The sequence below is a fragment of the Hansschlegelia sp. KR7-227 genome, assembly GCF_049446035.1.
Classification (GTDB): domain Bacteria; phylum Pseudomonadota; class Alphaproteobacteria; order Rhizobiales; family Methylopilaceae; genus Methylopila.
Genome location: NZ_JBMSEA010000001.1, coordinates 115112 through 171652, shown reverse-complemented (window position 1 = coordinate 171652; position 56541 = coordinate 115112). Strand labels below are relative to the sequence as shown.

Sequence of the window (56541 nt, the reverse complement as noted above, 5' to 3'; positions counted from 1 at the left end):
GCCCAAGCAGAAGGAATTCGTGGATCACATCCAGTCGTCGTCGCTCGCGCTTTACGCCATCATCAACAACATCCTCGATCTCACGACGATCGAGGCCGGAGCGATGGAGCTGGAGCGGGGCCCGGTCGACGCGCGCGAGGCGATCGACGCCGCCGTCGAAGGCGTACGCGACCGCCTGGCGGAAGCAGGCCTCGGCCTGGAGATCGACGCGCCGCCCGGCATCAGCTTCACGGCGGACGCCAAGCGCGTCCGGCAGGTCCTGTTCAACCTGCTCTCCAACGCGATCGGTTTTTCGAAGCCGGGGCTCGCGATCCGGGTCGCCGCGAAGCGTGCGGGGGACCATGTGATCCTCACAGTGACGGACCAAGGCGACGGCATGCCTCCTGAATTCATCAAGAAGGCCTTCGACAGCTTCGAAAGCGGCGGGACGGCCGGCCGCCATCGGGGGGTCGGTCTCGGTCTGTCGATCGTCCGCTCGTTCGTCCAGCTTCACGGCGGCGACGTCTCGATCGAGTCCACGCCCGGCGCCGGCACGACGGTCACTTGCCGTTTCCCGATCAAAGCCACAGGCGTGGAGGCCGCGGAATGAAGGGACCTGCCGCCAGGACGCGGACCGCGCTGCGGGCGGAGCCCGCCGGCGAGGCCCGCTGGGACCTCGATCTGCCGGACGAAGCGGCGACGGCGTCGCTGGCCGCGGCCGTCGCGCGCGCCCTCAAGCCGGGCGATCTGCTGACGCTCGGCGGCGACCTCGGGGTCGGCAAGACGACGTTCGCCCGCGCCCTGGTGCGCGCCTGGGCCGGCGACCCCGAATTGGAGGCGCCGAGCCCGACCTTCACCTTGCTCCAGACCTACGATCTGCCGCGCGGCGTGATCGTGCACGCCGACCTCTATCGGCTGACGGGGCCTGAGGAGCTCGACGAACTCGGCTGGGACGAGGCGGGAGAAGACGCGATCGTTCTCGTCGAATGGCCCGATCGGCTCGGAGCGGAGCTTCCGCCGGACCGGCTGGAACTGATCCTCGGGCTTGGAGCCGATCCCGAATCCCGGAGCGCGCGGCTTGTCGGCCACGGCGGATTCGCCGAGCGCCTCTCGCGCTTGCGCGACGGGCAGACGTTTCTCCGGGACGCCGGCTGGGGCGAGGCCTCGCGCGCGCATATCCAGGGCGACGCCTCGGGGCGCATCTATGAGCGGCTTACTCTCGGCGGCCGCAGCGCAATCCTGATGGACGCGCCGCCGCGGCCGCTCGATCCGCCGACACGCGACGGCAAGAGCTATCTCGCGCTCGCCAAGCTCGCCGCCGACGTGCGGCCCTTCGTGGCGGTCGCGGACGGTCTGCGCTCCCTCGGCTACGGAGCGCCCGAGATCTATGCGGCCGACCTTCAAACCGGCTTCCTGCTGGTCGAGGATCTGGGGGTGGAGCCCGTCGTCGCGCTCGGCGCGCCGATCCCGAGCCGCTACGAGGCCGCCGTGGACCTTCTGGCCGACCTGCATGGACGGTCCGTGCCGACGGAGCTGCCGGTTGGTCCCGAGCGCTACCAGCTCCCGCGCTACGACGTCTCAGCGTTCCTCGCGGAATGCGACCTGCTGAACGAATGGTACCTGCCGGAGACCTCCGGATTCGCGCCAGACCCGGAGGCGCGCGCCGCCTTCCACGCTCTATGGGCCGCGGCGCTGGAGCCGATCGTCGCCGAGCCGCTCACCTGGACGCTGCGCGACTACCACTCGCCGAACCTGACCTGGCGGGGCGATCGCGAGGGCCTCATGCGCCTCGGCGTGCTCGACTTTCAGGACTGCGTGCTCGGGCCGCCGGCCTATGACGTCGTCTCCCTGCTGCAGGACGCGCGCGTCGACATGCCCGACGGGCTCGAAATGGCGCTGGCGGCCCGTTACCTCGCGGCCCGGCGCAAGGCCGACCCCGCCTTCGAGCCCAAGGCGTTCGCCCGCGCCTACGCCACGCTCGGCGCGCAGCGCGCGACCAAGATTCTCGGCATCTTCGTCCGTCTGGCGAAGCGCGACGGCAAGCCGAACTACCTGCATGGCCTGCCGCGGGTGCGACGCGCCCTCGCCGCCAATCTCGATCATCCGGATCTCGCCGACCTCAACGCCTGGTACGCCGCGCATCTTGGTCTTTCGGAGCCCGGATGACCTCCATCACCGACGCGATGGTTCTGGCGGCCGGGATCGGTTCCCGCATGCGGCCGATCACGGACACCAAGCCCAAGCCGCTGGTTGAGGTCGGCGGCCGCGCGCTCGTCGACCATACGCTCGATCGGCTGGCCGAAGCGGGCGTCCTGCGGGCGGTCGTGAACGTCCATCACCACGCGGACCAGATGGAGCGGCATCTGAGCGGCCGCGAGAAGCCGCGCGTCACCGTCTCGGACGAACGCTCGGGCCTGCTGGATTCCGGTGGGGGCGTCGTCAAGGCGCTCCCGCTGCTTCAGGGCGACGCCTTCTTCGTGCTCAACGCCGACACGTTCTGGCTGGACGGCGCAAGCCGGAACCTGACCCGCATGATGGCGACCTGGGACCCCGACCGGATGGACGCGCTGCTCCTGATCGCGGCGCTGACGTCGAGCGTGGGCTTCGATGGGGCCGGCGACTTCAGCTTCTCGCCCGACGGCCGCCTGCGGCGGCGCGCCGAGCGGCAGGTCACGCCCTTCGCCTATGCCGGGGTCGCGATCATGCCGCGCTCCGCGTTCGACGGCGCGCCAGCCGGCCCGTTCTCGCTGAACCGCATCTGGAACGCCGCGATCGAGCGCGATCGGCTCTACGGGCTCCGGCTCGACGGGCTCTGGTTGCATGTCGGCACGCCTTCGGCGATCGCCGAAGCCGAGGACGCGATCGCGCAGTCCGTCGCCTGAGCGTCGGCCTTTCCGAACGACGAACGCCCTCCGGCCGGGCCGAAGGGCGCGTCAGCTTTTCAGACGCCGTCTCCAGACAAGCCGGAAGCCGGGCGCGCTCAGACCGAGGATTCGATCCAGCTGACCAGCTTCGACTTGGGCGCCGCGCCGCGCTGGGTCGCGACGTGCTGGCCGCCCTTGAACATCATCAGCATCGGGATCGCCGAGATGCCGAAGCGCGTCGCGATCTCCGGGTTCTCGTCGACATTGAGCTTCACGATCTTCACCTTGCCGGCCATCTCCTCGGAGATCTCCTCGAGCGCCGGCCCGATCGCGCGGCACGGGCCACACCATTCGGCCCAGAAGTCGACGACGACCGGCTCGGCGGACTTCAACACGTCCTGCTCGAAGCTCTTATCGGATACCTTGGCGGTGGCCATGGGAAGCACCTCTGTGGTCGGAGCGACGCGTCCGCTCGCGCGAACCCGCTCCATCTGTCGCGACGAAGGTATGAACGGGCCCGGGCAGCGTCAAGGAACGGCGGCGCGGCCCAACGCCACCACGTCGAGCCTCGGCGCCGCCGTCCACAGGATCGCACCTCGCACCGGCCTATCGGGCCAGATCGCCGCGAGCAGCTCGGCGTAGGCGCGGAGCTGCGCGACATAGGCCGCAGGGAGCTCCGCTCCTAGGGCCGGCGGTCGGCGGTCGGTCTTGTAGTCGACGACCAGGATTTCGCGCTCCGTCACGGCGAGCCTGTCAACGCGGCCCGAGACCGGGCGGCCGTCAAGCAGCCGGCCCACGATCGGAACCTCGCCGCGACCGCCGGGCGCGAACACCTCGGCGAAGGCGGGATCAGAGACGATCGCAAGCGACGCCGCGACCGCCTCTTCGCGCTCGACCACGTCGCCGAGTTCGGCCACGTTCGAGATGCGGCGCGCGACGTCCTCCCGGCGGTCCGGAGCCACGTCGGGCAGCGCCTTGAGGAGGCGATGAAGCAGCACGCCCCGCGCGCGGGCGGCCTCCGCGGCGGGTCCTCCGACGAAAGCCGTCGCCGCGGCGTCGTCGTCCGCCACCAAGGCCGACGGCGAGAGCGGCGGCCCCGGCGCGGCTTCGAAGGCGGGACGCTCGGCGAGCCATTCGGGCAGCGCAGGCGGCAATGCGAGACTGTCCTGATGCGCGTCCGGAACAGCGCCAGGGCCGCCGGACGCCAGCCGCAGCAGCGGCGTGTCGCCGTCACCGCCGTCGACGATCTGGACGCCCTCGGCGCCCGCCACCCCGTCACGGATCAGGTCGTACCAGGCCCCTTCGGGCCGCGCGCGGCCGGAATCGTGACCGCAGACGATCAACCGGTCCTTCGCCCGCGTCATGGCGACATAGAGCAGCCGGCGGTGCTCCGCTTCGGCCCGGGCGGCGAGCTCGGCGCGGGCGGTCGCGAGCGCCGGCGGATCGTCCTGCTTGCGTCCGGCCCAGACCGGAATCGGCGCGGCGTCGTAGCCGGCCTCTGGCCGTGGCAGCATGATCAACGCCGAGCCGCGGCCGGAGCTCACCGGCCCGCAGGTGTCGGCGAGCACGACGAGGCCGGCCTCGAGCCCCTTTGCACCATGCACAGTCATCACGCGCACTTCACCTGAAGCGACGTCGAGGTCGCGCTTGATCTCGGCCGGCGCGGCCCGCATCCAGGCGAGGAAGCCCGCCAGCGTCGGCGCGCGCTCGCGCGTGAACGCCTGCGCGAGATCGAGGAAGGCGTCGAGCGGATCGTCGACCTCGTGGCCGAGCCGCGCGCGAAACGCCTTGCGGCCGCCGGCCTCGGTCAGCACATGCGCAAAGAATCCGAAGGGCGTGCGCGCCCGCGCCTCCGCCGCGAAGGTCCTCAGCCGGGCGCGCGCGGCGACGGCCCGCTCGGGGCCGTCCGCCAGCGCGTCGAGCAGGCGTCCGCGGCGCCCGGGCGCGACGGCGATCAGATCGTCGTCGTCAAGCCCGAACAGCGGGCTCTTCAGCGCGCAGGCGAGCGCGAGGTCGTCGTCCGGCGTGACGAGCGCGTCGCCGAGCGCGACGAGATCCATGACGGCGATGTGCTCGCCGACGATCAGGCGGTCGGCGCCCGCCACCGGAACGTTCTTCGCTTTGAGCGCGCGAAGGATCGCCTCAAACAGCGCCTTGCGCTGACGCACCAGCACAAGCACCTCGCCCGCAGGGACCTCGCCGGCGTCGATCGTCCGCTTGATCTCCGCCGCGATCCTTTCGGCGAGCCGCACGACGGCGCTTTCCGGATTCACGCGGTCGAACGGCGCATCCCAGGCTTCCTCGGCATAGGCGGCCGGCGCCGCCGTCACGATCGGCCAGACTTCGACGAGCCCCGGAGCCTCACGTCGCGTCGTGGTATGGACCGTGCCCACCATTTCATCGGACGAGAGGCCGCGATGCGCTTCCGAGCGGGCGAACACCGCGTCGACGGCGGCCAGCACCGCCGTCGCGGAGCGGAAGCTCTCGGTCAGACGCACGTCCTCGAAGGTCAGCTCCACGGCGCGATGCGCGGCGTCGTAGAGCTTGCGCGTCGCCCCGAACGCGGCGGGCTCGGCGCCCTGAAAGCCGAAGATCGACTGCTTCTCGTCGCCCACCGCAAACACTGTCCGACCGCCGTAGGCTCGGGCGCCATGGCCGGCGAGGAAGTCCTCCGTCAGCTTCTGGACGATCTCCCACTGCGCGGGCGACGTGTCCTGCGCCTCGTCGACGAGGACATGGTCCAGGCCGCCGTCGAGCTTGAACAGGATCCAGGCCGCGTCGGTCCGCGACAGCAGCGCGCGGGTGCGGCCGATCAGATCGTCATAGTCGAGCAGGCCGCGGGCGTTCTTCGCCTTCGCATAGGCGCCGATGGTGGCGTCGGCGAGGGTCAGGAGCGCGTGCGTGCGTTCGACAAGCGCCGCGGCCTTGCTGCGCTCGATCAAGAGCGCAAGCCTCGACATTTCCGCGTCCAGCACCGCCGCGAGCGTCGGGTGCGCCGCACGTGTCGCGGCCGTGACGAATGTCCGCGCCGACCGGGGCGCGCCTTTGTCCGTGAGGAAGACGCCGAGATAGGCTGCGCGGCGCTCTTCGTCGGACCGGGCCGCGAGCGCGGCCGCGAAAGCGTCGCCGAGCTTGCGGTCGTTCGCGGAGCCGGCGCGCAGGGTCGCTGCGAGCGCCGGCCACTCCGTCGCAGCGAGTCCGCCGCCGAGGATCTGCGCCTCGATCGACGCGAGCGTCTCGTCGGCCGCCAGGCCGAGCAGCCGGCGGAGCGCGCGCGCGGCCCCGTCCGGGCTGTCGACGTCCGGCGCCGTGAGCAGCTTGCGGAGAGCGTCCCGCTCGTCGACCGCCTCGGCGAGCGCGCCGTCGATCGTCTGCTCCGCCATGCGCGCGACGAGAGAGGCGAGCGCCCGACCGACCGACCCCTCGGGGCGCTGCGCCGCCTCGGCCAGCGTCCTGCCGCGCGCCTCCGCCAGAAGCTCCGCCTGGTCGCGGTCGTCGACTTCGGAGAAGCCGGCGGGGACGTTCGCCTCGAACGGAAACTGATGAAGCAGCCGTCCGCAAAAGGCGTGGATCGTATAGATTTTCAGCCCGCCCGGCGTCTCGAGCGCCCGCGCGAACAGTTTTCGGGCGGCGGAAAGGCGGGCGGCGTCGGGGCGCGCGCCTTCGAGGCCCGCGATTTCAGCCGAAAGCTTCGCGTTCGGCATGGTGGCCCAGCCGCGCAGCCGCTCGACCACGCGGTTCTGCATGTTGGCGGCGGCCGCCTTGGTGAAGGTCAGGCACAGGATGCGCGACGGATCGGCGCCGGCGAGCAGCAGCCGCACGACGCGCTGCACCAGCACATAGGTCTTGCCGGAGCCGGCGTTCGCCGACACCCAGGCCGACGCTCCCGGATCGGACGCCCGCGCCTGCCGCGCCAGCGTCTCTGCGCTCGGCCCGCTCATTCGGCGTCCCCCTCCGGAGCGCCGCCGGTCGAGGACCATTCCTTGACCCGCGCGAGATGGCCGTAGGGGCCTGCCGGCCGCGAGAGAAACTGGGGATGCGACAGCGAGCGATAGGGTTCGCCCTCGCTTTCGAAGCGGGCGACGACGGCCTTGAAGCGCTCCAGCGCCGATGCGGCGACGTCGTCCGGCGTCTCGGTCTTGCCGCGGATGTCGATCGTCTCTCCTGCGGGCTCACGACCGAGAAGCTGGATGAGCGCGAGCTCCGCGATCGGACCGCCCTCCGGCGCGATTTCCGAGAAGCCTCCTGCCCGCAGGATGGCGCCTTCGAGCGAAAGCTGGGGCGCAAATCCCGCCAGCGCCTGACGCACGCTCGGGACGCGGCCGGTCTTGTAGTCGAGCAGCGCGAAACCGCCATCGCCGAGCGCCTCGATGCGGTCGGCGCGCGCGGTGAGGGTGAACGCGCGGCCTGCGACGGTCTGGAAGGTCAGCTTGCCCGTGCTCTCCACGAAAGCCGACGACACGCGCGGCGTGCGGGAGCGCTGAAACGCCAGAAGCCAGTCCGTGATGCGCTCGAAGCGGGGCCACCACAAAGCGCGCACGTCGTCGCGCTCGAGAAGCGGTCCGAAGGCGTCCCGGCCGAATGCGAGCAGCCGCTCGCGGGCGCCCGCGGCGTCGGGCGGCGTTCCAGCCCTGGCGAAGGCTTCGAGCGCGCCGTGAATGGCGTCGCCGAGGTCGCCGGGACCAGGCTCGCGGCCGACGGGATCGAGTTGCTCCAACCGGAGAATGTGCCGGGCGTAGATCGCATAGGGATCGCGCAGCCAGGTTTCGACGGCCGTCACGCTGAGCTTGACCGGACGCAGCGCAAGCGCCGGCCGCGGCTCCGGCGCGCGCGCGGGCGGCGCGCGATCGACATCGTCGAGGGCTTCCGCGAGCTCGACGTAGCGCCGGCCGCGGGCGAGCGCCGCCTCGTAATCGGGACCTCCTGCGACGGCCGCCAGACGCTGCAGCCAACGGGAGGGGATGGCCGGCGCGCCTGCAACCTTCGACGAGCGCGTCAGGATCGCCTCGTCCGCGCCGAGGCTCTGGCAGAAATCATGCGCGGACAGACCGATGCGGCGTTCCGGCGGCGGCAGTCCAAGCGCCGCGCGCAGCGGGCGGTTGATCCAGGGATCGGCCTGAGGCGTCGGCGGCCACGTCGCCTCGTTCAGCCCTCCCAGAATGACTCGATCGAAGCGGATCAGGCGCGCCTCCAGAGGCCCCAAGATGCGCACCCGCGGGTGGCGGTCGCGGGGCGGCCGCACGACGCGGCCGGCCATCAGCGCTTCGAGCACCGAAGGGAACGCGGCGGCTGCAATCGGATCGCCCTCGCCGGCAGATGCGCCGAGCTCTTCGAGGAAAGCTTCCACGGCCGCCGCGTCTTCGCTGTCGGCTTGCCCGGACAGGGCGGCGTAAGCGTGCGTCGCCGCGGCCGTCAGCATCGCCAGCGCGGATGAAGGTTCGGCGGCGCACGCCGCGAGCGGTTCGAGCGCCTCCGTTAGACGCTCAACGAGGTTGATCGCCGCCGCCCGATCCTCGGGTCCGAACCGGCGGGCGACGCCGCGCCGTTCATCGCCCTCCGACCGGAGCGCGGCGATCACGCCGGAAAGGCCCTTTCCGGGAACTGGCGCACGCAGCGCCGCGACGTCGAGCGCGTCGACCGCGCGCGCGTTATCCGCGGCGATCCGACAGGCCGGGGCGCGAAGCAGGGCGAGGATCGCCATCGGACGCGGATCGAGAGCGGTCTCCACGGCGAGCCTCAGCAGCGCCCCGGCGGGCGTCGCCGCCAGGGGGCGGCCGGCGCTGTCGTCGACCGTGACGCCCCAGCGTTCCAGCTCCAGCGCCACCCGCATGGCGAGGTCGCGGTCTGGCGTCACGAGCGCCGCGGTCTTTCCCGGCGTCTCCAGCGTCTCGCGCAGGGCGACGGCGATGGCCGCCGCCTCGCCGCGCATGTGCGGCGCCTCGACGATCGCGACGCCCTGAAGTCCCGACGCCGCGTCGGGCGCGCTCCGGTCGCTCCAGGCGTCGGTGGTCTCCGCCGGCCGCAACGCGTCCGCGACGAGGCGCGCCCGCGCCGCGAGCGGAGAGCTCGTCGCGCCCAACGTGCGCACGTCGTCGCGCGCAAGCCCAAGCGCAGCGACAAGCCGGGCGAGACCGCGCTGGGGGTGGCCGAACAGGCCAGGCCCCTCGCCGTCCAGCAGCAGCGACCAGCCCGCCGCGTCCAGACCGTCCACGTCGAGCCCTGGCAGCACGACCGCCCCGGACGCGCTGCCGGCGATCGCCGCGATAAGCCGGCGCGTCGCCGGCGCCGATCCGGTGGAGCCGGCGGCGATCACCGGGCCGCGCGCCTGCGCCACGCGGCGCGCCGCGGCGTCGATCTGAAGGCGGCGCCGGCGGGCGGGGTCGAGCCGCCCGACCTCCGCCATGCGGGCCGGCCACGCCCGGAGAGCGACCTGCAGGAAGGCCTGGGTGATCGCCCAGTAGCGGTCGTGCTCGCCCGGCACCAGCGTATCGAGACCCGCCAGGTCGACCTCCTCCTGCTCGATCGAATCGATCAGGCCCTCGAGCTCGCCGGCGAGGTAGACGGCGTCGGCGGCGGTCGCGGGGATCAGCGGCCCGTCGTCAGGCCCGAGCGTCAAGACCGAACGGTCGAGAGCGGCCGCAAATCCTGAGACAAGGCGCGCGAGGGCGAGCCGGCGTTCGAGCGGCGCGGCGGGCGGCGGCAGTTCGACCTCCGCCTCGTCGGCGGGCTCTGCGAGCGCCTCGTCGGCGTCGACGTCGCCGAGCGGGGCGATGCGCGGCAGCAGCGTGGCGCGACCGTCGAGCGCCTCGAGGAACGCGTCGCGCAAGCCCCGCGCCGCGCGGCGCGTCGGAAGGAAGACCGTGGCGTCGGCGAGCGCGATGGGATCGTCGCGCGGCGCGAATCCGGGGACGATTTCGCCGTCGAGCAGCCCGCGGGCCAGGGTCGGCAGGAAAGCGGCGCCCGTCGGGATCGTCAGGACGTTCGGGCGGGGACGCGGCGGGGAATCGGCCATGGCGCAATCTTAACCCTTGCGCGAAGGCCGAAGGGCGGGCGCGGCCGATTTCCCGTCCCTTACGCAGAATCCTCCGCGGGCGAAGCGGCGCGCAGTTTACTTGCAGGCCGAGCGCCACATCTCTTTAATCTGGCCAAATGCCCAACTCAGTAGTGCGCAATATTTGCGCTGTCCGCCCATTCTCGCGCCAGGAGACGTGCCGTGCTTGAGCTTCACGACAATCCATCCCGCCGCATGGCCCTGGCTCTTGGAGCGGGCGCGGCTCTGACGCTCGCTTTTCCGGCGCGCGCTGCGTTTCCCGACAAGCCCGTCACTGTGATAGTGCCCTTCCCGCCCGGCGGGCCGAACGACGTGGTCGGTCGGCTGACCGCGCAGACGCTGACCGAGGCCCTCGGCGCGCAGGCGATCGTCGAGAACCGGGCCGGCGCAGGCGGCGCCACCGGCGTCGGCTCGACGGCCCGCTCCGAGCCGGACGGCTACACGACGGTGCTCGCCACCGGCGTCGGCTGGGTCACGCATCCCATGCTGACGAAGAGCCCCTCCTTCCGGACGGAGGATCTGCGGCCAGTCTGCAACGTGACCGGCGGCCCGTCCGTCCTCGCCGTCCGCAAGGACCTGCCGGCGAAGACGCTCGAAGAGCTGATCGCGCTGGCGAAGGCCAAGCCCGGCGAACTCACCTACGCCTCGTCCGGCGTCGGCACGACGCTCCACCTCGGCGGCGAGCTGTTCAAGAGCGTCGCGGGGCTCGACATCATCCACGTGCCGTACAAGGGCACCAGCGAAGTTCTCGTCGACCTGCTCGCCGGCCGCGTCGACATCAGCTTCATCAGCCCGCTGGTCGCGCGCAAGCTCGTCGACGACGGCCGCCTGCGGGCGCTCGCGACAACGGGGACGAAGCGCATGAAGGGATGGGACGACACCCCGACCGTCGCGGAAGCCGGCGCGCCGGGCTATGTGCTCGACAGCTGGTACCCTTTGCTGGCTCCGGCCGGAACGCCCGACGAGGTCGTCTCGCGGCTGAACCAGGCAGTCGCCGCCGGGGTGAAGGCGCCGGAGGCCGCGCACAGGCTGGAAGGGCTCGGCTTCATCGCGATCGGCAGCAGCGTCGCGGAGGCGGAGGCCTATCAGCGCGCCGAGACGGAGAAATGGACCAAGCTGATCCGCGACGCCAAGCTGCAGGCGGACTGACCGCTCCGGACTTCAGCTGGGCGGCGTGCCGTTCGCGGCGAGCGCCTCGCCGGCGAGGTAAAGCGAGCCGGTGATCAACACGCGCGGCGGCGTCGGACCGGCCGCGCGCGCGGCCTTCGCCAGGGCCTCCGGGATCGAGTCGCAGGCTTCCGCCGACAGCCCCGCCCTCTCGGCCGCATCGACGACCTCCTGGGGGGAGCGGGCCGCCGAGGTCGAGCCGATGGGCACGCCGTAGACGCGTCCGGCAAGGCCCGCGAAGGCTTCGAGAAACCCTTCCGAGTCCTTGGTGTTGAGCATGCCGACCACGAGCACGATGGGCTTCGGCGACCGCTCGTCGAGGTCTCCGAGCGTCGCGGCTATCGCGCGGCCCCCGTCTGGATTGTGTCCCCCGTCGAGCCAGAGTTCGGCGCCGTCCGGCAGCAGTTTCGTTAGTTCTCCTGAAGCGAGACGCTGCATGCGCGCCGGCCAGTCCACCGCCGCAAGGCCGGCGTCGATGGCGGCCGACGAAATCCCCAGGGCTGGGACGGCCCGCAGCGTGGCGATGGCGGCGCCGGCGTTCTCGATCTGGTGACGCCCGACAAGCCGCGGCAACGACAGGTCGAGCAGCCCGTCGCCGTCCTCGAACACCAGCCGCCCGCGCTCCTCGCGCGCCTGCCAGTCCTGGCCGGAGACGCTGAGCGGCGCGCCGACGCGGGCCGCCTCGCGCTCGATCGCCCGCAGCGCGACGTCGTCCTGCCGGGAGATCACCGCTGGCGTCAGGCTCTTCAGAATGCCGGCCTTCTCATGCGCGATCGCGGCCAGATCCTCGCCCAGAAACTTCTGGTGGTCGAGGCTGACCGGGGTGATCACGCTCGCGATCGGCCGCTCCACCACATTGGTGGCGTCATAGCGGCCGCCGAGGCCTACCTCGAGCAGGAGCACGTCGGCCGGGTGGCGGGCGTAAAGCAGCAGCGCCGCCGCGGTCGTGATCTCGAACAGGGTGATCTGCTGGCCCGCGTTGACGCGCTCGACCTCGGTGAACGTATCGGCGAGACGGTCTTCGTCCACATAAGCGCCCCCGCCGGGCGCGCCGAGGCGGATCCGCTCGTGAAACCGCACGAGATGCGGCGAGGTGTAGACATGGACCGACTTGCCGGCCGCCTCCAGCATCGCGCGCAGGAAGGCGGTGGTGGAGCCCTTTCCGTTCGTGCCCGCGACTTGGATCGTAGCGGGCAGCGACCGTTCGGGATGTCCGAGTTCGCCCAGCAACCGCGCGACGCGGCCGAGCGAGAGATCGATCTCTTTGGGATGCAGCGCGAGAAAGCGCGCGAGGATCGCGTCGCTCAGGCCCGGCGAAGGGGGCTCCGCGACAGGTTCGGCGCTCACGCGTGGGCGGCCTCAACCTGCGCCTCGTCCGACAATGTCTCCGGAGCGTCGAGGAGCGTATCGGCGGCTGGGGCGCCGGAGAGAAGCCGGCAGAGCCGCGCGATCGTGGCGCGCATGTCCTTGCGGTGAACGACGAGGTCGACCATGCCGTGGTCCCTGAGATACTCGGCGCGCTGGAAACCGTCGGGCAGCTTCTCCCGGATGGTCTGCTCGATCACGCGCGGTCCGGCGAACCCGATGAGCGCCCCGGGTTCGGCGATGTGGACGTCGCCCAGCATCGCGTAGGACGCGGTGACCCCGCCGGTCGTGGGGTTGGTCAGCACGACGATGTAGGGTTTGCCGGCTTCGCGCAGCATCTGCACGGCCACCGTGGTCCGCGGCATCTGCATCAGCGAGAGAATGCCTTCCTGCATGCGCGCCCCGCCGGAGGCCGCGAACAGGATCGCCGGCGTCCCACGGGCGGCGGCGGTCTCGAGCCCTGCGACGATCGCTTCGCCGGCCGCCATGCCGAGCGAACCGCCCATGAACTCGAAATCCTGCACGATCACGGTCGCGGGCGAGCCTTCGATCGCGCCCACGGCGACCTTCACCGCGTCCGTCATGCCGGTCTTGGCGCGCGCGTCCTTCAGGCGGTCGACATATTTCTTCTCGTCGCGGAACTTCAGCGGGTCGGCGGCGACGTCGGGAAGCTTGATCTCCTCGAAGCCGGAATCGAGCGTCGCCGCGAGCCTCTGAACCGCGCCCATGCGCAGGTGATAGCCCGAGCCGGGGATGACCCAGTGGTTGGCCTCGACGTCCTTGTGGAACACGAGCTGACCGGTCTCCGGACATTTGATCCAGAGATTCTCGGGCGTCGCGGCCTGCCGCGTCAGCAGGCTGTTGATCTTGGGCCGTACGACGTTGACGAGCCAGTTCATGCGGAGAAGGCCTCCTGTCGGGCGTGTTCCGTCGACGTCACGCGGCGGCGCGCCCACGGCGGACGCCGGCGGCGAGCGCCGAAACGAGGTCGGTGACGGCCGAAACCGTCTTTTCCGTGGCGGCCCCGTTGGCGTCGAGACTTCCGCGCACCGCTTCGACCAGGGCCGAGCCCACGACCACGCCGTCGGCGCCGGCTGCGATCGCCGCGGCGTGCTCCGGCGTCTTCACGCCGAAGCCGACGGCGATCGGCAGCTTGGTGTGCCGCTTCAGGCGCGCGACCGCCGAAGACACCACGCCGAAATCCGGCGTCGCCGAGCCCGTGATGCCTGCGATCGAGACATAGTAGACGAAGCCGGACGTGTTGGTCAGGACGGTCGGCAGCCGGGCGTCGTCGGTCGTCGGCGTGGCGAGACGAATGAAGGCGAGGCCGGCCTTCAACGCGGGAAGGCAGAGCTCTTCGTCCTCTTCCGGCGGCAGGTCGACGACGATCAGGCCGTCGGCGCCGGCCGCCTTGGCGTCGACGAGGAAGCGATCGACCCCGTAGGCGTAGATCGGATTGTAGTAGCCCATCAGCACGATCGGCGTGGCGTCGTCGCTCTCTCGGAAAGCCCGCACGAGGTCGAGGGTCTTCACGAGCGTCGCGCCGGCGGCCAGCGCGCGCAGGCCCCCGGCCTGGATCGCCCGGCCGTCGGCCATCGGATCGGTGAACGGCATGCCGAGCTCGATCACGTCGGCGCCGGCCCCCGGCAGCGCCTTGACGATCGCGAGCGAGGTCGCGTGATCGGGATCGCCGGCCGTGACGAAGGTCACGAGCGCGGCGCGGTTTTCGCTCGCGGTCGCGGCGAAGCGGGCGTCGAGTCGGGTCGTCACAGCGTGGTTCCCAGCAGTTCCGCCACCTGCGGCACGTCCTTGTCGCCCCGGCCGGAGAGGTTGACGACCATCAGATGGTCCTTCGGCTTCGCGGGCGCGAGCTCCAGCACCTTGGCGATCGCATGGGCGCTTTCGAGCGCCGGAATGATGCCTTCGAGCTTCGACAGCGTCTGGAAGGCGGCGACCGCTTCGTCGTCCGTCGCCGAGAGATAGGTCACCCGGCCGATGTCGTTCAGCCAGGCGTGCTCCGGGCCGATGCCGGGATAGTCGAGGCCGGCCGAGATCGAGTGGCCCTCTTCGATCTGGCCGTCTTTGTCCATCAAGAGATAGGTGCGGTTGCCATGCAGCACGCCCGGCCGCCCGCCGGCGATCGAGGCGGCGTTCAGCCCGCTCAGACCGAAGCCCGCGGCTTCCACGCCGTAGATCTCGACGTCCGTGTCGTCCAGGAACGGGTGGAACAGCCCCATGGCGTTCGAGCCCCCGCCGACGCAGGCGATCAGGCTGTCGGGGATCCGCCCCTCCAGCGCCAGCATCTGTTCGCGGGTCTCGCGCCCGATGACCGACTGAAAGTCGCGAACCATCGCCGGATAGGGGTGCGGCCCGGCCACCGTGCCGATGCAGTAGAAGGTGTCGGAGACGTTGGTGACCCAGTCGCGCAGCGCCTCGTTCATGGCGTCCTTCAGGGTCTTCGCGCCGGACTGCACGGGCACGACGGTCGCGCCCAACATCTTCATGCGGAACACGTTCGGAGCCTGCCGGGCGACGTCGACCGCGCCCATGAACACGACGCATTCGAGCCCGAAGCGCGCGCAGAGCGTCGCGGTGGCCACGCCGTGCTGGCCGGCGCCGGTTTCGGCGATGATCCGCTTCTTGCCCATCCGGCGGGCGAGCATGATCTGGCCGAGCACGTTGTTCACTTTGTGGGAGCCGGTGTGGTTTAGCTCCTCGCGCTTCAGATAGACCTTCGCGCCGCCGAGCTTCTCCGTCAGACGCTCCGCAAAATAGAGCGGGCTGGGACGACCGATGTAGTGGGTCTGGTGGCCGGCCATCTCCGCGATGAAAGCGGGGTCGTTCCGGGCGTCCTCGTAGGCCTTCTCGAGCTCGAGGATCAGCGGCATGAGCGTCTCGGCGACGAAGCGGCCGCCATAGATGCCGAAACGGCCGCGTTCGTCGGGACCGGTTCTAAAGGAGTTCGGCTGCGGCTGAGCGGTCACGACGAAGACCTTCCGTCATTCGAGGATGCGGCGCGGGCTGCGCGCACGAAGGCCGCGATCAGCTCGGGCTGCTTGACGCCGGGCGCGCTTTCGACGCCGGACGAGACGTCGACCGCGGGCGCGCGGGTGACGCGGATCGCCTCCGCCACCGTCTCGGGCGTCAGACCTCCGGAAAGCACGAAGGGACGCTTGGGGTCAAGGCCGGCGAGCAGGGTCCAGTCGAAGGCGACGCCATTGCCGCCGGGAAGCTCCGCATCCGCCGGGGGCTTGGCGTCGAACAGAAGCCGGTCTGCGACGTCGCGATATCGTTCGGCGGCGGCGAGGTCGTCGGACGACCAGACCCCGACGGCTTTCCAGATCTCCAGGCCATACGTCGTCTTCAGCCGCGCGACCCGCTCGGGCGTTTCCTGGCCATGAAGCTGCAGGACGTCCGGCGCTACGGCCGCAACGAGCGCGGCGAGGTCGGCGTCGCTGGCGTCGACCGTCAGCAGCGCGATCCGCGCACGCCCCCTCGCCCGCTCGGCGAGCGCCGAGGCCTGCTCGAGCGAGACATGGCGCGGGCTCTTCGCAAACGACACCAGACCGACGAGATCGGCGCCGGCGTCGAGAGCCGCGTCGAGCGTCGGCGCGGTTGAAAGCCCGCAGATTTTTACGTCGATCGTCATGGTCGCTTCGCCCTGCCTTTCGCGGCTTCGCACGTCGTAGCCTCGAAAGTCCACAGCAGATTATACGTTATGAAAATGTTTTTATATCAAAACATCGTTTTAATTCCGGTAATTCTTGCGTCGAGCGGCGCGAACGGCTAGATCGGCGCTGGAAACTGCGCCCATCAGCGGGCCTTCGGAGCCTCCGCCATGCATGCTGCCGTCCTTCGCCGCGCCGCCTTCGCGTTCGGCCTGCTCGCGCTCTCGGTCGCGCCGGCCGCCGCCGCCCCCGACACGATCCTCAACGTCTCCTACGACATCGGTCGCGAGCTCTACGCCGCGGTCGACACGGCGTTCACCGCGGACTGGAAGGCGAGGACCGGAGCCGACGTCACCGTCAACCAGAGCCACGCCGGCACCTCCAAGCAGGCGCGCGCGATCCTGGAGGGCCTCGAGGCCGACGTCGTGACCTTCAACCAGGAGCTCGACGTCCAGGTGCTCGCCGACAAGGGCCAGCTGGTCGCGGCCGACTGGAAGTCGAAATTCCCCAACAACGCCTCGCCCTACTACTCCCTGCCGGCCTTTGTGGTGCGCTCCGGCAACCCCAAGCAGGTCAAGAGCTGGGACGACCTGATCCGCGACGACGTCAAGGTCGTGTTCCCCAACCCGAAGACGTCAGGCAACGCTCGCTACACCTATCTTGCGGCCTATGCTTACGCGCTGAAGACGAACAACGGCGATGAGGCCAAGGCGGACGCCTTCGTCAAGAAGCTGCTGGCGAACGTCCCCGTGTTCGACACCGGCGGACGCGGCTCGACCACGACCTTCGTGGAGCGCGGCATCGGCGACGTGCTGGTGACCTTCGAGGCCGAGACCGCGGCGGTGAAGAAGGAGTACGGCGCCGACAAGGTCGACGTCGTCGTGCCGCCGGTCAGCCTGCTCGCGGAGTTTCCCGTCGCCGTCGTCGACAAGGTCGCGGACCGTCGCGGCAGCCGCGAGCTCGCCACCGCCTATCTCAACTGGCTCTACGAGCCGAAGGGGCAGGAGCTGATCGCCTCCTTCAACAACCGAGTCCAGGATCCGAAGATCATGGAGGCGAACAAGGACCGCTTCCCGGCCGTTGAGCTGCTTTCGGTCGACGACGTCTTCGGCGGCTGGAAGAAGGCGAACGAGACCCATTTCGCGTCCGGCGGCAAGCTCGACCAGGTGTTCGTCGGCCGCTGAAAGGGATCGCGGCGCGCTGGAACGCGGGCGCAATCCCGGGTCAATCCTGCGCAATCGCGTGAAATTTGGCGGCAGGCGCGTCCCGCCGCCGGCCGCCTCAGCCGAACCGCCCGCGCCAGCTCGCCTGCGCGTCCGGAAACGGCAGCGGCGTCGCCTCGAACACCCCGCGCGCGACGGCGCGGGCGAGGGTCAGCGCCGCGACATGGCCGATGGCGGCGAGCGCGGTCAGCCGGTCGCCCGTGATCGCGATCCGCTCGGTCGAGGCCGCGAACACCACGTCGCCGTCGAGCGGGGTGTGGACGGGAACCAGCGCCCGGGCCAACCCGTCCTGCGCCATCACGGCGAGCATGCGGGCTTCCGCCTTGGTCAGCGCGGCGTCGGTCGCGACCGCGGCGAGCGTGGTGTTGGCGCCGGCCATCGGCTTCGCCTCGGGGAACCATGAGTCCGGGTCGGGCCGGAGCGGCGAGCCCAGTCCCCCGAACTCGTCGCCGATCTCGAAGGGCGCAGCCCAGAACTGCGGCCCGTCGCCCGCCGTCGCCGAGCCCAGCGCGTTGACGGCGGCGATCGCGCCGACGGTGACGCCGAGCTCGTCGATCACCGACGACGCCATGCCGAGCCCGCCCTTGAGAGTCGCCGTCCTGGCGCCGATCCCAGCCCCAACGGTCCCGAGCGCGGCGTCGGCGGTCGCGGCGAGCGTCGCGGCGTGGCCGAGTTCGCGATAGGGCGGGTAGCGGCCCCAGTCCTTGGCGCCGCCGTTCAGCAGGTCGAACAGGATCGCGCCCGGAACGATCGGCACGCGCGCCGAGCCGACGGCGAAGCCCCTGCCCTGTTCGGCGAGCGCGGCCATGACTCCGGCGGCGGCGTCGAGGCCGAAGGCCGAGCCGCCCGCCAGCGCGATCGCGTCGATGCGCTCGACCGTGCGCTCGGGCAGCAGCAGGTCGGTCTCGCGGGTGCCCGGCCCGCCTCCCCGCACGTCCACCGAGGCGATTGCGGGCGCGTCGAACACGATCGCGGTCGCGCCCGAGCCGAGGCGCATGTCGCCGGCATGGCCGACGCGCACGCCGGCGACGTCGGTCAGCGCGTTTCGGAGGCCGGGGCGAAGGGTCAGGCGCATCGGGGCGGCTTTAGCAGATCCGATCCCGGACCTCCATTGGACGTCCCATCCCACAGCTTTGACGCCATCCGACGCGACCTTGAGCGCCCGATTAACAGATTTTATCACTGAGACAACGACATCGCGCGTCTATTACGAACTGAACTCGCCATCGCGCATGATTTCGTAGGCGTTTCTACGAATTGGCTACTGAAGAAATCGCGATCACTCTCTCCCGTGCGATCCTGACATCTTGGGAGCCACCAATGGTCAACCGCATAGGCACAGCGCGCGCAGATCTTCTGACCGGCTCGCCGCGGGACGACTATTTCGAGCCGCGCGGGGTAAGCCAGAGGCCCCCGGGCACGAACGAGGTCGACACGGTCGAAGGCGGGGCCGGCTTCGACACGCTGTCGATCGGGGCCGGATCCTCCGCGACCTTTATCGGCAGCGCCGGAACCGGCGACTGGTCGATCGTCTCCTCCGACGGGAACACCAACTGCCTCGCGACCGGCATCGAGTATGTCCTCTTCACCGGCTCGTCCCAGAACGACGTCTTCAACACGGGCAACGCCACGGGCGTCATCGACGGCGGGGGCATCTCGGACGTCGACATCTGGATCGCCGATTTCGGCGCGCGCTCCGAGAACATGTTCTTCGACACCCGAGGCGATCTCGGGATTCTCGCCGTCGGCGTCACCGTCCGAAACATCGACCGTATCTCGCTGACCACGGGCGGCGGCCGCGACACGGTCCTGGGCGGCGACGAGGGCGACACCATCGTCACGGGCGCCGGGGCCGACCGCGTCGACGCGGGGCGTCGTCGGCCGCTCGGCGAAACCGGAACGGACGTCGTGGATTGCGGCTCGGGCGTCGACACGCTCGTGGTCGACGCACGGACCGAATCCCGGTCGGTGCAGCTCGGGTCCGGCGCCGACTCCTTCTTCGTCCGGTCGAGTTCGAACCGCTTCGTGGTCGACGCGGCGAACACCGAGAAGGTCGAGTTCTTGGGCGGGTCCGGCGACGACATCATCGACACTGGGACCGGAGCCGTCATCGTGCGCGCCGGCGCCGGCATGGATTTCTGGATCGCCGACATGAGCGCGGCGAAATCGGACCTGACGTTCCGGTTCGATCTCGACTTCCGCCTGGACGAACTCGGCGTGAAATCCGTCACGGGCGTCGACCGGATCGCTTTGACCATGGGAAGCGGCGACGACACCGTCGTCGGCGGAACGCGAGGCGACACGGTCAGGGGCGGCGCCGGCGACGACGTCGCGGACCTCAGGACCCGATCGCCGAACGGCGAGACGCAGACCGACTTCTTCGACGCCGGCGCCGGCGTCGACACGCTCATCGTGAACGCCCGCAACGAGACCGCCGGCGTCTCGCTCGGCGTGACCGCGGACGGCTTCTTCGTGGATTCGGATTCGCGCAACTTCGACGTCGACGCGACGAACTGCGAGAAGATCCGGTTCACGGGCGGGTCGGGGAACGACTTCATCAACTCCGGCTCGCGCGCGGAAAGGATCGACGGCGGAAGCGGGGTCGACACCTGGGTCGCGGACTACGGCGCGACCACGCGCGACGTGAGGTTCGAGCTTCCCGCCCCCGGCAGCGGCGGGGCGGTAGCGCTGACGGCGCTCGGCCTGCTCTCGCTCGCCGACATCGAACGCATCCTGCTGACGACCGGCGCCGGCGACGACACGATCATCGGCGGCGGCCAGGGCGACATCGTCAACACCGGCGCCGGCCGCGACGTCGTCGATCTGAAAACCCGGCCGGTCTTCGGCGAGACGGGAACCGACATCTTCAACGCCGGCGCGGGCGTCGACACGCTCGTCGTCGACGCTCGCGCCGAGAAACTCGGCGTCTCGCTCGGGGTTAACGGCGGCGGCTTTTTCGTGCGGTCGGGCTCAAACCGGTTCTCGGTGGACGCCACCGACTGCGAGAAGGTGCGCTTCACCGGCGGCAAGGGCGACGACGTCATCGACACCGGCGCAGGCGGCGTTCGGGTCGACGGCTATGGCGGCGTGGATCGCTGGATCGCCAATTACGGCGCGACGGCGCGCGACGTCGCCTTCATCCTCGGCCGGACCACGGATCTGAAGCCGCTCGGTCTCGAGGCGATCGCGGGCGTGGAGGCCCTGAGCCTGACGACCGGCCGCGGCGACGACCGCATTTCCGGCGGCGGCGAGGGAGACAGGATCACTTCCGGGGCGGGCGCCGACACGCTCGACGGCGGAACCCATCACGACGGCGACGGCGGCGACCTGCTCGACGGGGGCGCGGGGATCGACACGCTGGTCGTCGATGCCCGCGTCGACCGCAGCGCCCTGACGCTCGCGACCAAACCTTCCGGCTATGTCGTCTTTTCAGCCGACGGGCGCTACCTCGTCGACGCCACCGCCGTGGAAAGGGTCAGCTTCACAGGCGGCGCGGGCGACGACCGGATCGACACCGGGCGCGGCGGCGTCGTGGTCGACGGCGGGGCCGGCGTCGATCGCTGGATCGCCGATTACGGCGCGACGGCCGAGAACGTCGTCTTCACCCTCGGCCAGCACACGGCGCTCAAGCATCTCGGCGTCGAGACGATCCAGCGGATCGAGGCGATCTCGATCGCGACCGGCCGCGGCGACGACCGGATCGTCGGCGGACGCGAGGCCGACGTCATCGCGAGCGGCGGCGGCGACGACACGCTCGACGCCGGCATGCGCCGGTCGGGCGACGCCGGCGACGCGCTCGACGGCGGCGCCGGCTTCGACACGCTGGTGATCTACGCCGCGCAGGAGAACGCGAGCGGGGTCGAGCTGACCTTCGGCGGGAACGGCGCCTTCGCGCTGCGCTCGGCCTCGGGCCGCTACGCGCTCGACGCGGTCCACATGGAGGCGGTGGACTTTTCCGGCACCTTCAGGGGGGATTTCGCGGAAGGCGGCGCTCGCGACGACACCCTGCGCGGCAACGCCGGCGCCGACACGCTGGACGGCGGGCTGGGGAGCGATTCCCTCGAGGGCGGCGGCGGCCCCGACGTCTTCCGGTTCTCAACGAAGCTCTCGCCGGGCAACATCGACCGCATCACGCTGTTCTATGCGCCCGACGATCAGATCAGGCTCGACGACGCCATCTTCTCGACGCTCGACGTCGGACAGTTGAAGGCGGGACAGTTCCGCATCGGCCCGAGGGCCGAGGACGCCGACGACCGCGTCATCTTCCGCCAGAGCACCGGCGGACTGCTCTACGACGCCGACGGCGTCGGCGGCGCGGACGCGGTTCAGTTCGCGACGATCGCCTTCTCGGCGGGGACGATCGGCTTTCGAGACTTCTCCGTCGTGTGACCGGCCGCGGTCAGCCCGGCCGGCGCGCCTCGAGCGCGGCCTGCGCGTCGAGCGGGGCGCGCCACTTCACGCGGTAGAAGATGTGGCGGCCGATCTTCTGCTCTTTGATCATGTCGCCAAGCCAATACGGCCGGACATAGGTCGCGTGGTAATGTGTGGAGTCGCCGACCTCCGGCAGCCAGGCGCCGCCCTGCGCGACGTCCTGCGCGATGCGCGCCGCGATCGTCCAGGCGTGCTTGTTGGTGACGCGATCGGGAATCCGGTCGCAGGCGAAGGAGAACTGGCACGCGTTGCGGCGCTGCTTGTTCTGGTAGACGACGCCGCAGACGTCCGAGGGATAGTAGCCCGAGCGGGCGCGGTTCATCACCACCTGCGCGACGGCGTACTGGCCCTCGATCGGCTCGCCGCGCGCCTCGAAATAGATGGCTTCGGCGAGGCACTGCTCGGCGCGGGCGAGCTGCCGCTCGGGAATGACGAGCCGGTGGGCGAGCCGCGTTTCGATCTTGCCGTCTCCGGGCACGTCGTCGCGCAGCGCCGTGGTCTCGCCTTCGGCCTCCGGGTCGCTCGACGGCGTCAGCGCCACGCGCTCAAGCGCGCCGCCGCGGGAGACCGGAAGCGCCGCGACCTCGACCGGCGTCTCGCTGGCGGGCGTGGTCGTCGCCCGCGAAACCCCTCCCGACAGCGACGCGACGGAGGGCGTCGAGCCGTCATGGCTCGCCGTCTCCTCGCGGCGGCGCATGGGCACGCTCGTCGTCGCGGCGGCGGCGGCGGGCTCGGCGACGGCGCTGTCGCCCGTCACGCCCCCGCCGGCGGGAGCGGCGTCCGCTCGCTTCGGCGTGGTCGCGAGCGTCTGGCGCGACGGCGCGGCTTCGGCGGGCTGCGGCCAGTCCGCCGTGGGCCGCGGGCGCGGGGGCGCGGGCTTCGCGGCGTCGATGGGCGGTAGGATGTTGACCCCGGTCAGGTCGAGCGCGAGCGCGTCCCCGAGGGCTGGCAGCGCGTCGAACGGGTCCGGCTCGGGCCCGGATCGCGCGTCGGGTTCAGGCGCCGCGACGCGCGCCAACCGGCGGTCGCCCTTCAGCGTGCGGTCCACGAACGGCTCGTCGAGAGCGAATTTCGCGGCGCCGGAGACGGCTTCCGGCATGTCGGCGACCACGAGGCTTTCGCCGCCGCCAAGCAGGTCGGCGGCGACCATCGGGCCGCGGCCCGATCCGAACAGGTCGGCGGCCTCGAGCGAGGCGAGCTCCAGCGGCCGGCGCGGCTCCGCCGCGAGAAAATGGCCGCCGGCGCCGTCCGCGAGGTCGGCGGCGGCGCTCAGCAGGCTGGTCGCATCCTGGCGCGCGATCGAGGTCGTGGCGAAGGGGAAGACGGCGGCGGCGAGCAGCAGCCGGATCGCCGTCGGTCTGACCCGCCTGGCAACGCCCCCGGAGGCGGGCCGTGACGCCCGGCGCCTTGGCTCTCCCTGTCGACGCATAACGCAACGCCCCCACAGCGGTCGCGACCACACCGCCGTAGCGACGCGCGACCTTACCGACACACCTTGCTGGTTATCGGTTCTTAACCTTGAGGAGCGGTTAACGAGCGGGATGAAAAAGAGCAACAGGTCAGTGTGTTAGACTGCCCAGCTCACAAAACGGTAGCGTTCCGTTAAGCATTCGTCCGTGATCAGCCTCGGCGGAGGCGTTCGGAGAGGATGCGGGCGGCCTCGGCCTCGCGGGCGAACGGGCCGCCCTCGAGACGATCGAGCAGCTCGCGCGCGGCGCGCACGCCCTCGGTTCCGAAGCGGCCCTTGATCGCGGCGAGGAGCCTGGCGTCGGCCTGGGCGCGCCTGCGGCGGGCGAGACGTCCGTCGGCCCGCAGGAACGCGGAATGGGCGGCGAGATGCGACGTCAACAGGTCGAGCCCTTCCCCGCTGTCCGACGAGACCAGCGCCACTGGCGCCTCCCAGCCCGGCTCGTCGCGGTTCGCGAGCGACAGGGCGCTTTCGAGGTCGTCGCGCGCGCGCCGGGCGGGCGCCCCGAGATCGGCCTTGGTGACGACGACGACGTCGGGCAGCTCCATCACGCCGGCCTTGATGAACTGCAGCGCGTCGCCCGAGGCCGGCTGCACCGCGAGCAGGATGGTGTCGCCGACGATCGCGACGTCAGCCTCCGACTGGCCGACGCCGACGGTCTCCACGATCACTCGGTCGAACAGCGCGCGCATCAGGATGGTCGCGCCGAAGGCGAGATCGGAGAGCCCGCCCAGCCGGTCGCGCGCGGCGTAGGAGCGGATGAAGACCCCGCGGTCCTCCGGGTCGCTCGGGATGCGCGCGCGGTCGCCGAGCAGCGCGCCTCCGGAGCGCGACGACGACGGGTCGACGGCGATCACCGCGACCGTCTCCCCGGCCTGACGGAAGCCGCGCACGAGCGCGCCGGTCAGCGTCGACTTGCCGACGCCGGGCGGGCCGGTCAGGCCGAGGACCTCGCCGCGCGGCGCCGCGTCCGCGGCGTCGAGCAGCGCCGCCGCCTCCGCCGTCCCGGCCGAGCGTTCCAACCGGGCGAGCGCGCGCGCGACCCCCGCCTTGCCGGCGTCGCGAAGCGACGGAAGATCGGGAAAGGGCTGAGGGCTCAAAGGGAATCCGTCGGAGAAGGCGCGCCGCCTCCTCTCGCATGTTCCGCATCGCGGCGCGACGGCGCCTTCGTCGGCGGGTCTCAAAAGAGACGGCGCGCGGTCGCCGTCCCCCCTCCCCATGCGGGAGAGGGTCGGGGCGAGGGGTGGCGGCGGCGCGTGGGACGGTCGCGGGCTACTGCGCCTTCGGCTGGGCCGGCTCGGCCTTGGGCTTCAGCTTGTCGCATTCGGAGCCGAGCATCGTGTCGGCCTTCTGAAGCGCGATGTTGAACTTCATGTTCTGGTCGGGCGAGAACATCGCGCGGGTCGCCTTCGCCTTATCGACCTCGCCCATCATGTAGTCGAAGAACACCTGGCGCTCGACGGGGTCGTTGACGTTGACGCCCGCGACCGCGATCACGCAGGCGCAGAGCGCCTTCGGCGCCTTGGCCTCGCACTGGCCGCGATAGGCCTCGTCGACCGCCTTGGTCTTGACGGGATCCGCCATCTCGCGCGGCGGAGCCATCGTGCCCTGCGCGGCGGCGACGCCGGTCGCGCCGATGATCGCCGCGGCGGCCGCGGCGAGACGAACGAAACGCATGGAGTACCTCCGGATGCCCGCGCCCCCTGTGAGCGGCGCTTATGATTTTATTATGGCCGGGGTACGCATGCCATGGCGCGAGCGGATCAACCACCCCCGCCGATGGTCGGGGCTTCAGGCGAGCCCGACGACGGCGAACAAGCCGTCCGGGTCGGTCCATGTGCGCTCGACACGCCAGCCAGAGGAATCCGCAAGCCGCGCGACGTCGTCGAGCGCGTATTTCCGGGAGCTTTCGGTGTGGATCGTCTCCCCGGCCTCGAAGCGGAAAGCGCGGCCGTCGACCGCCACCGTCTGCTCCTCTCGGCTGACGAGGTGCATCTCGATCGCCGACTCGTCCGCGTTCCAGCGCGCCTCATGCGCGAAGCGCGCCAGGTCGACGTCGCCGTCGAGCTCACGGTTGATGCGCTCGAGCAGGTTGAGGTTGAACGCCGCGGTGACGCCGGCCGCGTCGTCATAAGCGCGCACAAGGGTCGCGACATCCTTCTTCCGATCGAACCCGATGACGGCGCGGCCGGCGGCGCCGACATGGCGGCGCATCTGCTGCAGCAGGCCGACTGCGTCCCGAGGCGCGAGGTTTCCTATGGTCGAGCCGGGGAAGAACGCGACCCGCGGCGTCAGCCTTGGCAAATCCGCCGGCAGGTCGAAATCCTCGGTGAAGTCGGCGACGACAGGCCGGATCTCGATATAGGGGAAGCGCCGCTCGATCCGCGACGCCGACGCGACGAGGAAGTCGCCGGCGATGTCGACCGGCACGTACAGAGCGGGATTTTCGAGCGCGCCCAGCAGGATCTCGGTCTTCAGCCCGGCGCCGGCGCCGTATTCCACGAGCACGGCGCGCGGACCGCAGAAGGTCGCGATCTCGGCGGCGTGTTCGCGGAGCACAGCGGTCTCGGTGCGCGTCGGGTAGTATTCCGGCAGCGTGGTGATGCGCTCGAACAGCTCCGACCCGCGGTCGTCATAGAGCCAGCGGGCCGGGAGAGTCTTGGCGGGCGCGGACAGGCCCGCGATCACGTCGGCGCGGAACGCCTCGCGCTGCGCCGTGCGGAAATCGACCTTCTCGAGCATCAGGCGTCCTCGGCGAGCCGCAGGCCGGAGAACTGCCAGCGCTTGTCGGGTTGAAAGAAATTCCGGTAGGTCGCGCGGACATGGCCCTCCGGCGTGGCGCAAGACCCGCCGCGGAGCACGAACTGCGCGCACATGAACTTGCCGTTGTATTCGCCGACCGCGCCCGCGGCCGGCTTGAAGCCGGGATAGGGCGTGAAGGGGCTGCGGGTCCACTCCCAGACGTCGCCGAACATCTGGCGCAGGCCCCCGGTTGAAGGCCCGGCGGGCTTCGGCCGCAGCCGGCCGGCGCCGGCCTTGGCGAAGGTCCCGGCGACGGGCAGGCCCTCGGCGGCGCGCTCCCATTCCGCCTCGCTCGGCAGCCGCTTTCCGGCCCAGCTCGCGAAGGCGTCGGCCTCGAAATAGCTGACATGGGCGACGGGCGCGTCGGGATCGACGGGCTGCAGCCCGCGCAACGTCATCTGGAGATGCTCGCCGTCGCGCTCCTCCCAGTAGAGCGGCGCCGACCATTCGTGCTCGAGGATCTGCGCCCAGCCGTCGGCGAGCCACAGCAGCGGATCGCGGTAGCCGCCGTCCGCCATGAACGCCATCCACTCGCCATTTGTGACGAGCCGGTCGGCGATGCGGAACGGCTGGATCAGCGCCTGATGCCGCGGCCCCTCGCAGTCGAAGCCGAAGCTTCGTCCGTCGTGCCCGATCTCGACGATCCCGCCGTCGAACGCGACCCAGCCGGCCTCGCCCGGCGTTGGAGCGACCGCCAGCGGCTCGGGATCGCGATAGGCCGGCTTCAGCGGGTTCTCGGCGAACAGATGGAGGATGTCGGTGAGGAGCAGCTCCTGATGCTGCTGCTCATGGTTGAGGCCGAGTTCGATCAGGTCCACGACGCCCTGGTCGGCGTCGCCGATGAAGGCCTCCATCGCCGCGTCGACATGGGCGCGGTAGGCGAGGATTTCGTCCAGCGACGGCCGCGTGATCAGGCCGCGCTTCGGGCGCGGATGCCGGGCGCCGACCGTCTCGTAATAGGAGTTGAACAGGAAGTTGTACGCCTCGTCGAAGACCCGGTAGCCGCCGACGTTCGGCTTCAGCAGCATGGTCTCGAAGAACCATGTGGTGTGGGCGAGATGCCATTTGGCGGGGCTCGCGTCCGGCATCGACTGCACCGTGGCGTCGGCGTCGGAGAGCGGGCCGGCGAGCGCGCGGCTGTCGGCGCGGACCGCGCGGAAGCGGTCCAGCGCGTCGGAGCGGAGCTCGGTCGCCCGAGCGGTCGTGAGTGTCATGGGCTTCCCCTCGCTCGCAATCTGCGCGCTGCGCTCTGACGGCGAGCGCCGCCGGCGCCGCCCGCCCGGAGCGACGACAATCGCTCGGGCGCCGAATCCAATCGAGAACAAACCGCGGCGGCCGAAGTTCCCGCCCGGTCGCTGGAATCTCGGTTGCGGACAATCGATTGCAATAGGGACCCGTGCGTTTCGACGGGCAGGGCCGGCCGAACGGCGCCCTGCCCGTCCCGTCGAGATGGACCGTCGTCAGGCGGCGTCCTGCGTCCGCAGGGCCTTGCGGGCCCGAAGCGTCGCCTGCGCCGCCGCGAGGCGCGCGATCGGCACGCGGAAGGGCGAGCAGGAGACGTAGTCGAGCCCGACCTCTTCGCAGAAGGCGATCGAGGCCGGATCGCCGCCATGCTCGCCGCAGATGCCGAGCTTGATCTTCGGCCGCACGCTGCGGCCGCGCTCGCAGCCGATGGCGACGAGCTCGCCGACGCCCTCGCGGTCGATGGTCACGAACGGATCGTAGGGCAGCAGCTTCTTGTCGACGTAGTGGCTGAGGAAGGGCGCGGCGTCGTCCCGGCTGATGCCGAGCGCGGTCTGCGTGAGGTCGTTGGTGCCGAAGGAGAAGAACTCCGCGGTCTCGGCGATCTCGGCCGCCATCAGGGCGGCCCGCGGCAGCTCGATCATGGTGCCGACCTGATAGACGAGCGTTCCGGAGGTCTCCGCCTCGACCGCTTTCGCCACGGCGTCGATGCGCGCCTTGACGAAGTCGAAGTCGGCGCGGCCGACCACGAGCGGCACCATGACCTCGCAGGTCACCGGCTCCCCGGTCGCCTTGGCGGCCTCCACCGCGGCCTCGAAGATCGCCCGCGCCTGCATCTCGGCGATCTCCGGGAAGGCGATCGCGAGACGGCAGCCGCGGAAGCCGAGCATGGGGTTGAACTCGTGCAGCTCGGCGGCGCGCGAGCGCAGCTTGTCGGGGTCGGCGCCCATCGCCTCGGCGACCGCCGCGACCTCCTTGTCGCCATGCGGCAGGAACTCGTGCAGCGGCGGGTCGAGCAGCCGGATCGTGACGGGCAGGCCCTTCATGATCTCGAACAGCTCGCGGAAGTCCGAGCGCTGGAACGGCAGCAGCTTGGCGAGCGCCTTGCGGCGGCCCTCGACGTCGTCGGCGAGGATCATCTCGCGGACCGCGACGATGCGCTCGTCGTCGAAGAACATGTGCTCGGTGCGGCTGAGGCCGATGCCTTCGGCGCCGAAGCCGCGGGCGGCCCTGGCGTCGGCCGGCGTCTCGGCGTTGGCGCGCACCTTCATGCGGCGGACCTCGTCGGCCCAGCCCATCAGCGCGGCGAAGTCGCCGGAGAGCTCCGGCTTGATCATGGCGACCGCGCCGTCGAGCACCTGGCCGGCCGAGCCGTCGATGGTGAGCACGTCGCCGGCCCGGAACACCTTGCCGCCGACGGTGAGCGTCCCGGCCTTCTCGTCGATGCGCAGGGAGCCTGCGCCCGAAACGCAGGGCTTGCCCATGCCGCGCGCCACCACAGCGGCGTGGCTCGTCATGCCGCCGCGGGTGGTCAGGATGCCGGCCGCGACATGCATGCCGTGAATGTCTTCGGGCGATGTCTCGGTCCGAACCAGGATGACCTTCTTGCCTTCCTTGCCCGCGACCGCCTCTTCGGCCGCCTCGGAGGAGAACACGATCTCGCCCTGCGCGGCGCCCGGCGAGGCCGGAAGTCCGGAGGCGATGATCTTGCGCTCCGCCTTCGGGTCGATCGTCGGATGCAGCAGCTGGTCGAGCGACGCCGGGTCGATGCGCTCGATCGCCTCCTCCTTGGTGAGCACGCCCTCATTAACGAGGTCGACGGCGATCTTCAGCGCGGCCTTCGCGGTGCGCTTGCCGTTGCGGGCCTGGAGCATCCAGAGCTTGCCGCGCTCGACGGTGAATTCGAGGTCCTGCATGTCGCGGTAGTGCTGCTCGAGGCGGTTCGCGACGATCGCGAACTCCTTGAACGCCTCCGGCATGCGGGTCTCGAGCGACGGCGCACGGACCTTGCCTTCGGCGCGCGCGGCCTCGGTGATCGGCTGCGGCGTGCGGATGCCGGCGACGACGTCCTCGCCCTGGGCGTTCACCAGGAACTCGCCATAGAGCCGGTTCTCGCCGGTGGACGGGTTGCGGGTGAAGGCGACGCCGGTGGCCGAGGTCTCGCCCATGTTGCCGAACACCATGGCCTGCACGTTGACGGCCGTGCCCCAGCTTTCCGGTATCTGGTTGAGCCTGCGGTAGGTGATCGCGCGCGGGTTCATCCAGGAGGCGAACACGGCGCTGATCGCGCCCCAGAGCTGCTCCGCCGGATCCTGCGGGAACGGCTTGCCGGAGTCGCGTTCGACCGCCGCCTTGTAGCCCTTCACGAGCTTGGCGAGGTCTTCGACGTCGAGCTCGGTATCCTCCGTGACTCCCTTCTTCTCCTTCGCCGTTTCGAGCAGGTCCTCGAACAAATCGTGGTCGAGGTCGAGCACCACGTTCGAGTACATCTGGATGAAGCGGCGGTAGCTGTCATAGGCGAAGCGCCGGTCGTCGGCGTTCTTCGCGAGAGCCTCCACGGTCTGGTCGTTGAGGCCGAGATTGAGGATCGTGTCCATCATGCCCGGCATCGACGCCCGCGAGCCGGAGCGGACGGAGACCAGCAGCGGGTTCTCCGCGTCCCCGAAGCCGCGCGCGGTGACCGCCTCGATGTGGCGCAAGCCCGCCGCGACCTGAGCCTCGAGCTCGGCCGGGTAGGAGCGGCCGTTGGCGTAATAATGGGTGCAGACTTCGGTGGTGATGGTGAAGCCGGGCGGCACCGGCAGCCCGATATTCGCCATCTCGGCCAGGTTCGCGCCTTTGCCGCCGAGGAGGTCGCGCATCTCCGCGCTGCCTTCGGCCTTACCGTCGCCGAAGGTGAGGACCCACTTCGCCATCGCGTCCGTCTCCATTCCCGTCAGGGGATGGCGGCGCGTTCGCACCTGCGAAGAGCCGCCTCGCTGAGGGGGAACTCGCACGCGAAGGGCTCGCTGGCAAGATGTCGCAGCCGCCGCCGCCGCCCTTCTCCCCTACGCTGCCTCGAAGCCGCCATCTCGCACTTGCAAAAATGCTCTTGCGACCTACTTGCAATAATTGAAGCTGCGAGTGATTATCAGAAGCGTTCCTAATTCATCGAGATTGCGTGCGGACACCGCCTGACCCCATGACCGACATCGCCGAGCGTCCCTTCGTCTCTCCTTTGTCCGGCTGGCGGGGAACGCCGGGCGCGGCGTCGCTGTCGGAGGTGCACGCGTCGGTGAAGGTCGGCCGCGGCAGCTGGATCCGGCGGTTCGTGGCCTTCTTCGGGCCGGGCTATCTCGTCGCCGTCGGCTACATGGACCCCGGCAACTGGGCGACCTCGCTCGCGGGCGGGTCGCAGTTCGGCTACACGCTGATGGCGGTGGTCGCGCTGTCGAGTCTCATGGCGATCCTGCTGCAGGCGCTGTGCGTTCGGCTGGGCGTCGCCGCCGGCCGCGACCTCGCCCAGGCCTGCCGCGACGCGTTTCCGAAATGGGTCTCCTACCCTCTGTGGGTTCTCGCCGAAGCCGCGATCTGCGCGACCGACCTCGCCGAGGTGATCGGCACCGCCATCGGCCTCAATCTCGTCTTCGGCATTCCGCTCGAGATCGGCGTGGTGATCACCGCGCTCGACGTCTTCCTCGTGCTGATGCTGCAGCGGGTGGGCTTCCGCTGGGTCGAGGCCTTCGTGATCGGCCTGCTGCTGGTCATCGCGGCCTGTTTCGCGGTCCAGCTCGCAATGGCCGACCCCGATCTCGGCGCGATCATCCGCGGCCTCGCCCCGACCACCGAGCTCGTGACCAATCCGGCGATGCTCTACATCGCGCTCGGCATCGTCGGCGCGACGGTGATGCCGCACAACCTCTACCTGCACTCCTCTGTGGTGCAGACCCGCGCCTATGAGCGGACGCCGGAGGGCAAGCGCGAGGCGATCCGCTTCGCGGTGACCGACTCCACCATCGCGCTGTGCTTCGCGTTCCTGATCAACGCCTCGATCCTGATCCTCGCGGCCGCGGCCTTCCACGCCAGCGGCCGCACTGAGGTCGCCGAGCTCGGCGAGGCGCATACGCTGCTCGGGCCGCTGCTCGGCGGCGCGATCGCGGCGACCGCCTTCGGCGTCGCCCTGCTCTGCTGCGGGCTGAACTCGACGGTCACGGCGACGCTCGCCGGCCAGGTCGTGATGGAGGGCTTCCTGCGCATCCGGCTGGCGCCCTGGCTGCGGCGCCTGATCACCCGGATGATCGCGATCATTCCGGCGATCGCCGTGACGCTGCTCTACGGCCAGAGCGGCACGGGCAAGCTACTTGTGCTGAGCCAGGTCGTGCTCAGCCTGCAGCTGCCCTTCGCGGTGATCCCGCTGGTCTGGTTCACGGCCAGCCGGTCGAAGATGGGCGACCTCGTCGCTCCGCGCTGGATGTCGGTTGTGGCCGGCCTCGTCGCGGCCGTGATCGTCGCCCTGAACGTCAAGCTTGTGTGGGACTTCGCGACCGGCGGTTAGCAGCAGGCGGCCGTCGTCGCTCTTCGTCCTCATCTCGTCGAGTCGGGCGAAGGCGAAGCCCGCAGCCTTCAGCGCGCGAATCCCGTCGGCGACGCCGGCGCCGGACGGCCGGTTCGGCTGGTTCATGTGGGCGATGATCACGTCGCCCGAGACCGCGCCTTCCATCCTCTTGGCGACCGTGCGGGCGGGAAGCGAGGCCCCCATGTCGGCGTTCAGCGAGAAGCCCGCGACGCGCTGGCCGTCGGCCGCGATGGCGTCGAGCGCGTCGCGCGTGTAGCGGGCGGTCGCGCCGCGGAACCATGCCGGCCTGCGGCCGGTCGCCGCCTCGACCGCCGCCGCCCCGCCGCGCACCTCCGCCCGGACGCCCTCGAGGGTCGCGGCCGTTCGCACACCGAAGAGGCTCGCGCGGTCGGTGATGGCGGCGACGTGCGCCGCGCCGTGATTCTCGATCTCGAACTGTTCAGGATGCGCCGTGAGCCGGGCGAGCGCCGCGGGATTCTTCCGGATCCAGCGCTCGGTCGCGAAGATGGTCGCCTTCGCGCCGGTCTCCGCGAGGGCCGCCAGCACGCGGTCGTCCACGCCGCCGGAACAGGCGTCGAAGGTCAACGCCACGACGCGCGGCGCGCCCTTGGGCGTGTCGAGCTTCAGGCGCGGCTCGAACTCCGAGGCCTGCGCCGAGGCGACGGCCGCCAGACCGAAGCCCGCGAGCGCCGCGGCGAGGCGAATGCGTGACGCATGTTTCAACAGCAGCTTCCCTGACGCGCCGTTCCCAAACGATCCGGATAAACGACGCTCCCGCAATCCGACGAATCCACGGCCGCGGGATGATTCTGCGACGCCCAGTCTATGGCTGGGGTTAACGGTCCGCGATCCGGAAGACTGCGTAGCCCGCGACGCTTGGCTGCGCGGCCGCCGGGCACTAGCGTGCCGCCAGCGCCCGCGCCCGAGAAGCGCGGCGGTCGAGGAGACGGACATGTCGCTGCCCCGCGCCGTCGGCCGAATCGCTTTCGTCCTCGCCGCGGCCCTCGCCGCGAGCGACGGCGTCGCCGCCGACAAGCTGGAGGACTTCTGGGCGATCGGGCGGCCGAACAGCGGCCCTGCGATCAAGCTCGCGCCGGTCTCCGCCTTCCCCGTGCCGACGCCCGCCGACCAGCTGCCGACGGCGAGGCTGAAGGTCCCGCCGGGCTTCAAGGTCGAGACCTTCGCCAGCGACATCCTCGACGCGCGGATGATGCGCGAGGGCGACAAGGGGACGCTGTTTGTCTCCTCGCTGTTCGTCGCGAACAAGGTCTATGCGGTCACGGGTCCCGCCGGGCGGCGCGAGGTCAAGGTCGTGCTGGACGACACGCCGCTTCCGAACGGCGTCGAGTTCCGCGACGGCGCGCTCTATGTCGCGACCCCGAAGCAGATCCTGCGGTTCGACGGCGTCGAGGACCGCCTGGATTCGCCGCCGAAACCGGTCGTCGTCTACGACCGGTTCCCGAGCGCCTCGCAGCACGGCTGGAAGGTCCTGCGCTTCGGGCCGGACGGAAAGCTCTATGTTCCGGTCGGCGCGCCCTGCAACATCTGCGAGCCCGACAAGGACCACGCCCGCATCTTTCGCATGAACGCCGACGGCACGGGGCTCGAGACCGTCGCCTGGGGGGTGCGCAACTCCGTCGGGCTCGATTTCGATCCGCGCACCGGCGACCTCTGGTTCACCGACAACCAGCGCGACTGGGTGTCGGAAGACATGCCGCTCGACGAGCTCAACCATGTGTCGAAGCCCGGCCGGGAGAATTTCGGCTTCCCCTACTGCCATTCCGGATTGATGACCGATCCGGAGTTCGGCTGGGGGCGCTCCTGCGACGACTTCGTCAAGCCGGCCGCCCTGCTCGGCGCCCACTCCGCCCCGCTCGGCATGCGCTTCTACGACAAGACGATGTTCCCGGAGCCATATCGCGGCGCGATCTTCATCGCGCGTCATGGACCGTGGAACCGGACCGTGAAGGACGCCGACGTCGCGGTGGCCTTCCTGAACGACCGTCGGGAGGTCGTCTCGGTCGAGCCGTTCCTGACGGGGTTCGTGCAGGACAACGAATATGTCGGCCGCCCCGTCGACGTTCACGTCATGAAGGACGGCTCGCTGCTGGTCTCGGACGACCACAACGGCGCGATCTATCGCGTCAGCTACGTCGGTCCGTAGGCGCGTCCGTCAGCCGGCCGGCGCGCAATCGGCGACGGTCGCGGTCTGCGTCCCGACCATCGGCTCCCGCGGCGTGGTGACCGCCGCGATGCAATATTCGGCGACGTCGCGCAGGCTCGAGGCCACAGCGTCCGCGCCGGACTCCTGCCGCATCGTCTCGAGGTCGGTCGCCTCCGAGCCGGGCGACCAGCAGGCGAGAATGATGAGCGCGTCCTTGTTCGCCTGGCGGAGGCGCCTGACGGCGTAACGCATGAAGGCCGCGCGCTTGGGATTGAGATAGGTCAGGCAGACCACGCGGACCCCGCCGGCGTCGAGGTCGCTGATCTTGGAGCGCCCGAGGCTGCTCGGCCCGAGATGGCGCGCCGGCAGGCCGTGCTTGCTGACGACCTGGGCGACGATCTCGGCGGTCGCGGCGTCGAGCGGGCTGCGCCCGCCGATGCACACCACGGGGGCGCCCTCCCTCCAGGCCGGAGGAAGTTCGTCCGGATCGAGCGTCGGCAGCAGCGACGCGTCGCCGGCGCCGCTGAGGCCGGCATCGGATTCCTCGATCGCCTCCAGCGCCTCCGGCTCATTGGCGCCGCGCAGCGAGCTCGGCTCGCTGTCGTCGACGTCGGCCATCGTCTCGACGAGATCGCCGACCGAATTGCGGATGCGCGCCACGCGCGGCTCGTCGAGGGCGCCGCGCGCCGCGTCCTGCTGGGCGAGCAGGAGGCCGCGGATCGCGACCTCCTCGTAGTAGTTCGAGAGCGAGCGGCTGCGCAGATATTCGTCCGCCCGCTCCGCCGCCTCGACGGGATCGCCCGCCAGCATGCGCTGGTAGAACAGCTCCGGAGCCGACAGCGCCGGGCGGTCGCCGAACAATGTGTCCAGGAAGGCGAGGCTCTCGACGTGCCGGCCAAGCACGACGAGGCAAACGGTCAGCGGCGTCGCGAGCACGAGACCGATCGGACCCCACAGCGCCGTCCAGAACGTCGCCGATACGACCACCGCGACCGGCGACAGGCCGGTGCTCCGCCCGTAGACCATCGGCTCGATGAGATGGCCCACGATCGGCTCGATCACGGCGAACAGCACGAAGGTCGCGACAAAGGTCGTCCAGCCGGGATCGACGGCGGCGGCGAGCAGCAGCGGAAACACCGCCGCGATCACGGCGCCGATGTACGGCACGAAGCGCAGCACGGCGGCCATCACGCCCCACAGCCCGGCCCCCGGCACGCCGAGCGCCCAGAGGCCGACGCCGATCGCGAAGCCGAACCCGGCGTTCAACACGATCTGCGTCAGAAACAGCCGCGACAGCCGCTTGGCGGCGTCGTCGAGCGCCGCGGTCGTGCGTTGGATGTCGCTCGCGCCGGCGAGGCTCATCAGCCGGTTCCTCAGATCCTCCCGCTGCAGCAAGATAAAGATCACGAAGACGATGATGATGCCCGTCGTCGCCATCGGATGGAGCAGCGCGCCCAGGATCGATTTCAGATTGTCGAGCGACGACGGCGGCGGCTGGCGCACCTCCACCGGCAGCGGCGCGTTCGACGGACGCCCGGCGGACGGGTTCGGCCCGGCCGGCGGATCCTTCGGCTTCTCGAACTCCTCGCCGAGGTTCTGCAGCAGATCGGCGGCGCGCTCGAGCGTGCGGCTGCCGCCGCTCATGACCCGCAGCGACTGCGCCTTCTCGCGCATCGTCGTCTGATACTTCGGCAGGTCGCCGGCGAGTTGGTTGACCTGGCCCGCAATGACCGCGCCGATGCCGCCGATGATCGCAAAGGCGAACAGGACGACCAGCACGACGGCCGGACCGCGCGGCAGCCGCGCCTTCTTGGCGAGGCTCACCAGCGGGCTGAGCACGAAGCTCAACAGCAGCGCCAGCGCGATCGGAATGAGCAGATCGCGGCCGAAATAGAGCGTGATCACCACGCTCATGGCCACAATGGTCCACGCGGCCAGCGTCACCGCCGCCGACGCGTCGCTGAGTTTGCGGATTCGCCCCGCCGAAGTCGTCACGCCGTCACCGCACCTTCGCGCGGCGGGCCGCGCATAGTCGCCCGAAGCCTGAACGCCGGATGCTGGAAGCCGTTCCTGCCAAATTCGGAAAGGCTGAACGAGCTGTTTCATTCAACCATATGGTTGACATAAGCAGATGTCGCGGCATATTCATCCACATGGTTGAACATCATCGCCTCGACGCCGTCTTCCACGCCCTCGCCGATCCCACCCGCCGCGGGATGCTGGCGGCGCTCGCACGGCGGGAACGCAGCGTCGGCGAACTGGCCGCACCGCACGCCATGTCGTTCGCCGCCGCGGCGAAGCACGTGAAGGTGCTGGAGAACGCGGGCCTGATCTCCCGGGAGATCCGCGGCCGCACTCATCTCTGCCGCCTCGCCCCCGCGCCGCTGGCCGCGGCGGACGAGTTCCTCGCGCCCTACCGCCAGTTCTGGGCCGATCGGCTCGACGCGCTCGAAGCCGCGCTCGAGGCCGACGGCGATGCGCCCAAAGGAGACGTTCCATGACCGCCGCCACAGCCGCCGCCTCCGAGGAAGACCCCAACGCTCGCATGGGCGCCGTCACCGGCCCGCGCGAGGTGACCTTCGTGCGGATGCTGCCCGGCCCGATCGAAAGGGTCTGGGCCTATCTCACGGAGAGCGAAAAGCGGGCGCAGTGGTTCGCCGGCGGCGAGATCGAGCCCCGGATCGGCGGCAAGGTCGCGCTGCGCTTTCACAATGCGAGCCTCACCGGCGAGACCGTGCCGGAGCGCTTCGCCGCCCATGCCGGCCCGATGGACAGCGGCGGAACCGTCATCCGGTGGGACCCGCCGCGCGGCTTCGCGTTTCGCTGGGGCGCCGGCGACGACGCTTCTGAGGTCGCCTTCGATCTCGAGCCTCTTGAAAGCGGGCGGGTGCGCCTCACGCTGAGGCATGGGAACCTGCCGGACCGCAAGCAGGTCCTCAACGTCTGCGGCGGCTGGCACGCCCATCTTGGCGTGCTCGCAGCGACCCTCGAGGGCCTGCCGGCGACGCGGTTCTGGTCGACGATCCTGGAGACCGAGCCGTCCTACGACCAGTTGCTGCCGCCGGACTGACGGAGGACGGGCGGCGGGGGCGTTGCCGCACGCCGCCGCCTCGCCCGCTCACTCCGGCTCGAAGGCCAGCGCGACGCCGTTGATGCAATAGCGCAGTCCGGTCGGCGGCGGGCCGTCGGGGAAGACATGTCCGAGATGCGATCCGCAGCGAGCGCAATGCGCCTCGGTGCGGCGCATGCCGTAGCTGCGGTCCTCGGTCGTGGCGACCGAGCCTTCGATCGGCGCGCCGTAGCTCGGCCACCCCGTGCCGCTCTCGAACTTGGTTCCCGAGGCGAAGAGCGGTTGGCCGCAGCCCGCGCAGGCGAACACGCCGCGCCGCTTCTCGTTCAGCAGCAGCGCGCAGCTGCCGGCGCGCTCGGTGCCGTGCTTGCGCATCACCTGATACTGCTCGGGCGTGAGAAGCGCCCGCCACTCCTCGTCGGTGCGGGTGACCTCGAAGGTCTCGTCGAGCATCGTCTTCGTCTCCATCTCGGGTGTCGCGGCGGATATGGGTACGCCGCCGGCCAAGGTCACGTTACGGCCTGCGCGGAACGTCCGTCCGCCCGGGCCGTTCAACGCCCGACAGAGGAGACGCGCCATGACCGAAGCCCCTTACGAGATCATCGAGCACGACGGCGGCTGGGCCTACACGATCGGCGGCGTGATCTCGCAGCGCTATCCCACGCGCGAGGCTGCCATGATCAACGCCGAGCAGGCCGCCGGCGATCAGCAGGCCCGCCAGCGCGCGCATCAGGGCAGCGAGCCCGCGGGCGGGCCGCGACATTCGGAAGAGCCCTCCTCCACCTGACGCGAGCGCGTTCGCGGCTAAGGGGGAAGGAGGCTGAGGCCGGCCCGTCGGCCGCTACCTCCGGTACTCCTCGTCCGCGACGTGCTCCAGCCAGTCCACCGCCCTGCCGTCGACCGTCTCCTGGATGGCGATGTGCGTCATGCCCGTGGTGGCCGTGGCCCCGTGCCAGTGCTTCTCGCCGGGCGGGAACCACACGACGTCCCCCGGACGGATGTCCTCCTTCGGTCCGCCCTCGCGTTGCGCCCAGCCGGAGCCCCCCGTCACGATCAGGGTCTGGCCGAGCGGATGGGTGTGCCACGCCGTGCGCGCGCCGGGCGAGAAGGTCACGCTCGCCCCCGCCACGCGCGCCGGCGCCGGGGCGGTGAACAGCGGATCGATGCGCACCTCCCCCGTGAACCAGTCTGCCGGCCCCGCATTCGCTGACCGCGCCGCGCCGCGCGTTATCTCCATGTCGTTCGCTCCCTCGTCGAGCCGCCCCTCAGCGGCTTCGCCGAAAGACCTATAGCTTCGCAGACCGGTTTGAACCCCGAGCCGCAACTTCCGCAGCACTTTCCTCGCGGCGAAGTTGTGGGGGAGGCGCAAATCCGTCCTCTCCCATATCGCGACGTCTTCCCCCATATTCCCTCCATGCCAAAGTCCTCCCGCCGTACCGGCTTCGCCGAGGCCCCGCAGGCCGCGTTCTCCGCCGATCTGAGCGACGTCACGCCCGACGCCGAACTGCTGCGCGCGCTCGGACGCGGGAGCGACGCCGCCGAAGAGGCGCGCAAGGCGGTCGCGGACGAAGCCGCCGCCAAGGCCGCGAGCGAAGGGCCGGCGGCGAAGAGGGTCGCCGGCGGCGGGCCGAAGAGCGCCGCCGCATCCGCGCCCAAGGGCAAGCGCAAGCAGTTGCGCGACGCCGTCCCCGGCACGCCCGACCCGCAGAAGGCGCCGCGCGGCTTTGGCGCGACGCCGGAGACCGACCTCGCCGCCCTGCCCGCGGATTTCGACGCCTCGAAAAGCGTGTCGGCGACGGTCGCCGCGCTCGAGGACCTGATCCAGAACGGGCGGCCCGAGCTGCAGGGCAAGCCCTGGGTTCCGCACCGCCCGCCGCGGCCGGACAAGCTGGAGAGCGGCCAGACCTTCACCTTGGCCTCGCCCTTCGAGCCGAAGGGCGATCAGCCGACCGCGATCGCCGAGCTGGTGGAGGGTATCCGCGCGCAGGAGCGCGACCAGGTGCTGCTCGGGGTGACCGGCTCCGGCAAGACCTTCACCATGGCGAAGATCATCGAGGCGACCCAGCGGCCGGCGCTGATCCTCGCGCCCAACAAGACGCTCGCCGCGCAGCTCTACGGCGAGTTCAAGTCCTTCTTCCCCGACAACGCGGTCGAGTACTTCGTCTCGTACTACGACTACTACCAGCCCGAGGCCTATGTGCCGCGGTCGGACACCTATATCGAGAAGGAAAGCTCGATCAACGAGCAGATCGACCGCATGCGCCATTCGGCGACGCGCTCGCTGCTGGAGCGCGACGACGTCATCATCGTCGCCTCCGTCTCCTGCATCTACGGCATAGGCTCGGTCGAGACCTACACCTCCATGACCTTCGTGCTGAAGGTCGGCGAGACCGTCGCGCAGCGGCAGTTGATGGCCGATCTCGTGGCGCTGCAGTACAAGCGCGCCGACGTGAACTTCGTGCGCGGCACCTTCCGGGTGCGCGGCGACACGATCGAGGTCTTCCCGGCCCATTACGAGGACCGCGCGTGGCGCGTGGGCCTGTTCGGCGACGAGATCGAGAGCATCCAGGAGTTCGACCCGCTGACGGGCGCCAAGATCCAAGATCTCGGCGCGGTCAAGGTCTACGCCAACTCGCATTACGTCACGCCGCGGCCGACGCTGAACCAGGCGATGAAGGGCATCAAGGCCGAGCTGCAGATGCGGCTCGTGGAGCTGACCAAGATGGGCCGGCTGCTGGAGGCCCAGCGGCTGGAGCAGCGCACCTCCTTCGACCTCGAGATGATGGAGGCGACCGGCTCCTGCGCCGGCATCGAGAACTATTCGCGCTGGCTGACCGGCCGCAAGCCCGGCGAGCCGCCGCCGACCCTGTTCGAATATCTGCCGGACAACGCGCTGGTGTTCACCGACGAGAGCCACGTCACCATTCCGCAGATCGGCGGCATGTATCGCGGCGACTTCCGGCGGAAGGCCACGCTCGCCGAATACGGTTTTCGCCTCCCCTCCTGCATGGACAACCGCCCGATGCGGTTCGAGGAGTGGGACGCGATGCGGCCACAGACGGTGCATGTCTCCGCCACCCCCGGCTCGTGGGAGATGGAGCAGACCGGCGGCGTGTTCGCCGAGCAGGTGATCCGCCCGACCGGCCTCGTCGACCCGCTGATCGACGTGCGCCCCGCCCGCTCTCAGGTCGACGACCTGCTGGGCGAGGTCAAGGAGGTCGCGGCCAAGGGCTACCGCTCGCTCGTCACCGTGCTGACCAAGCGCATGGCGGAGGACCTCACCGAGTACCTCCACGAGCACGGGGTCAGGGTGCGCTACATGCATTCCGACATCGACACGCTGGAGCGCATCGAGATCATCCGCGACCTCCGGCTCGGGACCTTCGACGTGCTGGTCGGCATCAACCTGCTGCGCGAGGGGCTCGACATCCCGGAATGCGCGCTGGTGGCGATCCTCGACGCCGACAAGGAAGGCTTTCTGCGGTCGGAGACCTCGCTGGTCCAGACCATCGGCCGCGCCGCGCGCAACGTCGACGGCAAGGTCATCCTCTACGCCGACAAGATCACCGGCTCGATGGAGCGGGCGATGGCGGAGACGGAGCGGAGGCGCGAGAAGCAGCTCGCCTACAACGCGGCGAACGGCATCACGCCGGAGACCATCAAGCGCGACATCTCCGACGTCATGAACTCGATGTATGAGCGCGACCGCGTCACCGTCGACAAGGGCTTCGCTGAAGAGACACCGGGCTACGGCCACAACATGAAGGCGACGATCGCCGACCTCGAGGCGCGCATGCGCAAGGCGGCCGGCGATCTCGAATTCGAAACCGCGGCCCGGCTGCGCGACGAGATCAAGCGGCTGCAGGCGACCGAGCTGCTGCTCGCCGACGACCCGCTCGCCCGGCAGGCGGAGGTCGACCGCCAGACCGGCGGCTACGCCGGCGAGCGCAAATACGGTCGCTCCGCCAACACCCCGCCGCGCCGGGCGGGGCCGGCGAAACCTTCGCTCGACGACATGGGCCCGGGCACCGACCGCGCGACGCCGCTGCAGCCCGCGCTCTCGCTGCCGGCGAAGCCCGACAACATGACGACGAACTACCGGCCGGGCGGACGCCGGCAGGGGCCGAAGCGGCGGGGCTGACGCGCCGCGGCGCCCGGCCTGCCTCACGCGCGTATTTTCCTTGTTAACTCAACTTAAACGCGCATATCGTGCCGGATTCCCATAGGAGGAGTGCGCGATGCCCGCCCTTCGACGCCTGCTGTTGTCGATCGCCTGCGCTTCTGGACTGGCCGCGGCGCACCCGGCGCGCGCGGACGACGCGCCGCTCAAGCCGGTCGTCGCGCCAATCGCGGCGACCGGATCGTTCGGGTTCACCTCGGACGACGATGATCCCGACGACATCCTCGAATTGCGCCGGGCGGCGAGCGGCGTCGCCTGCTGGGAAGGTTCGGCCGGGGCGCGCCGCTGCCTGATCGCCTTCGACGAAGGCGGCTCGGCCCGCCTCGCGACCCTTTCGGACACGGCCTACGAACCCGACCCCGCGGCCGTGACGGTGAAAGCCGGCGCCAAGGAGGTGGACGCCGAGGGCGCCGCGGTCGGGGACGGCAAGGTCTTCGTGGTCGGGTCGCACGCCATGAAGCGCAAGATGAAGAAGGGCGCGTGCAAGCCCAATCCCGACAGCGCCACGCTCGTCCGCTACGGCTTCGACGCGGCGGCGGGTCGTCCGACCGGCCAGCCCCAGGCCGGCTTCCTGATCGACGCGCTGCGGACCACGCCCGCGCTGGCGCCGCATCTCGGCAAATGCCTGAACAAGGGCCAGGGGCTCGACATCGAAGGCGTGGCCTATCAGGCGGGCAGGCTCTGGTTCGGGTTTCGCGGACCGGCGGCGGGCGGCCAGGCGCTCCTGCTGAGCGTCGACGCGGAGGGCGTGTTCGACGCGAGCAAGGCGCCCGTCGCCGGAGACCTGCACCGGGCCGCCGTCGGCGCCGGCCGCGCGATCCGGGACATGCAGGCGGTCGGCGACGACCTCCTTCTGCTGGTCGGGCCGGACGATCGCGAGGGCGACCAGCCCTATGGGCTCGTGCTCTGGAACGCGACCGCCGGCGCGCGCTGGTCCCGCGACCTCGACCTCGCGGGGCTGCCCGGCGACCGCCCGGCGCTCGACGGCTGCACGGACAAGGAGATCAAGCCGGAAGCCGTGTCGGTCGTCGACCCCGCCGCCGATCCCTGGCGGATCCTCATCCTGTCGGACGGCCTGTGCGACGGCGGCCCGATGTGGTTCGAGACGAAGACGCCGGGATAAAGCGGCCGCACGCCCGGGCCGGACGGCGCTCGGAACGGCGGAGCCCGAGCGAGAAGGCTCCCTCCTGCCGACGCGGCTTCGCTATGCTCCGGCGTCCGAGTCGGGGAGCCTCATGACGCCTGCCGCCTTCATCGCCAAATGGAGCGACGCCACGCTGCGCGAGCGCCAGGGCTCGCAGGAGCATTTTCTCGACCTCTGCCGCCTGCTCGGCGAGCCGACGCCGGCGGAGGACGATCCGCGCGGCGAGCGCTACTGCTTCGAGCGCGGCGCGGAGAAGGTCGGCGGCGGCGACGGCTGGGCGGACGTGTGGCGGCGCGGCTGCTTCGGCTGGGAGTACAAGGGCCGGCACAAGAACCTCGACGCGGCGCTCCGCCAGCTTCAGGCCTATGCGCTCGATCTCGAGAACCCGCCTTATCTCGTCGTCTGCGACATGGAGCGGATCGTCGTCCACACCAACTGGACGAACACGGTCTCGCGCCGGCTCGAATTCGGCTTCGACGACCTGCACGAGCCCGCCCGGCTGGACGAGCTCCGCCAGATCTTCCAGGGCTCGGAGCGGCTGAAGCCGGGCGTCAGCCCGCAGCAGATCACCGCCAAGGTCGCCGAACGCTTCGGCGCGCTCGGACGGCGGCTGCAGGACCGCGGCGAGGACCCCCGCGCCGTCGCGCATTTCCTGAACCGCATGATCTTCTGCATGTTCGCCGAAGACGCGCAGCTGCTGCCGAAAGGCCTGTTCACCCGCATGGTGCGGGCGGTCGAGCGCAGGCCGGATCTCGCGAAGCCGCAGCTTGAGGAGCTGTTCGCCAAGATGCGCGCGGGCGGATTCTTCGGCGCGGACGTCATCCGCTGGTTCAATGGCGGGCTGTTCGACGGTTCCGGAGCGCTGCCGCTCTTGGCCGACGACCTCAAGGAGATCGGCGACACCGCGGCCGAGCACGACTGGTCGCAGATCGACCCCGCGGTGTTCGGCGCGATGTTCGAGGAGGCGCTGAAAGCGACCCGCAAGCGCGCGGCGCTGGGCGCGCACTACACCGACCGCGCGAAGATCCTCAAGATCGTCGACCCCGTCATCATCCGGCCTCTCACCGCCGAATGGGAGGCGGCCTACGCCGCCATCAAGGCCGAGATGGACCAGGCGACGGCGGCGGCGGCCGAGCGGCGCGCCATGCAGATCTCGGCCGGCGAGGCGCTGAAGGAAGGCGTGGAGGCCGCGCGCGCCGGCGAGGCCGGGCGCCGCAAGGCGCTCGCCGCCATCGAAAGGCGCGGCCGCGAGGCGCGCGCGCGGGCGGAGGCGACGCTCGAAGCCTTCCTGGACCGGCTCGCGGCGTTCCGGGTGCTCGATCCCGCCTGCGGCTCCGGCAACTTCCTCTACGTCGCGCTGCACGCCCTGCGCGATCTGGAGCTGCGCGCGCTGCTCGACGCCGAGCGCCTCGGCATCCCGCAGGCTCGCCCGCGCGTCGGGCTCGACGCCGTCAAGGGAATCGAGATCGAGCCCTACGCCGCCGAGCTCGCCCGCGTGACGCTGTGGATCGGCGACCTGCAATGGATGCGCAAGAACGGTTTCACGACGCTGGTCGAGCCGATCCTGTCGAGCCTCGACCAGATCGAATGCCGCGACGCCCTGCTGACATGGACGCCGGCGCCCACCGAGCGCGCGGCGCCCTCCGAGGCGCCCTCCCCCGTCATGCCCGCGCAAAGCGCGGGTATCCACGACTTGGACGTCGAGGGTGGCGGCGAGAAAGTCGTGGATGCCCGCGAAGGCGGGCATGACGGCAGCGCGAGCGGAGACGGCGGCGTCTGGGTCGAGGCCGAATGGCCGCAGGCCGACGTCATCATCGGCAACCCGCCGTTTCTCGGCGGCAAGCGGCTGCGCGACGGGCTCGGCGACGACACGGTCGAGCGCCTGTTCGCGGCCTATAAGGGCCGCGTGCCAGCCGAGGCCGACTTCGTCTGCTACTGGGTCGAGAAAGCGTGGCGGGCGATCGGCGCCGGCCGTGCGATGCGCGCAGGGCTCGTGACGACGAACTCGATCCGCGGCGGCGCCAACCGCCGCGTGCTCGACCCGATCGCCGATTCTGAAGCGCTGATGGAGGCCTGGGCCGACCAGCCGTGGATTCTGGACGGAGCCGCGGTCCGCGTGTCGATGATCGGGTTCGGCGAAGGATTCGTGGAGCGGCGGAGCGAGGGCCTGCCGACGCTTGCGATCAACGCGGACCTGACCTCGGCGGCGGCCGACCTGACCAAGGCGGCGCGGCTGAAGGAGAACGCGGGCGTCGCGTTCATGGGCGACACCAAAGGCGGCGCCTTCGACATTCCCGGAGACTTGGCGCGCGAATGGCTGCGGCTGCCGCTCAACCCGAACGGCCGGCCCAACAGCGACGTGCTGAAGCCGTGGCGCAACGCCATGGACGTCACGCGGCGGAGCGCGGACAAGTGGATCATCGACTTCGGCTGGACAATGAGCGAGGCGGAGGCGGCGCTCTACGAGGCGCCATTTCAGCACGCGCTCGAACATGTCAAGCCGACGAGAATTAAGAACAATCGTGTTCTTTACAGAATAAGCTGGTGGCGGCACGTCGAGAGCCGGCAAGGCATGTGGCGCGCACTTGCCAATCGGGAACTCTATTTTGCTACCCCAAGAGTAGCGAAGCATAGAATAGCTATTCGGTTGCCACGCACGATCGTTCCAGATTCCCAACTGATCGTCATCGCTCGGGAGGACGAAGCGGCCCTCGGCATACTTCATTCCCGCTTCCATGAACTCTGGTCGCTCCGTATGGGCTCCAGCCTTGAAGATCGTCCCCGCTACACCCCCTCGACCACCTTCGAGACCTTCCCCTTCCCGGAAGGGCTGACGCCAAACATCCCCGCCGCTGACTACGCCGACGACCCGCGCGCCCAAAAGATCGCGGAGGCGGCGGCGGATCTGAACGCGAAGCGGCAGGCGTGGCTGAACCCTTCGGACCTCGTGCGGATCGAGCCGGAGGTCGTCCCCGGCTATCCCGACCGCATCCTGCCCAGGGACGAGGCGGCGGCGAAGGAGCTGAAGAAGCGGACGCTGACCAATCTCTATAACCAGCGGCCGGCCTGGCTCGACATGGCGCACAGGCGCCTCGACGCGGCGGTGGCCGCCGCCTATGGCTGGCCGGACGACCTCCCGGACGACGAGATCCTGGAGCGCCTGTTCGCGCTCAACCAGGAGCGCGCCGCCGCCGGGCGGTGAGCGCGCGCGGCGGACGCGAAAACGGCCCCGCGCGGGGGCGCGGAGCCGGTGTTTTGGACCGTCACAGTCGCCGGCGCGGGCGCCGGCGGGGGCCGCTCAGCGCGGCGTCTGCGGGGTGGGCTGGCTGGCGGGGGCCGCCGGCTGGACCTGCGTCTCCGAGGTCGAGCCGCCGGCCGGGTTGATGGGCGCGGGGTCGGTCGCGCCGCTCATCGTGTTGGCGTTCGAGTTCGGCTGGCTCGGCGTGGTCGCGCTCGGCTGCTGGGGAGTGCCGGTCCCGACCTGGTTCGGATCGCTCGCGGGCTGGGCCGAGGCGGCGCCGAGGCCGGCGACGAGGCCGAGGGCGGCGAGCGTGGGGATGATGGCGGCTTTCATGGCCGGTCTCCTTGTTGTGGGCTTCGCTGACCTAACCGATTGAGCTGTCGAAAGGTTCCTGTCGCGCGGACGGCGGGCGACGGCGCCGGAGGGGCCGGCGTGCGGCGCGTCGCGCGCGGCCGGGGGTCGCCCCCGCTTGACGCGCGGCGATCCGGCGTGCTCCGCACAGCGAGGCCCGCAGACCCGCAAACCCCGCTTCCACCGAGCAGCCGCTTGATCCCGATCACGCCCCATCTCGCGATCGACGAGGCCGAGATCGACGAGACCTTCGTGCGTGCCTCGGGCCCCGGCGGGCAGAACGTCAACAAGGTCGCGACCGCGGTCCAGATCCGCTTCGACGCGCGGCGCTCGCTCTCGCTGCCGAACGACGTCGCGATCCGGCTGATGCGGCTCGCGGGCTCGAGGCTGACGAAGGACGGCGTGATCGTGCTGACCGCGCAGTCCCACAGGACGCAAGCCGACAACCGCGCCGAGGCGCTCGCCCGGCTGGTCGCGCTCATCGCGGAAGCCGCCGAGAAGCCCAAGCCGCGCCGGGCGACGCGGCCGACGCTCGCCTCCAAGACGCGGCGGCTCGACGGCAAGACCAAGCGGGGCGCGACCAAGGCGATGCGGCGGCCTGTGTCGGGCGAGTGACAGGCCCCCTCCGATAGACGGACTATTCTACCCCGAGACCTTCTGAGATGCTTGTCCGGGCGCCGGGCCTCACGTAGAACGCGCGGCGTTTTCGGGCGGCTCGCGCACGCGCAGGCGCCCACCGTGCGAGGTTGTGAGTTCCCGTGCTCAACTTCACCATGGCGGACATGCGCTACGAGCCATATCCGTTGGCCGTCCTTCGCCCTGCGCTTGATCCCGAACTCTACCGCCGCCTGGCGCGCAGCTTCCCGCCCGAGGCGATCTTCGGCCGGCTGCCCAAATATCCCTACAAGCTCAGCCTGTCGGAAAAGCACGCGCCGGAGAACTACCGGCGCTTCCTCGCCGATAACGCGGAGTGGAGCGCGTTCCACGCCTGGGTGAAGAGCGACGGCTTCATCCGATCGACGCTCGACTTCCTCGCGCTGAACCACATCCATCTGCCGGTGGAGGACGCCTTCGAGCCCGCGGGCAAGCGTCTCGAACGCCTCGTGCGCGCCGTCGCAGCCGGCCGCGCCCCCTCCGGCGGGCGGAAGCTCAGCAGCCGGTTCGAGTTCTCGGTGCTGCGCGCCGACGGCGGCATGGTCGAGCCGCACACTGACGCCGCCCGGAAGATCGTCACGCTCACCCTCTCGATGGTCGAGGACGGCGAATGGGATCCGGCCTTCGGCGGCGGGCTCGACGTCAACCGGGCGACCGACCCGACTTACGCCTACAACTGGAACAACCGCATCGTCCCCTGGGACAAGATCGAGACGATCGACACGATCCCCTACACGCCGAACCAGTGCGTGCTGTTCGTAAAGACGCACAACTCGCTGCATTCCGTGCGCAAGATGGACCAGAAGGGCTCTTCAGCCCTGCGCAAGACGGTGACGATCGTCATCGAGCGCGACGAGTGACAGGCCGGAGGCCGGAGGCGCGCGACATGTCCGACGGATTTCACGAGCGCCTCGACGATTCGCATGAGGTGAAGCTGCCGTCGGAGCGGTCCTTCGCGATCACCTTCGCCGTCGTGTTCGCGCTGATCGGCGCCTTCCCGCTGCTGCATGGCGGGTCGGTCCGGCTCTGGGCGCTCGCGGTCGCGGCCGTCTTCCTCGCGGCCGGCTTTCTCGCGCCCGCCTCCTTGCGTCGCCTCAACCGGCTGTGGATGAGGTTCGGCCTGCTGCTGCACCGGATCGTCAATCCGGTGATGCTCGGGCTGATGTTCGGGCTGATCGTGGTGCCGATGGGGCTCGCGGTTCGACTGATCAAGGGCCCTCTGCTCGACCGCAAGCCCGACCCGAAGGCCGCGAGCTACTGGATTCTCCGCGATCCGCCCGGCCCGGCGCCGGACTCCATCCGCAACCAGTTCTGAAGGGGTGAGATGTCGTTCCTGAGCGAACTGTTCGCCTTCGCCCGCGCGCGCAAGAAGTTCTGGCTGCTGCCGATGCTGATCATGCTGGGCGCGCTCGGCGGCCTGCTGATCCTCGCCAAGGGCAGCGCGGTCGCGCCCTTCATCTACACGATCTTCTAGGGATCGGCGGGCGCGTGCGCGTTCTCGGCCTGTCCGCCTATTACCACGACAGCGCGGCGGCGCTCGTCGTCGACGGCGAGATCGTGGCCGCGGCGCAGGAGGAGCGCTTCTCGCGGAAGAAGCACGACGCGCGCTTCCCGCGCCAGGCCGTGCGCTACTGCCTGGAGGCCGGCGGGATCCGGCTGACCGACATCGACCAGGTCGTGTTCTACGACAAGCCGTTCCTGAAGTTCGAGCGGCTGCTCGAGACCTATCTCGCCTTCGCGCCGCGCGGCTTCCGCTCGTTCCGCGTGGCGATGCCGCTGTGGCTGCGCGAAAAACTGTTCCAGAAGAGCCTGCTCGCAAAGGAGCTGAAGAGCCTCGACGACGGCTTCGACCCCGAGGGCCGGCTGAACTTCACCGAGCATCACGTCAGCCACGCCGCCAGCGCCTTCTACCCCTCGCCCTTCGAGGAGGCGGTCGTGCTCACGATGGACGGCGTGGGCGAATGGGCGACGACGTCGGTCGGCGTCGGCCGCGGGACGGAGCTGACGATCGAGCGGGAGATCCACTTCCCGCATTCGCTCGGGCTGCTCTACTCCGCCTTCACCTATTATGCCGGCTTCAAGGTCAATTCCGGCGAGTACAAGGTGATGGGCCTCGCCCCCTATGGCGAGCCGCGCTTCACGCAGGCGATCCTCGACCATCTGATCGACGTGAAGCCCGACGGCTCCTACCGGATGAATCTCGATTATTTCGACTACTGCACCGGGCTGCGCATGACGAACGCGAAGTTCGACGCGCTGTTCGGGGGGCCTCCGCGCAAGCCGGAGCAGCGGCTCACGCAACGGGAGATGGACCTCGCGGCTTCCGTCCAGGCGGCGCTCGAAGAGATCGTGCTGCGCATGACGCGGGCGCTGCACGCCGACTACGGGATCGACAATCTCTGCCTCGCCGGCGGCGTCGCGCTGAACTGCGTGGCGAACGGCAAGATACTCCGCGACGGCGCCTTCAAGAACATCTGGATCCAGCCGGCGGCGGGCGACGCCGGCGGCGCGCTCGGCGCGGCGCTCTCCGGAGCCTACGGGATCGGCGGCGCGACGCGCAGGGTCACGCCCGGCCGCGACGCCATGAAGGGCGCCTATCTCGGCCCGGAATTCACGCAAGCCGACATCGAGGCGCGGCTGAAGGCGGAGAAGGCCGCGTTCGAGCGCCTGGCGCCCGACGCCGTCATCGCCGAGACCGCGAAGGCGCTGGCCGAAGGCAAGGCGGTCGGCTGGTTCGACGGCCGGATGGAGTTCGGCCCGCGCGCCCTCGGCGCCCGCTCGATCCTCGGCGACCCGCGCTCCCCCCAGATGCAGTCTGTGCTCAATCTGAAGGTGAAGTATCGCGAGAGCTTCCGGCCCTTCGCGCCGTCGGTGCTGCGCGAGGACGTCGCCGAGTGGTTCGAGCTCGACTGCGACAGCCCCTACATGCTGCTCGTCGCGGACGTCGCCGCAGGGCATCGGAAGGCGATGACGGAGGCGGAGATGAAGCTGTTCGGCATCGACAAGCTGAACGTGCCGCGCTCCGACGTGCCGGCGATCACACATGTCGACTATTCCGCCCGCATCCAGACGGTGTCGGCCGACGTGAACCCGCGCTATCACGCGCTGATCTCGGCCTTTAAGGACCTCACCGGCTGCCCGATGCTGGTCAACACCAGCTTCAACGTCCGCGGCGAGCCGCTGGTCTGCACGCCCGAGGACGCCTTCCGCTGCTTCATGGGGACCGAGATCGAACTGCTCGTCGTGGGCGACGCGGTGCTGCGCAAGGAGCGCCAGGACCCCGCGCTGAAGCGGAACTACGAAACCGCGTTTGAGCTTGACTGACCGCGCCGACGCTCACGCCCCGACGATCGGATGATTGAGCGCGGCGTCCGAGTCGTGGATGCCCGAAACGTAGTGTTGTGTGACGAGGTCGAGACGCGATGCGGTCCATCCTGAAGCTCGTCTTCGGCAATCTGCTGGTTCTCGCCGGCCTGTGGCTGGGCGTCCTCCTCCTTCTGTCGGTCGGGATCGACCTCTACGACCTCGCGCGGTCACTCGTCGGCAAGACCTACAAGCGCGCCGAGGTCGCGGCCTATACCGATCACGCCCGCGCTCAGCAGATCCATGTCGACCAGAAGGACTCGATCAAGACCTACGCGCCCTTCATCGAGTGGCGGCAGTCCGGCAAGGCGTCGGAGACGCTGAACATCGGCCCGGACGGCTATCGCACGCACAGGATCGGCCGCGACGCCGGGCCGGAGGCGCCCGAGATCGGCTTCTTCGGCGGCTCGACCGTCTGGGGCACCGGCGTCGACGATGACGGCACGATTCCGGCCCAGTTCGACGATCTCACGACCGGCGTCCGGGTCGCGAACTACGGCGAGCGCGGCTTTTCGACGATGCAGAACCTGATCGAGCTGATGACGCTGATGAACCGCGACGTCGCGCCGAAGACGGTCGTGTTCTACGAAGGCTTCAACGACGTCTGGGTCCATTGCAACCGCGCGGTCACCGATCGGCTGAACAGTCACACAGAGGAGCGGCGCCTGCAGGCCGCGATCGACCGGTCCGACGACGAGAACTTCGCCTGGAACAACCTGGTCGCCCCGATGATCACGATGATCGGCCGCCTCATCGATGTCGACGACCGAAAGAGCCTGCCGGGCTGCAGCGCCGATCCCGTCCGGGCCGAGGCGGTCGCGGAGATGATGATGCGCAACTGGGAGATGGCCGAGCGCCTGGTGACGGGCTATGGCGGGACTTTCCGCCTCGTGCTGCAGCCGACCGCCTTCACGGGCAAGCCGCGCGTCGATCATCTCGACCTCTCCGACCCCCGCGACCGCGCGCTCGGCGTCGAGCTCAACACGATCTATCCGATCGTCCGGAAGAAGCTCGCCGAACGCGCGGCGGCCTGGTCGACCGACCTGACCGACGCGCTCGACGGCGACGGGATGCTGCTGATCGACCATGTCCATCTCGCGACGCCCGGGAACCGCCTGATCGCGCAGAAGATCAAGGCCGCGCTTGACGGGTCCCAGGCCGCGGCGGCGCAACCGGAGGAACGAACGGGCGCCGCCGATCGAGCAGCGCGGCCGGCGGGGTCGGACGAGCCCGGGCGCTAACGCCCTCAGGCGCGGCCGCTCGCCGTGCCGTCAGAGCTGGTGGAACCAGGAGCCCCGGCGACGCTCGTCGACATATTCGCGCGGCGCAAGGGTCGCGGGCTCGGGGACGACGTCTTCGGAGCGCTTGTCGGCCGGCCGCGCCGGGACGGGCGTGGGCGTGGGCCGCGCGGATGCGGGCTTTCCGGACGCAGGTCTGGCGCCGGTCGAGGACGGCGGCCTCAGCGGCTGGCGCTCGATGCGGGACCCCGTCGCCGCCCGCCGCGGCGCCATGCCCAGCGCTTCGGGGAACGACCCGTAGGTCGCCCCGGCGCAGAGCTGGGGGCGCTTGCGCGCGCCGGCCACCTGTCCGTCCCGGAACCAGTAGACCGTTGTCACAGGGTCGCTGACCGCGCCAAACCGATCTTTCGCGACATAGCGCACGCACACGGCCGGACGGCGAAACCCGTTGAGGATGCCGACCCGGCGGACAGCCGGCTCGCTGATGTCGGCCGCCGACAGCGACGAGGGATCGACGAGGCTGGCCTTGAGATAGGATGCGACGAGGCCGCGATAGCCGGACGGCACGTCGTCTGGTCCCTCGCGAACGGCGAAGGCGGTGGTCTGGCCGGTGACGCGCTCCGTGGTCGGGCCGGCGGCGGTGCAGGCCAAGCCCAGAACGGCGGCGGAGGCCAGTGCGAGCCTGTTCATAGCCGTCGCCTCCTAGACTCCTACGCGCCGCGGTCGTCGCCTGCGCGCCAGACGCAACCCTGACCCGCCGGACAGGCGGGATCAAGCCCGATGATCGGCCGAAGCGGGAACGCGAGGCGCCGCCGGGAGAGCACATTCGCGCGCGCACGCGCCCCCCACGGCCACAAACCCATTGTAATTGAGGGCGTAACGGACTATCTCCGGCGCACTTCAATCAACCCGAGGCCTACCCCGTCTATGCTCAAAGAAGATACTTTCCGCTCGCGACAGGACACGTCGCGCGACGCCAAGCAGAAGCTGCTCGAACGGTTCCGCTCCGCAGCCGAGGACCCGGTGGCGCAGAAGCGAAAAGCTGAGCGTGCGGTGATCGCCCAGGCCCGCGAAGCGCGTCTGGCGCAGAAGGCCGCCGAGCAGGAGCGTCTCGCCGCTATCGAGCGCGAGAAGCAGGAGCTGATCGCCGCCGAGAACCGACGCATCGCCGAAGAGGAAGAGGCGCGCCGCGCCGCCGCCGAGGCGGTCCGCAGGCAGTCGCAGCCGAAGCCCGTTTCGATCAACGCCGCCGCGCATGCGCTGGCGAGCCTGATGAGCAATGGCGGCGCCCGCAAGGCGCCGGCCGCCGCGAACAACCGTGATCCCGAGCGCAAGACCGCCTGATCAAGGCGCGCTCGTTCGAACATGAAAAACCCGCCGGTCTCGCGACCGGCGGGTTTTTTTACGCGTGGCGTGCGGCGGCCGAGGCCGCCGCCCGTCAGGCCGCCTTGCGGTTGACGCCGCCTTCGGCGAGCCCGCTCAGCTTCTTGTCTGCGGCGTGCTCTTCCTTGAGGGTCTTCTCGAGGACCGCGGCGCAGTCGGCGCGGCCAAGCTGCTTCGCCCAGGCGACCAGCGTGCCGTAACGCGCGATCTCGTAATGCTCGACGGCCTGCGCCGAAGCCACGATGGCGGCGTCCAGCACCTGCTTGTCGTCGACGTCGCCGGCGACGTCATTGGCTTCCTCGATGATCCCGTTGATCGCGGGGCACTTCACGGCCTTCTTCGTGGCGCCGTGCATCTCGAACACCTGCTCGACGCGACGGACGTGCTCCTCCGTCTCCGTGAGGTGGCTCTGGAGCCCCTGTTTAAGCTCCGGCGCCGTCGCCTTTTCGATCATCTTCGGCAGGGCCGAGAGGATCTGCTGCTCAGCGTAATAAACGTCCTGAAGCTGGTGAACAAACAGGTCGTCCAGAGTTTTGATGTCCTTGGAAAACAGACCCATGGTCATCTCCTTTTATGTCTTCTTGTAACAAGGGCCCCGCCATGCGGCGGGGTCTCAGCATAACAACAAGGGCGCGTCGCAAACGTTCCCTGGATTTCGGAAGATCGCGCTGGACCGACCACGTCCTGCGGCGCGGGACGCCAGCCGCGGCCGCCCAACCCCCGTCGCATTCGAGGGGGATGGAAGGCGGCGCGCCGACGCCGCGGAGCGCGCGATTCCCTCCGTGCCGTGGCGATGAGGATACCGATGCGCGCCTTGCTCGCCGCCGCCTGTCTCGCCGCCGCCCTGCCCGCCGCGGCCCGCGCCGACGATCGCCCGCCGGCGCCCTCCGTCGTCGTGACCGGAGAGGGCATGATTTCGGCGGCGCCCGACATCGGCGTGGTGACGAGCGGCGTGGTCACCACCGCGGCGAGCGCCGGGGCGGCCCTCAAGGCCAACGCCGCCGCCATGTCGGCGGTGATCGCGAAGCTGAAGGAGGCCAAGGTGGAGGATCGCGACGTCGCGACCTCCGGCCTGACGGTGCAGCCGCAATATGACTACGGCTCGGGCTCCGCGCCGCGGGCGCCGAAGCTCATGGGCTACGAGGTGCGCAACACCGTGACGGTGCGGGCCCGCGACCTCGGCCGTCTGGGCGAACTGATCGACGGGCTGGTCGGCGCCGGGTCGAACCAGATCGAAGGCCTGACCTTCGACGTCTCGGACCGCTCGACCAAGCTCGACGACGCCCGCAAGCAGGCCATCGCCGACGCGCGCCGCAAGGCGGAGCTCTACGCCGCGGGCGTCGGCGCCAAGCTCGGCGCGCCGCTCGCGATCGACGAGATGGAGGTGGGCGGCGACGAGCCGATCCGCCCCTTCGTCCAGCGCGCGAAGGCGATGGACGCCGCCCCCGCGACCCCGATCGCCCGCGGCGAGCAGGAGCTGCGCGCCCGGGTCACGATCCGCTGGGCGCTGGAGCGCTGAGCCTCACTTCTCGAAGGCGGCGACGATCTCGAGCTCGACCTCGTCCGACACCACGGGCGCGAACGCGCCAAGCCCGAAGTCGCTGCGCTTGAGCTTGGCGGTGGCGGAGAAGCCCACCGTCTCCGCCTTGTTCATTGGGTTCACGCCGGCGCCGTGGAACGTGGCGTCGAGCGTGACCGGCTTGGTGACGCCGTGCAGCGTGAGGTCGCCCGCGATCTTCGCGGTTTCGCCGGAGACGTCGACCGAGGTCGAGGTGAAGCGCGCCGCCGGGAACTTCGCGACGTCCAGAAACTCGTTCCCCGAGACATGGGTCGCGAACTTGTCGGACGTGACGGCGAGACCCTTCATCGGCGCCTCGATCGTGAGCTTGGCGGCGGAGGGGTTCTTCGGGTCGAGCGTCAGCGCGCCGGTGATCTGGCCGAACATGCCGTGCAGCGTCGAGAAGCCCATGTGGTCGACGGACCAGAGAACCTGGGTGTGGTTGGGATCGGCCTTGTAGGTCCCGCCCGAGACGCGGGAGACGTCCTTCGCGCCGGGGACGGACTGGGCGTGCGAGACGGCGGCCTGCGCCATCAACAGAGCGGCGGCGAGGGCGAATGAAAGACGCTTCATAGGCGAATGATCCTCTCGGGAGCGGAGGACCCGATGCTTGACCGACAGCGGCGCCCGCGTGAAGGCGGCCCCGCTCAAAGCCTCGTTTGCAGAGATGCAGCGGAGAGCGCGCGGAGGAGCGCCGTCAGGAGCGCGGCCGCCGCGATCCCGATCCAATAGCAGGCGACGTCCCACCATGAGAAGGTGCGTCCGAGCAGCAGCGCTCCGAGCGCCGACCTGCGAAACGCGTCAAGCGGCTCCACATGGATCAGCTGGCTGAACTCGACCGCCGCCGAGGCTATCACGGCGACCAAAGCCGCTCGGCCGAGCGGCCAACGGACCGCCAGCGCAGCGACGATGAAAAAGACCATCGCGCCCCAGAGGAGGGAGCCACCGTACTTCGCTGCGGCCCATGGCAGGCCGACCTCCGGCCGACGCGCCAGCAGACCCGCGGCGATGACGATAAGCGCCGCTGCGACGTAGCAGGCTCGTGTCGTGAGGCGGCTCATGGCGGCGCCTGGCTTGCGCCCCGGTCCTCGACGGCCTTTGGCGGCTTGATCAGGGCGACCAGAGTGTAGCTGATGACGAGGAGCAGGAACCACGACCCGTACTTCCCGGCCCCGACAAGCGACCATCCGCTCATCTGCTGCGGGTAAAGCCACGTCTTTGTAAAGGTGCCGACGTTCTCGGCGAGCCAAATGAAGGCGGTCACCAGCATGAGTCCGAGCAGCAACGGCATCGAACGGGGGCGTCGCCACACGGTGAACTGGACCTGCGTGCGCCAGAGCATGAGAGCCGCGACGACGAAAAGCAGCCACCGGAAATCCGGCCCATAGTGATGGGCGAAGAAGTTGAGATAGGCGGCGAAGCTTAAGGCGGCCAGCAGAGCGACCGGCGGATGCGACCGGAACTCGAAGCGCATCAGGCCCCAGATCCGGCAGAGATAGCTGCCGATGCAGGAGTGCATGAAGCCGGTGAAGAGCGGAACGCCTCCGATCCGCAGCAGAGATGGCTCCGGATAGATCCAGGAGCCGACGGCGGTCTTGAAGATCTCCATGACCGTGCCGACGACATGGTAAGCGAGGATGATCCTCGCCTCCTCCCATGTCTCCAGCCTAAACCTGAGCATCAGCGCCTGCACAAGGACGGCCGCTAGCAGTAGGAAGTCGTAGCGGGCGAGCGGCGCGCCGCGCGGGTACCAGAAATGGGTCCCGATCAGCAGGGCGACCATGACGCCGCCGAACAGGCAAGCCCAGGCCTGCTTCAGGCCGAACCGCAGAAACTCATAGACGAAAGCCGTGGAGCGACGCGCCGCCATGCGCTCGGCGAAAGCCGCTTCACGAGCGGAGAGCGACCACGGCCTTTCGGACGCCGACCGCGTTCCGACCGCTGGCCCCTTATGCACCTTTCGCCTCTCACGTCACCGCCCCCATAACGGCGGCTCCAACAAAAAGGCGGCGGGCCATGACCCGCCGCCTTCGGTGAAAACGTGGCGCCGCCGTCTCAGTTGTCGAGGAAGCTCCGCAGCTTCCTGGACCGGCTCGGGTGCTTCAGCTTGCGCAGCGCCTTGGCCTCGATCTGGCGGATGCGCTCGCGGGTCACCGAGAACTGCTGGCCGACCTCTTCGAGCGTGTGGTCGGTGTTCATGCCGATGCCGAAGCGCATGCGCAGCACGCGCTCCTCACGCGGGGTGAGCGAAGCGAGCACGCGCGTGGTGGTCTCGCGCAGATTCGACTGGATCGCAGCGTCGATCGGCAGGATCGCGTTCTTGTCCTCGATGAAGTCGCCGAGGTGAGAATCCTCCTCGTCGCCGATCGGCGTCTCGAGC

47 protein-coding genes and 1 pseudogene (2 of these 48 only partly in view) are annotated in these 56541 nt (G+C 70.0%); 22 read left to right on the top strand and 26 right to left on the bottom strand.

All coding sequences use genetic code 11. The annotated features are described in order from the left end of the window. The 3 genes in view from ACO2RJ_RS00730 to ACO2RJ_RS00720 are tightly spaced (each overlapping or abutting the next) and all read left to right on the top strand, a layout consistent with a single transcriptional unit that may run on beyond the window. Positions 1-589, top strand: the 3' end of a protein-coding gene (locus ACO2RJ_RS00730) for a PAS-domain containing protein (RefSeq protein ID WP_423266096.1). The gene continues 1850 nt to the left of window position 1, outside the view; the window shows 589 of its 2439 coding nt (coding positions 1851-2439); its start codon lies off the left edge, out of view; the stop codon is at positions 587-589. Beyond that, on the top strand, positions 586-2145 hold the full coding sequence (gene tsaE / locus ACO2RJ_RS00725; RefSeq protein WP_423266095.1) for a tRNA (adenosine(37)-N6)-threonylcarbamoyltransferase complex ATPase subunit type 1 TsaE: 1560 nt from the start codon (positions 586-588) through the stop codon (positions 2143-2145). The genes ACO2RJ_RS00730 and tsaE overlap by 4 nt, the downstream gene beginning before the upstream one ends. Continuing rightward, positions 2142-2861: a nucleotidyltransferase family protein gene (locus tag ACO2RJ_RS00720; RefSeq protein ID WP_423266094.1), complete on the top strand. Its 720-nt coding sequence runs from the start codon at positions 2142-2144 to the stop codon at positions 2859-2861. Before tsaE ends, ACO2RJ_RS00720 begins: the two co-directional genes overlap by 4 nt. A 98-nt stretch (positions 2862-2959) precedes the next feature. Here ACO2RJ_RS00720 and trxA read toward each other — a convergent pair whose 3' ends face one another. The 3 genes from trxA to addB form a co-directional block, all read right to left on the bottom strand. Beyond that, positions 2960-3280 carry a thioredoxin gene (gene trxA / locus ACO2RJ_RS00715; RefSeq protein WP_423266093.1) on the bottom strand — a complete coding sequence of 107 codons (321 nt, stop codon included), beginning with the start codon at positions 3278-3280 and terminating at the stop codon, positions 2960-2962. Between the two features lie 90 nt (positions 3281-3370). After that, positions 3371-6784, bottom strand: a complete 3414-nt coding sequence (addA, locus tag ACO2RJ_RS00710; protein ID WP_423266092.1) for a double-strand break repair helicase AddA — start codon at positions 6782-6784, stop codon at positions 3371-3373. Further along, complete coding sequence (gene addB / locus ACO2RJ_RS00705) at positions 6781-9855, bottom strand: double-strand break repair protein AddB (RefSeq protein ID WP_423266091.1); 3075 nt, start codon at positions 9853-9855, stop codon at positions 6781-6783. Before addB ends, addA begins: the two co-directional genes overlap by 4 nt. 201 nt (positions 9856-10056) lie before the next feature. Between addB and ACO2RJ_RS00700 the strand changes: the two genes are divergently transcribed. Next, entirely contained in the window at positions 10057-11043 is a 987-nt protein-coding gene (locus ACO2RJ_RS00700; RefSeq protein ID WP_423266090.1) for a Bug family tripartite tricarboxylate transporter substrate binding protein, read from the top strand. A 12-nt stretch (positions 11044-11055) separates the two neighbouring features. Here the strand turns inward: ACO2RJ_RS00700 and ACO2RJ_RS00695 are convergent, their stop codons facing one another. Genes ACO2RJ_RS00695 through ACO2RJ_RS00675 form a run of 5 tightly spaced genes read right to left on the bottom strand, consistent with a single transcriptional unit; the run spans position 11056 to position 16075 of the window. Then, a complete protein-coding gene (locus ACO2RJ_RS00695; RefSeq protein ID WP_423266089.1) occupies positions 11056-12408 on the bottom strand; it encodes a bifunctional folylpolyglutamate synthase/dihydrofolate synthase in 1353 nt (450 codons plus the stop codon). Further along, positions 12405-13325 carry an acetyl-CoA carboxylase, carboxyltransferase subunit beta gene (gene accD, locus ACO2RJ_RS00690; protein WP_423266088.1) on the bottom strand — a complete coding sequence of 307 codons (921 nt, stop codon included), beginning with the start codon at positions 13323-13325 and terminating at the stop codon, positions 12405-12407. Before accD ends, ACO2RJ_RS00695 begins: the two co-directional genes overlap by 4 nt. A gap of 37 nt (positions 13326-13362) precedes the next feature. After that, positions 13363-14196, bottom strand: a complete 834-nt coding sequence (gene trpA / locus ACO2RJ_RS00685) for a tryptophan synthase subunit alpha (protein WP_423266087.1) — start codon at positions 14194-14196, stop codon at positions 13363-13365. After that, positions 14193-15410: a tryptophan synthase subunit beta gene (trpB, locus tag ACO2RJ_RS00680; protein WP_423266086.1), complete on the bottom strand. Its 1218-nt coding sequence runs from the start codon at positions 15408-15410 to the stop codon at positions 14193-14195. Before trpB ends, trpA begins: the two co-directional genes overlap by 4 nt. Then, a complete protein-coding gene (locus ACO2RJ_RS00675) occupies positions 15407-16075 on the bottom strand; it encodes a phosphoribosylanthranilate isomerase (protein ID WP_423266085.1) in 669 nt (222 codons plus the stop codon). The genes trpB and ACO2RJ_RS00675 overlap by 4 nt, the downstream gene beginning before the upstream one ends. A gap of 189 nt (positions 16076-16264) precedes the next feature. Here ACO2RJ_RS00675 and cysP point away from each other — a divergent pair, with 189 nt between their 5' ends. Next, positions 16265-17278 (top strand): thiosulfate ABC transporter substrate-binding protein CysP, encoded by a 1014-nt coding sequence (cysP, locus tag ACO2RJ_RS00670; RefSeq protein WP_423266084.1) that lies wholly within the window; start codon positions 16265-16267, stop codon positions 17276-17278. A gap of 97 nt (positions 17279-17375) precedes the next feature. Here cysP and ACO2RJ_RS00665 read toward each other — a convergent pair whose 3' ends face one another. After that, the gene (locus ACO2RJ_RS00665) at positions 17376-18392 is read right to left on the bottom strand and encodes a P1 family peptidase (RefSeq protein ID WP_423266083.1); all 1017 of its coding nucleotides are present in this window, start codon (positions 18390-18392) and stop codon (positions 17376-17378) included. Positions 18393-18637: 245 nt separating this feature from the next. Here ACO2RJ_RS00665 and ACO2RJ_RS00660 point away from each other — a divergent pair, with 245 nt between their 5' ends. Further along, on the top strand, positions 18638-21706 hold the full coding sequence (locus tag ACO2RJ_RS00660; RefSeq protein ID WP_423266082.1) for a hypothetical protein: 3069 nt from the start codon (positions 18638-18640) through the stop codon (positions 21704-21706). Positions 21707-21716: 10 nt separating this feature from the next. On the opposite strand, the gene ACO2RJ_RS00655 is transcribed toward ACO2RJ_RS00660, so the two are convergent. The 6 genes from ACO2RJ_RS00655 to ppdK form a co-directional block, all read right to left on the bottom strand. Beyond that, the gene (locus tag ACO2RJ_RS00655) at positions 21717-23177 is read right to left on the bottom strand and encodes a cell wall hydrolase (protein ID WP_423266081.1); all 1461 of its coding nucleotides are present in this window, start codon (positions 23175-23177) and stop codon (positions 21717-21719) included. A gap of 191 nt (positions 23178-23368) precedes the next feature. Next, positions 23369-24316 carry an ArgK/MeaB family GTPase gene (locus tag ACO2RJ_RS00650; RefSeq protein ID WP_423266080.1) on the bottom strand — a complete coding sequence of 316 codons (948 nt, stop codon included), beginning with the start codon at positions 24314-24316 and terminating at the stop codon, positions 23369-23371. Between the two features lie 172 nt (positions 24317-24488). Further along, complete coding sequence (locus ACO2RJ_RS00645) at positions 24489-24893, bottom strand: hypothetical protein (RefSeq protein WP_423266079.1); 405 nt, start codon at positions 24891-24893, stop codon at positions 24489-24491. 114 nt (positions 24894-25007) lie between these two features. Beyond that, the gene (gene egtD / locus ACO2RJ_RS00640) at positions 25008-25958 is read right to left on the bottom strand and encodes an L-histidine N(alpha)-methyltransferase (RefSeq protein ID WP_423266078.1); all 951 of its coding nucleotides are present in this window, start codon (positions 25956-25958) and stop codon (positions 25008-25010) included. Beyond that, on the bottom strand, positions 25958-27232 hold the full coding sequence (egtB, locus tag ACO2RJ_RS00635; protein WP_423266077.1) for an ergothioneine biosynthesis protein EgtB: 1275 nt from the start codon (positions 27230-27232) through the stop codon (positions 25958-25960). Before egtB ends, egtD begins: the two co-directional genes overlap by 1 nt. 246 nt (positions 27233-27478) lie before the next feature. After that, a complete protein-coding gene (gene ppdK, locus ACO2RJ_RS00630; protein ID WP_423266076.1) occupies positions 27479-30175 on the bottom strand; it encodes a pyruvate, phosphate dikinase in 2697 nt (898 codons plus the stop codon). A 266-nt stretch (positions 30176-30441) separates the two neighbouring features. Between ppdK and ACO2RJ_RS00625 the strand changes: the two genes are divergently transcribed. Then, positions 30442-31794: an Nramp family divalent metal transporter gene (locus ACO2RJ_RS00625; RefSeq protein ID WP_423266075.1), complete on the top strand. Its 1353-nt coding sequence runs from the start codon at positions 30442-30444 to the stop codon at positions 31792-31794. Between the two features lie 243 nt (positions 31795-32037). Here ACO2RJ_RS00625 and ACO2RJ_RS00620 read toward each other — a convergent pair. Then, positions 32038-32769: pseudogene (locus tag ACO2RJ_RS00620) on the bottom strand (polysaccharide deacetylase family protein); the annotation flags it as partial. Between ACO2RJ_RS00620 and ACO2RJ_RS00615 the strand changes: the two are divergent. Next, complete coding sequence (locus tag ACO2RJ_RS00615; RefSeq protein ID WP_423266074.1) at positions 32768-33979, top strand: PQQ-dependent sugar dehydrogenase; 1212 nt, start codon at positions 32768-32770, stop codon at positions 33977-33979. The pseudogene ACO2RJ_RS00620 and the gene ACO2RJ_RS00615 sit on opposite strands and share 2 nt — an antisense overlap. A 9-nt stretch (positions 33980-33988) precedes the next feature. Here the strand turns inward: ACO2RJ_RS00615 and ACO2RJ_RS00610 are convergent, their stop codons facing one another. Continuing rightward, entirely contained in the window at positions 33989-35893 is a 1905-nt protein-coding gene (locus ACO2RJ_RS00610; protein ID WP_423266073.1) for an AI-2E family transporter, read from the bottom strand. Between the two features lie 140 nt (positions 35894-36033). On the opposite strand from ACO2RJ_RS00610, the gene ACO2RJ_RS00605 reads away from it, so the two are divergent. Both ACO2RJ_RS00605 and ACO2RJ_RS00600 read left to right on the top strand, forming a co-directional pair. Next, entirely contained in the window at positions 36034-36480 is a 447-nt protein-coding gene (locus ACO2RJ_RS00605) for an ArsR/SmtB family transcription factor (protein ID WP_423266072.1), read from the top strand. Beyond that, positions 36477-37049: an SRPBCC family protein gene (locus ACO2RJ_RS00600; RefSeq protein ID WP_423266071.1), complete on the top strand. Its 573-nt coding sequence runs from the start codon at positions 36477-36479 to the stop codon at positions 37047-37049. Before ACO2RJ_RS00605 ends, ACO2RJ_RS00600 begins: the two co-directional genes overlap by 4 nt. Positions 37050-37097: 48 nt before the next feature. On the opposite strand, the gene msrB is transcribed toward ACO2RJ_RS00600, so the two are convergent. Further along, entirely contained in the window at positions 37098-37517 is a 420-nt protein-coding gene (gene msrB, locus ACO2RJ_RS00595) for a peptide-methionine (R)-S-oxide reductase MsrB (protein WP_423266070.1), read from the bottom strand. Positions 37518-37626: 109 nt separating this feature from the next. Here msrB and ACO2RJ_RS00590 point away from each other — a divergent pair, with 109 nt between their 5' ends. Then, on the top strand, positions 37627-37836 hold the full coding sequence (locus ACO2RJ_RS00590; protein ID WP_423266069.1) for a hypothetical protein: 210 nt from the start codon (positions 37627-37629) through the stop codon (positions 37834-37836). Positions 37837-37890: 54 nt separating this feature from the next. Here the strand turns inward: ACO2RJ_RS00590 and ACO2RJ_RS00585 are convergent, their stop codons facing one another. After that, positions 37891-38286 carry a (R)-mandelonitrile lyase gene (locus tag ACO2RJ_RS00585; protein WP_423266068.1) on the bottom strand — a complete coding sequence of 132 codons (396 nt, stop codon included), beginning with the start codon at positions 38284-38286 and terminating at the stop codon, positions 37891-37893. Between the two features lie 177 nt (positions 38287-38463). On the opposite strand from ACO2RJ_RS00585, the gene uvrB reads away from it, so the two are divergent. The 3 genes from uvrB (at position 38464) to ACO2RJ_RS00570 (ending at position 45575) form a co-directional block, all read left to right on the top strand. Then, entirely contained in the window at positions 38464-41190 is a 2727-nt protein-coding gene (gene uvrB / locus ACO2RJ_RS00580; protein WP_423266067.1) for an excinuclease ABC subunit UvrB, read from the top strand. A gap of 97 nt (positions 41191-41287) precedes the next feature. After that, positions 41288-42352 (top strand): DUF3616 domain-containing protein, encoded by a 1065-nt coding sequence (locus ACO2RJ_RS00575; RefSeq protein WP_423266066.1) that lies wholly within the window; start codon positions 41288-41290, stop codon positions 42350-42352. A 112-nt stretch (positions 42353-42464) separates the two neighbouring features. Further along, positions 42465-45575, top strand: coding sequence for a class I SAM-dependent DNA methyltransferase (locus ACO2RJ_RS00570; protein WP_423266065.1), 3111 nt, complete (start codon positions 42465-42467; stop codon positions 45573-45575). 96 nt (positions 45576-45671) lie between these two features. On the opposite strand, the gene ACO2RJ_RS00565 is transcribed toward ACO2RJ_RS00570, so the two are convergent. Further along, positions 45672-45947: a hypothetical protein gene (locus tag ACO2RJ_RS00565; RefSeq protein WP_423266064.1), complete on the bottom strand. Its 276-nt coding sequence runs from the start codon at positions 45945-45947 to the stop codon at positions 45672-45674. Between the two features lie 213 nt (positions 45948-46160). Here ACO2RJ_RS00565 and arfB point away from each other — a divergent pair, with 213 nt between their 5' ends. From arfB to ACO2RJ_RS00535, 6 genes are all read left to right on the top strand, one after another. Continuing rightward, on the top strand, positions 46161-46580 hold the full coding sequence (arfB, locus tag ACO2RJ_RS00560) for an alternative ribosome rescue aminoacyl-tRNA hydrolase ArfB (RefSeq protein ID WP_423266063.1): 420 nt from the start codon (positions 46161-46163) through the stop codon (positions 46578-46580). Positions 46581-46723: 143 nt separating this feature from the next. Further along, positions 46724-47479: a hypothetical protein gene (locus ACO2RJ_RS00555; protein WP_423266062.1), complete on the top strand. Its 756-nt coding sequence runs from the start codon at positions 46724-46726 to the stop codon at positions 47477-47479. Positions 47480-47505: 26 nt separating this feature from the next. Further along, positions 47506-47934, top strand: a complete 429-nt coding sequence (locus ACO2RJ_RS00550; RefSeq protein WP_423266061.1) for an SxtJ family membrane protein — start codon at positions 47506-47508, stop codon at positions 47932-47934. A gap of 9 nt (positions 47935-47943) precedes the next feature. After that, the gene (locus ACO2RJ_RS00545) at positions 47944-48093 is read left to right on the top strand and encodes a DUF5989 family protein (RefSeq protein WP_423266060.1); all 150 of its coding nucleotides are present in this window, start codon (positions 47944-47946) and stop codon (positions 48091-48093) included. 14 nt (positions 48094-48107) lie between these two features. Further along, positions 48108-49943 carry a carbamoyltransferase gene (locus tag ACO2RJ_RS00540; protein WP_423266059.1) on the top strand — a complete coding sequence of 612 codons (1836 nt, stop codon included), beginning with the start codon at positions 48108-48110 and terminating at the stop codon, positions 49941-49943. Positions 49944-50041: 98 nt separating this feature from the next. Further along, entirely contained in the window at positions 50042-51223 is a 1182-nt protein-coding gene (locus ACO2RJ_RS00535) for a hypothetical protein (RefSeq protein WP_423266058.1), read from the top strand. 30 nt (positions 51224-51253) lie between these two features. Here the strand turns inward: ACO2RJ_RS00535 and ACO2RJ_RS00530 are convergent, their stop codons facing one another. Then, the gene (locus ACO2RJ_RS00530) at positions 51254-51910 is read right to left on the bottom strand and encodes a hypothetical protein (protein ID WP_423266057.1); all 657 of its coding nucleotides are present in this window, start codon (positions 51908-51910) and stop codon (positions 51254-51256) included. A 90-nt stretch (positions 51911-52000) separates the two neighbouring features. Here ACO2RJ_RS00530 and ACO2RJ_RS00525 point away from each other — a divergent pair, with 90 nt between their 5' ends. Then, a complete protein-coding gene (locus ACO2RJ_RS00525; RefSeq protein WP_423266056.1) occupies positions 52001-52564 on the top strand; it encodes a DUF6481 family protein in 564 nt (187 codons plus the stop codon). Positions 52565-52658: 94 nt separating this feature from the next. Here the strand turns inward: ACO2RJ_RS00525 and ACO2RJ_RS00520 are convergent, their stop codons facing one another. Further along, complete coding sequence (locus ACO2RJ_RS00520) at positions 52659-53162, bottom strand: ferritin-like domain-containing protein (RefSeq protein ID WP_423266055.1); 504 nt, start codon at positions 53160-53162, stop codon at positions 52659-52661. 246 nt (positions 53163-53408) lie between these two features. On the opposite strand from ACO2RJ_RS00520, the gene ACO2RJ_RS00515 reads away from it, so the two are divergent. Then, positions 53409-54122: an SIMPL domain-containing protein gene (locus tag ACO2RJ_RS00515; RefSeq protein WP_423266054.1), complete on the top strand. Its 714-nt coding sequence runs from the start codon at positions 53409-53411 to the stop codon at positions 54120-54122. Positions 54123-54125: 3 nt separating this feature from the next. Here ACO2RJ_RS00515 and ACO2RJ_RS00510 read toward each other — a convergent pair whose 3' ends face one another. The 4 genes from ACO2RJ_RS00510 to rpoD form a co-directional block, all read right to left on the bottom strand. Then, positions 54126-54734 carry a YceI family protein gene (locus ACO2RJ_RS00510; protein WP_423266053.1) on the bottom strand — a complete coding sequence of 203 codons (609 nt, stop codon included), beginning with the start codon at positions 54732-54734 and terminating at the stop codon, positions 54126-54128. A 74-nt stretch (positions 54735-54808) separates the two neighbouring features. Beyond that, on the bottom strand, positions 54809-55222 hold the full coding sequence (locus ACO2RJ_RS00505) for a DUF2809 domain-containing protein (protein WP_423266052.1): 414 nt from the start codon (positions 55220-55222) through the stop codon (positions 54809-54811). Next, complete coding sequence (locus ACO2RJ_RS00500; RefSeq protein WP_423266051.1) at positions 55219-56031, bottom strand: DUF817 domain-containing protein; 813 nt, start codon at positions 56029-56031, stop codon at positions 55219-55221. Before ACO2RJ_RS00500 ends, ACO2RJ_RS00505 begins: the two co-directional genes overlap by 4 nt. Before the next feature lie 185 nt (positions 56032-56216). Further along, a protein-coding gene (gene rpoD / locus ACO2RJ_RS00495; protein ID WP_423266050.1) for an RNA polymerase sigma factor RpoD crosses the window boundary here: on the bottom strand, positions 56217-56541 show its 3' end. Its footprint extends 1691 nt past the window's final position; 325 of the gene's 2016 nt are visible here — the last part of the coding sequence; its start codon lies off the right edge, out of view; the stop codon is at positions 56217-56219.

Coding starts and splice junctions, on each gene's coding strand:
- tsaE (WP_423266095.1), top strand. CDS start 586: ATGAAGGGACCTGCCGCCAGGACGCGGACCGCGCTGCGGGCGGAGCCC.
- ACO2RJ_RS00720 (WP_423266094.1), top strand. CDS start 2,142: ATGACCTCCATCACCGACGCGATGGTTCTGGCGGCCGGGATCGGTTCC.
- trxA (WP_423266093.1), bottom strand. CDS start 3,280: ATGGCCACCGCCAAGGTATCCGATAAGAGCTTCGAGCAGGACGTGTTG.
- addA (WP_423266092.1), bottom strand. CDS start 6,784: ATGAGCGGGCCGAGCGCAGAGACGCTGGCGCGGCAGGCGCGGGCGTCC.
- addB (WP_423266091.1), bottom strand. CDS start 9,855: ATGGCCGATTCCCCGCCGCGTCCCCGCCCGAACGTCCTGACGATCCCG.
- accD (WP_423266088.1), bottom strand. CDS start 13,325: ATGAACTGGCTCGTCAACGTCGTACGGCCCAAGATCAACAGCCTGCTG.
- ACO2RJ_RS00675 (WP_423266085.1), bottom strand. CDS start 16,075: ATGACGATCGACGTAAAAATCTGCGGGCTTTCAACCGCGCCGACGCTC.
- cysP (WP_423266084.1), top strand. CDS start 16,265: ATGCATGCTGCCGTCCTTCGCCGCGCCGCCTTCGCGTTCGGCCTGCTC.
- ACO2RJ_RS00665 (WP_423266083.1), bottom strand. CDS start 18,392: ATGCGCCTGACCCTTCGCCCCGGCCTCCGAAACGCGCTGACCGACGTC.
- ACO2RJ_RS00660 (WP_423266082.1), top strand. CDS start 18,638: ATGGTCAACCGCATAGGCACAGCGCGCGCAGATCTTCTGACCGGCTCG.
- ACO2RJ_RS00655 (WP_423266081.1), bottom strand. CDS start 23,177: ATGCGTCGACAGGGAGAGCCAAGGCGCCGGGCGTCACGGCCCGCCTCC.
- ACO2RJ_RS00645 (WP_423266079.1), bottom strand. CDS start 24,893: ATGCGTTTCGTTCGTCTCGCCGCGGCCGCCGCGGCGATCATCGGCGCG.
- egtD (WP_423266078.1), bottom strand. CDS start 25,958: ATGCTCGAGAAGGTCGATTTCCGCACGGCGCAGCGCGAGGCGTTCCGC.
- egtB (WP_423266077.1), bottom strand. CDS start 27,232: ATGACACTCACGACCGCTCGGGCGACCGAGCTCCGCTCCGACGCGCTG.
- ppdK (WP_423266076.1), bottom strand. CDS start 30,175: ATGGCGAAGTGGGTCCTCACCTTCGGCGACGGTAAGGCCGAAGGCAGC.
- ACO2RJ_RS00625 (WP_423266075.1), top strand. CDS start 30,442: ATGACCGACATCGCCGAGCGTCCCTTCGTCTCTCCTTTGTCCGGCTGG.
- ACO2RJ_RS00615 (WP_423266074.1), top strand. CDS start 32,768: ATGTCGCTGCCCCGCGCCGTCGGCCGAATCGCTTTCGTCCTCGCCGCG.
- ACO2RJ_RS00610 (WP_423266073.1), bottom strand. CDS start 35,893: ATGAGCGTGGTGATCACGCTCTATTTCGGCCGCGATCTGCTCATTCCG.
- ACO2RJ_RS00605 (WP_423266072.1), top strand. CDS start 36,034: ATGCTGGAAGCCGTTCCTGCCAAATTCGGAAAGGCTGAACGAGCTGTT.
- ACO2RJ_RS00600 (WP_423266071.1), top strand. CDS start 36,477: ATGACCGCCGCCACAGCCGCCGCCTCCGAGGAAGACCCCAACGCTCGC.
- msrB (WP_423266070.1), bottom strand. CDS start 37,517: ATGGAGACGAAGACGATGCTCGACGAGACCTTCGAGGTCACCCGCACC.
- ACO2RJ_RS00590 (WP_423266069.1), top strand. CDS start 37,627: ATGACCGAAGCCCCTTACGAGATCATCGAGCACGACGGCGGCTGGGCC.
- ACO2RJ_RS00585 (WP_423266068.1), bottom strand. CDS start 38,286: ATGGAGATAACGCGCGGCGCGGCGCGGTCAGCGAATGCGGGGCCGGCA.
- uvrB (WP_423266067.1), top strand. CDS start 38,464: ATGCCAAAGTCCTCCCGCCGTACCGGCTTCGCCGAGGCCCCGCAGGCC.
- ACO2RJ_RS00575 (WP_423266066.1), top strand. CDS start 41,288: ATGCCCGCCCTTCGACGCCTGCTGTTGTCGATCGCCTGCGCTTCTGGA.
- ACO2RJ_RS00570 (WP_423266065.1), top strand. CDS start 42,465: ATGACGCCTGCCGCCTTCATCGCCAAATGGAGCGACGCCACGCTGCGC.
- ACO2RJ_RS00565 (WP_423266064.1), bottom strand. CDS start 45,947: ATGAAAGCCGCCATCATCCCCACGCTCGCCGCCCTCGGCCTCGTCGCC.
- ACO2RJ_RS00550 (WP_423266061.1), top strand. CDS start 47,506: ATGTCCGACGGATTTCACGAGCGCCTCGACGATTCGCATGAGGTGAAG.
- ACO2RJ_RS00545 (WP_423266060.1), top strand. CDS start 47,944: ATGTCGTTCCTGAGCGAACTGTTCGCCTTCGCCCGCGCGCGCAAGAAG.
- ACO2RJ_RS00535 (WP_423266058.1), top strand. CDS start 50,042: ATGCGGTCCATCCTGAAGCTCGTCTTCGGCAATCTGCTGGTTCTCGCC.
- ACO2RJ_RS00530 (WP_423266057.1), bottom strand. CDS start 51,910: ATGAACAGGCTCGCACTGGCCTCCGCCGCCGTTCTGGGCTTGGCCTGC.
- ACO2RJ_RS00525 (WP_423266056.1), top strand. CDS start 52,001: ATGATCGGCCGAAGCGGGAACGCGAGGCGCCGCCGGGAGAGCACATTC.
- ACO2RJ_RS00520 (WP_423266055.1), bottom strand. CDS start 53,162: ATGGGTCTGTTTTCCAAGGACATCAAAACTCTGGACGACCTGTTTGTT.
- ACO2RJ_RS00515 (WP_423266054.1), top strand. CDS start 53,409: ATGCGCGCCTTGCTCGCCGCCGCCTGTCTCGCCGCCGCCCTGCCCGCC.
- ACO2RJ_RS00510 (WP_423266053.1), bottom strand. CDS start 54,734: ATGAAGCGTCTTTCATTCGCCCTCGCCGCCGCTCTGTTGATGGCGCAG.
- ACO2RJ_RS00505 (WP_423266052.1), bottom strand. CDS start 55,222: ATGAGCCGCCTCACGACACGAGCCTGCTACGTCGCAGCGGCGCTTATC.
- ACO2RJ_RS00500 (WP_423266051.1), bottom strand. CDS start 56,031: ATGGCGGCGCGTCGCTCCACGGCTTTCGTCTATGAGTTTCTGCGGTTC.